The sequence below is a fragment of the Inquilinus sp. CAU 1745 genome, assembly GCF_039839375.1.
Taxonomy (GTDB): domain Bacteria; phylum Pseudomonadota; class Alphaproteobacteria; order DSM-16000; family Inquilinaceae; genus JBDOQU01.
In genome coordinates this window covers 57672-115342 of record NZ_JBDOQU010000009.1, presented here as the reverse complement: position 1 = coordinate 115342, position 57671 = coordinate 57672, and the positions used below count along the sequence as shown (strand labels likewise).

Below are 57671 nucleotides of genomic sequence, written 5' to 3'. Positions count from 1 at the left end.
CGCGCGGGCCGGAACGGACGGCCGGAAGCTGGCAGACCGAGGCTCCCCTTCGGATGCTGATGAACAATCTGGACCCCGACGTCGCGGAGAATCCGGACGAGTTGGTGGTTTATGGCGGGATCGGCAAGGCGGCGCGGAACTGGGAATGCTTCGATGCCATTGTCGGCACGCTGAAGACGCTGAAGGATGACGAGACGCTGCTGGTGCAGTCGGGCAAGCCGGTCGGCGTGTTCCGTACCCATGCGGATGCGCCGCGCGTGCTGATCGCCAATTCCAACCTGGTGCCGCACTGGGCGACCTGGGAGCATTTCCGGGAGCTGGACGCCAAGGGGCTGGCGATGTACGGCCAGATGACGGCCGGGTCCTGGATCTATATTGGCAGCCAGGGGATCGTCCAGGGCACCTACGAGACCTTCGTCGAGGTCGGGCGGCGGCATTATGACGGCGACCTGAAGGGCCGCTGGATCCTGACCGGCGGGCTGGGCGGCATGGGCGGCGCGCAGCCTTTGGCCGCCACCATGGCCGGCGCCTCCATGCTGGCGGTGGAATGCCAGGCGTCGCGCATCGACCGGCGGCTGGCGACGGGCTATCTGGACCACCGGGCCGATACGCTGGACGAGGCGCTGGCGATGATCGAGGAGGCAAAACGGTCGGGCCAGCCCATCTCCATCGGCCTTCTGGGCAACGCCGCCGAGATATTCCCCGAACTGGTCCGTCGCGGCGTCCGGCCCGACGCCGTCACCGACCAGACCAGCGCGCATGACCCGCTGAACGGCTATCTGCCCGCCAGCTGGAGCTGGGCCGAGGCGGAGGAGCGCCGGCGCAGCGATCCCGAGGGCGTCGTCCGCGCCGCCAAGGAATCGATGGCAGCGCAGGTCCGCGCCATGCTGGACTTCCACGCGGCCGGCGTGCCGACGCTGGATTACGGCAACAACATCCGGCAGATGGCGCAGGAGATGGGGGTGGAGGACGCCTTCGCCTTTCCGGGATTCGTGCCGGCCTATATCCGCCCCCTTTTCTGCCGGGGGATCGGCCCGTTCCGCTGGGCGGCGCTGTCGGGCGATCCGGAGGACATCTACCGCACCGACCAGCGGGTGAAGGAGCTGATCCCGGACGATCCTCATCTGCACAACTGGCTGGACATGGCGCGCGAGCGCATCCAGTTCCAGGGCCTGCCGGCGCGCATCTGCTGGGTCGGGCTGGGGCTGCGCGCGAAGCTGGGCCTGGCCTTCAACCAGATGGTGGCCGAGGGCACCCTGAAAGCGCCGGTGGTGATCGGCCGCGACCATCTGGATTCCGGATCGGTCGCCAGCCCGAACCGGGAGACCGAGGCGATGCAGGACGGCTCCGATGCGGTGTCCGACTGGCCGCTGCTGAACGCGTTGCTGAACACGGCATCCGGCGCGACCTGGGTGTCGCTGCATCATGGCGGCGGGGTCGGTATGGGATTCTCCCAGCATTCCGGGATGGTGATCGTCGCGGACGGGACCGAGGAGGCGGCGCGGCGGCTGGAACGTGTGCTGACCAACGATCCCGGCACCGGCGTCATGCGCCATGCCGACGCCGGCTATGATATCGCCATCGACTGCGCGCATGAGCAGGGGCTGAACCTGCCGATGATCCGGAGGGCGGCGGAATGACGGGCGATTCGATCCATATCGTTCCCGGCCGGATGACTCTGGCGCAGCTTCGCGCGGTGGCGCGAGGAACGGGGCCGGTGACGCTGGACCCTGCCTGCCGCGCGGGCGTGGAGGACGGGGCGCGCACCGTCTCCGCCATCCTGGATTCAGGCAACAGCGTCTACGGCATCAATACCGGCTTCGGCCGGCTGGCGCAGACGCGGATTGCGCGAGACCGGCTGGAGCAGCTTCAGAGAAACCTCGTCCTCAGCCATGCCGCCGGGACGGGGGAACTGATGGACGACGCCACGGTCCGGCTGATGATCGCGCTGAAGGTGAACAGCCTGGCGCGCGGCCGGTCGGGCGTCCGCACCGACGTGATCGACGCGCTGCTGAAGCTGCTGGAGCATGGAATCACGCCCTGCGTTCCGGCCAAGGGATCGGTTGGCGCTTCGGGCGACCTGGCCCCGCTTGCGCATATGAGCGCGGCGCTGATCGGCGTGGGCGACGTACGGGTCAAGGGCCGGCGCTGGGCCGCCGCAGACGGGCTGCGACAGGCGGGGCTGGAGCCGCTGATTCTGGCGCCCAAGGAAGGGCTGGCGCTGCTGAACGGCACGCAAGCGTCGACCGCGCTGGGCCTGATGGGGCTGTTCGCGGCGGAGGACGCCTTCGCCGCCGCTTTGGTCTCCGGGGCGCTGTCGGTGGACGCCGCCAAGGGCAGCCGGACGCCGTTCGACGCGCGGCTGCACGACCTGCGCGGACAGGCGGGGCAGATCGACGTGGCGGCTTCCTACCGGGCGCTGCTGGAGCACAGCACCATTGAGGAATCTCACATCGATTGCGACCGGGTGCAGGACCCCTACTGCCTGCGCTGCCAGCCACAGGTGATGGGGGCGTGTCTGGACCAGATGCGCCATTCCGCCCGCGTGCTGGAGATCGAGGCGAACGCCGTCAGCGACAATCCGATCGTCTTCCCGGACACGGGCGAGGTGCTGTCCGGCGGGAATTTCCATGCCGAGCCGGTGGCGATGGCGGCCGACGGGCTGGCGCTGTCGATCGCGGAGGTGGGCGCACTATCGGAACGTCGGGTGGCGCTCCTGACCGATGCCTCGCTGAGCGGCCTGCCGGCCTTCCTGGTGGATGATGCCGGCGTCAATTCCGGCTTCATGCTGGCCCATGTGACGGCGGCAGCCCTGGCCAGCGAGAACAAGTCCCTCGCCCATCCGGCCGGGGTCGACAGCCTGCCGACCAGCGCCAATCAGGAAGACCATGTCTCCATGGCGACCTTCGCCGCGCGCCGGCTGGGGCCGATGGCGCTGAACACCGCCACGATCGTCGGGATAGAGCTTCTGGCCGCCTGCCAGGGGATCGAATTCCACCGGCCGCTGACCTCCTCCCCCCGGCTGGAGGAGGCGTTCGGGATCGTCCGCGGCCGGGTGGCGCGCTATGGCGAGGACAGGTTCTTTTCCCCGGACATCGAAGCCGCCTCGGCCCTGGTGGCCGATGGGGCCTTCCGGCCGTTCGGCGATTCGCTGCTGCCTTCGGGAGCGGCGTCGTGAGCAATATCTTCACCTACCATGAGGGGTCGACGCCGCTCCTGATCTCCTTCCCCCATGACGGGACGGAACTGCCGGCGGAGATCGCGGAGCGGATGACGGACGAGGCGCGGACGCTGCCGGACACGGACTGGCACGTCGCGCGGCTCTATGATTTCGCCGAAGCGCTGGGCGCGCACCGGCTGATCGCCCGCCAGTCCCGCTATGTCGTCGATCTCAACCGTCCGCCGGACGATGCCAGCCTCTATCCCGGACAGGCCGGGACGGGGCTGGTCCCGACGACGCAGTTCGACGGGACGCCGCTCTACCTCGAAGGACAGGAACCGACGTCGGAGGAGATCGCCGACCGGCGCGACGCCTGGTGGCGGCCCTACCATGATTTCCTGGCCGAAAGGCTGGACCGTCTGCGGGCGGAACATGGCCATGTCCTGCTGCTGGACGCCCACACCATCCGGAGCGAGGTACCCCGCCTGTTCGAGGGCCGGCTGCCGGACTTCAACATCGGCACAGCCGGCGGATCGTCAGCCCAGCCGGCGCTGACCATCCGCCTCGCGCTCGTCTGCCAGGATTCCGGCGGGTTCGAGACGGCGGTCAACGGCCGCTTCAAAGGCGGCTACATCACGCGACATTACGGTGACCCGGCCAACGGCATCGATGCTGTGCAGATGGAACTGTCCCAGATCGCCTACATGAACGAAGATCCGCCCTATGCGTTCGACGAGGCAAAGGCCGCGAAGGTACGTCCGGTGCTGAAGCGGTTCGCGGAGAAGATGCTGGAATGGGGAAGCCGGTGACAGAAGCGGCGGAGATGCCGGCCCCTCACCCGAACATCCTTCAGATTGAGGATTGGAAAGCGTAGCCTCAGGCAATACATTCAATTTTACATAATTGGGGCGGCTTGGTTTCGGCGGGAAGAATTGTCGTCACACACTGCCATCGACGTCCGGCTTTCCGGCCTGATCGGTCGCTTTTACGAGGCGGCGACCGATGAAGCCCTGTGGGTGGGCATAGCCCCCGAAATTGCGGCTGCGCTCGATTCCAGCAGCGCCGTTCTGAAACTCCACGGCGCGGACGACGACATCCGGCTTCTGGACAATACCGATAACCTCCTGATCCCGGACGACAAACAATCCTGGGCGGCAGACTGGCACCAACGGGACTTATGGGTGCGCCGTTCTGCACGTTTCGGCGTTTCACAGGTTGTCACCGATCAGGATCTTGTGTCTCCCGCCGAGCAACGCAAAAGCGGCTTCTATCAGGAGTGGCTACACTCCCTTGACATCTACCACATGGCCGGAGCGGTCTTTCCCGCCGGAGATGGCGCGCTTGGCGTTCTGGGAATCCATCGGCCCAGAAATGCGGAGCCGTACGAAAACGGAGACCGACACAAGGTGTCGGTTCTGTTGCCCCACCTTCAACGCGCCCTCTGGATCGGCCAGCAACTCTCGAATTCGGCCGCGCGCCAGGCAGTGGCCGAAGCAGCACTGGCGCGGATCGACGCCGCCGTCTTTGCCGTGGATGCACGCTGTCGGATCGTCACGCTGAACCAACGCGCGGACGCCCTCCTGCGGGAAGATGGCGGCCTCGGCAGCAAGCAGGGTCGGCTGGGATTGCGGGACGATCTGCTGGATCAGCGCATGAAGCGGCAGATACTGTCCTGCATTGACTCCGCTGGAGGACGGCCCGCGGCGCCCGGGACGGCCATGATGATTCCCCGTGCGGGTCGCCTGCCCCTGACGATGATCATGGCGCCTTTGCCGATGTCGGGCGATGCCGCGCCGGTCCGGCCTTCGGCGCTTGTGATTGTGCGCGACCCGGAGGCCGCCACAGTCACCGTAACCGGCCTGCGTCGGCTGTTCGGTTTCACGCGCATGGAAGCGCTGGTGGCGGCCGATCTTGCCTGCGGCATGTCTCTTGACAATATCGCAAGCCGGCGCGGCATCGGCGCCGCCACCGTCCGATCCCATCTCAAGGGCATTCTTTCCAAAACCGGCACGCACCGGCAGGCGGAAGTCGTGGCGCTGATCGCCCGCAGCGTTGCGGCACTTGATACGTCGCCGGAATTTCTCCCCTGAACAGGGGACGAAATCGACATTCTTCATGCGTATCAACGAACGAGCGGAATAGTCCGATCGACTACCGCTCGTTGACGCCGGAATGGGGAAGGACCATGGGGCAAGGATGCTGCCATTTCCCGGCCGCACGGCGCGGCTTCAAACACGCCGGGGGCTCCCCATGACCGCGGCCGAAAGTCAGTCCCCCGGAACGCCGACGCCAAAAGGCGCGCGCCCCACATGGCAACGTGTCCTGATCTGGGTGGCAATTGCATTCGTGGCGCTGAATGTCTTGCCGGTCCTGCTGTTCTTCACTGGCGATTTTCTGATCGGCTGGCTCGCTCCGGTCATTCGAGTGGCCATTCCAGTGGCCATCTTCATTGCGATCGCCCGGCACTTCGGCGGTTCCAACCTGGCGCGCACCTGCTTCAACAAGACGACGGCCGATTTCAAACGTCGTGAAGACCCCGCGCGGGGCGGTTATGTCTATGACGTGCAACCGGCGCGCGCGTCATGGCTGGCCGTGCTCGTGCCGTTGCCGCTCGGCGTTTTTCTGGCGCTCTGGGGCGCTTATTCGGCGTGGCTTCTTTATGCGGCGATAGCGCTCTATCTGGTGGTCGCGGGAAGTTTTGTCGTGCCCGGGGCGCGGCACCGGAAGCCGGTCGCGATCTCCGTTTCCCCGCACGGGATTCATAGCGGCGATGTCGGAGTGCCGCTCGAACGGATCGCCGACCTGCATGTCGATTATCATGGCGTCAAAATCAGCGAAGACCCGCTTATGCCCGGACCGAACGGCGTTTCCACGTCCTCCATGGTCGGGCGCGGCCTGGGGCGGCGGCAGGCAGCCCGAAGTTTCACACTGATGTTGCGGGGCGAGGGGGAAAGCCACGCCTCCGTGATCGCCGGCGGGCTGACGAAAGACTGCGCCATAAATCTCGAACGCGATATCCGCAAGGCGATCGAAACGTTCCGCGCCGCCGGTTGAAGGATGAGCGGCATGTGGTCTGGCGAACAATGATCGGCGGCCAACTCGCCCCCTGAAAGAGGGCGAGTTGGCCGGACGGCCGACTCAGGCGTAGTTCTTGCCGAAGCGGTTGGCGAGGAGGTCGTCGAGGTTGGCCTCTTCCTGCCGGACGAAGCCGGTCTGGGGCAGCTTGCCTTCGCGCATCAGATCGACCATCGCGCAGATGCCAGAGGCCGTCGTGACCTGGATGGCGCTCCAGACCTTGCCGCCGATGGTCTTGTTGTAGACCTTCTTGGCGTAGGTCTCCTGCATCAGCCGGCCTTCTTTCCAGCCGCTGACGGTGACGAAGATCAGGACCACGTCCTGGAGCGTCATCGGGATCGCGGTTTCCAGCACGTCCTTCAGGATGTGCCGGCGGGTCGACAGGCGCAGGTCGTTGACCAGCAGCTTGACGATGTCGCGATGGCCGGGATAGCGGACGGTCTTGTAGTCCAGTTCCCGCGCCTTGCCGTCCAGTGTCTCGCAGAGGGTGCCGAGGCCGCCCGAGGTGTTGAACGCCTCGTAATCGATGCCGTCCAGCGAGATGTGCTCATGCCCTTCGAGCGGCAGAACCTCCCGCAGTTCGCCCTCGTGGATGGCCTCGCAAGGATTGCAGTATTCGTTGATGAGCCCGTCCGTCGACCAGGTGAGGTTGTATTTCAGCGCATTCGACGGGTAGAGCGGCAGCGCGCCGACGCGCATATGGACGGTGTCCAGCCGGTCGAACCGCTTGGCGAGATCGTAGGCGACGACGGAGATGAAGCCGGGCGCCAGGCCGCATTGGGGCACGAAGGCGGTCTTCGCGCCCTGCGCCAGTTCCTTCACCCGGCGGGTCGATTCCACGTCCTCCGTCAGGTCGAAATAGTGAGCCCCGGCATCCCGCGCGGCTTCGGCGATCACCGGCGTCAGCGTGTAGGGGGCGGCGGAAAGGACCATGTCGTGGCCCTGGATGGCGTCGCGCAGGCCCGCCACGTCCGACGCCTCGATCCGCCGGGTTTCCGCCTGATCGGGCGGGATGCGCTTCAGCGCCTCGGCATCCTGGTCGGCCAGCGTCACCTTGTAGTCGCCGGTCGCGGACAACAACTCGACGATCGCGGCGCCGATCTTGCCGCCGCCGACCACCATCACCTTGGTCATGAAATCACTCCGAGAATCTTGGGACGGGCCCGTCGACCGGCGATGCCGGCCCGGCCCAGGCTGGCCGGGTCATACACCATCGCGGGGCGGCAAATCCACACCCGCCGCCCGTCAATTCCCGAATATCCCCTCCAGAAGCTGCTGCGCCGGATCGGCCGGCTGTTGTTCCGGCGCGGGTTCGGCGGGGGCTGTTTCGGCGGGGGCCGCCTCACCGGCCGGCGCGGTATCCGTCGGGGCGGGCGCCGGGGCCGGTTCCGTTTCGCCGCCGGTCAGGCCCTGGAGAACGCCTCGAATGGTCGCCTCCGGATCGTCGCCCAGCCCCTCGCGAAGCTGCTCGGTCTGCTCCGACAGGGATTCGAGCTGCTGCTCCACCGCTTCAGGATCACTGATGATGCTTTCCACCGCACCGGCGAGATCGGGGCGATAGCTGATATCGCTGAACGGTCCGGAGACGATGATCGGCACCATCAGCCCGCCTTCCTCGAATTCGCCGCCCTGCCCCTCGATCGTCGCCACCAGCTTGGGCTCCAGTCGGAAATCGACCGTGCGGGTGACAAGGTTCGCCTGCCCCGTCCCTTCGATCCGGAAAAGCGGCGCCAGCATCCGCAAATCGTTCGTGGTCAGGAGGCCGTCGGCGATCTGGAAGGTGCCCCCCAGCTCCGCGAAATCGGTCTGCTGGGCCTGGCCGGCATTGGCCTGGTCGAACGCGCCGCCGAGATTGCGCAGCATGGCTGCGATGTTGACGCCCTTGAGCGCGCCGTCGCTGAACAGGATCGCGCCCGTGCCGTCGAGCGCGCCCACGATCTCCCGCTGCGATCGTCCGGAGGCCGTGACGTCGAGATTGCCGCTCATCCTGCCCGACAGCCGGTCGCTGTCGGCGAGGCGAACCAGAAGCGGTTCGGCCTGCACGTCCAGCATCTCCAACTCCGCCGAAAAGCTCGGCGTCTCGCCGGCGGAGGAGGCGCGGACGACGCCGCCGACCGTGCCTTCGAAGACCGCCGTTTCCGAAAGGCGCGTCTCCAGCTCGCCGTTGATAAGGTTGACGGAAATGGTGGTCGGCCCCGTCTCCACCTGCTGGATCGTCAACCCTTCCGCCCCGAGGGTGAGGGTGGCGTCGACCATCTGGAGGGCGGAAAGGTCGATGGCTTCGGTGCTCCATCCCTCCTCGGCCGCCTGATCGCCCGAGGACGCGCCGCCTCCGCCACCGCTTCCGGCGCCTTCCTCGGCGGGCGCGGCGGCGAACGTCTCCATCAGCCGGTCCACATCGATATGGCCGGTGTCGATCGCGCCGGAGACGGAGGGACGCGCGCCCGCCATCCCGAGCGTCAGCGTCCCAGAGACGGGAATGTCGGCGACGGTCATCGCCATGTCGCTGACCGCGACGCGGGACATGTCGGCATTCACCTGCGCGCGGAGGCCGGTGAGCGTCAGCGGCTCCGCCATCCCCTCCGGCTGGTATGTCGCGCCTGCGTCCGTGATCGTCAGCGCGGCCTCGCCGTCGGCATTCTCCCGCAACGCGGCGACCGTCCCGCCTTCGGAATGGCCCTGGACGATGCCGGTAACGCGGCCCGACACACCATCGACGCCTTCGACGGGCAGCGGCAGGGCGGCAAGATCGATCTGCGCCAGGTTGGCGGCCAGCGCCACCGACTGGCTGGTCGCGCTGGCGGAGAGGTTGATCGAGGCGGTGCCGCCGAACATGGCGGCGTCGGACGTGGTGAGGTCGAGATTGCCGGCCTGCAGCACCGCCTGGACCGTCGTCGCCCCGATGCTGGTGTCGCCGAACGAGACGCCGGCGAGATCCAGCGTCACGTCGCCATCGGCCATGAGCAGGGCCGAGAAATCGACCGGCGCGTCGCCGGAGGCTGCGGGCGGCGGGGCTTCCTCCGCCGGCTCCTCCCCGGCAGGCGCGTCCTCCGCGCCTTCCTCGCCCGCCGCATCGTCGCCCATGAAGTGATCGAGGTCGAGCTGGGTCACGGTCAGCGCGCCGGTGACGAGCGGCCGTTCGCCCGCCAGCCCGACGGCGAGATCGCCTTCGGCCGACATGTCCTCGACCTCGATCGTAAGGCCCTCGACCGCCACCCGGGCGGGCGTCGCCTCCACCTCGCCCGCGAGGTTGAGGGCGCCGGCGGGCGCGCCGGCCGGCAGGGGCTGCCGCAGCCAGGAGGCAAGGTCGGCGAGAGAGGGCACGTCGAGCGTCAGGTCGCCGGAGCCGCCGGGCGCCGCGCCGCCGCTCGCCGTGCCGTCGAAGGAAAGGGTGAGCGGTTCGGATTCGAGCGACAGGCTGACCGGCGTGAGGCTTCCGTCGATCAGCGCCGCCGCGTCGTCGGCGGAAAGATCGAGCGCGATCGCCACATCGCGGAAGACCGCGTCGCCAGTGACGGAGACGGGTCCGGAAAGGTCGCCGAGCGCAGCCGTCACACTCACATCCGACAGCACCGTCGTTTCGCCCGTGCGATGGTCGATATAGGTGACCGTGCCGTCGACGATCTGGATGTCGCCCAGCGTGAGCGCTTCCAGAGGGCTGCCGCCCTCCTGCCCGGCATCCTCCGCGGGGGCGGTTTCCTGCTCTTGCGCCGCACCTTCCTGCGCCGCGCCCTCCTCCGGACCGCCGAATTGCCAGTTTGGCGTGCCGTCCTCCGCGACCTCCAGGACGATAGAGGGTTGCCGGAGCACGAACCGGTCGATCTCCACCTCCCCGCCCAGCAGCGGCAGGAGGGCGACCCGCACGTCCAACTCTCCCAGCGAGACCATGTCGGGTTCGGACGAGCCTTCGACATTGGCGAGCGCGACATCGGACATGCGGACGGCGATCGCCGGGAAGACCGCGATCTCCACCGGCCCTTCGATCCGCAACTCCCGGCCGGTCGCGTCCCGGACCATGGCGGTCACGCGGCTGGTGACGGCTTCGGTCGGGACCAGGAAGGGAATAGCCGCCACCGCCACGACCAGCAGCAGCAGGACCACACCAACGCCGATCGCAATCTTCTTAATCATGATCCCCTGCCTTCCCGGAGCATTTTTCCCGACGCTCATTTCATGAACAACCAACGCGTGCCCGGCCACCTTGGTTTCGCCCCATTTCAAGAAGCTTCCCCATGGCTTTGCGGCAATAAGGTGGCATCGCGACGCTTGCCAAGGATGCGGTTCCTGCGCCACATTCCCCGGCAACGGTTGCGCCGGGACGGCGGGAGGCCGACTCGGCGGGCAACTGGAAATCGCACCTAAACGCCGGTCATCCGCCGGTGCGACGCATCGGCGGCGAAAGACCGAGCACTACGGGGAAGGCAAGTATCATGAACAACAAGTTGATCGCACTTGCGGTCGGCGTCTCCGCATTCGCGTTCGCCGGCGCCGCGGGCGCACAGACGCTGGTCTACTGTTCCGAAGGCAGCCCGGAAGGCTTCGCGCCCTCGCTCTACACGTCGGGCACGACGTTCGACGCCACGTCGGAGACGATCTACAACCGCCTCGTCCAGTTCGAGCGCGGGACGACGAACGTGGTTCCGGGTCTGGCGGAAAGCTGGGAAGTTTCCGACGACGGGCTGGAATACACCTTCCACCTGCGCCAGGGCGTCCAGTTCCACAGCAACGACACCTTCACGCCGACGCGTGAGTTCAATGCGGACGACGTCCTCTACACGTTCAACCGGCAGTGGAAGGAGGACAATCCCTTCCATGAGATCTCCGGCGGCACCTACGAGTACTTCAACTCCATGGGTATGCCTGACCTGCTGAAGGAGATCGTCAAGGTCGACGACTATACGGTGAAGTTCGTGTTGAACCGGCCGGAAGCGCCCTTCATCGCCAACATGGCGATGGATTTCGCCTCCATCATGTCGCTGGAGCAGGCCCAGGCGATGATGGAAGCCGGCACGCCGAACCTGATCGACACGACGCCGGTGGGCACCGGGCCGTTCCGTCTGGTGAACTACCAGAAGGACGCGATCATCCGGTATGAATCCTTCGACGATTACTGGGACGGCGACCAGCCGATCGAGAACCTGGTCTTCTCGATCACGCCCGACGCCTCGGTCCGCTACGCCAAGCTGCAGGCCGGCGAATGCCATGTCATGGCCTATCCGAACCCGGCCGATATCGAGGCCATGAAGGCCGACCCCAACCTGACCGTCCTGGAGCAGGAGGGGCTGAATGTCGGCTATCTGGCGTTCAACACCCAGAAGGAGCCGTTCGACAACGTCCTGGTCCGCCAGGCGCTGAACATGGCGGTCAACAAGGAAGCGATCATCGACGCGGTCTATCAGGGCGCCGGCGTGGTCGCGATCAACCCGATCCCGCCGACCATCTGGTCGTACAACGAAGAGGTCGAGGACTACCCCTACGATCCTGAGCAGGCGCGCGCGCTGCTGGCGGAAGCCGGTTATGCCGACGGCTTCACGACCGACCTCTGGGCGATGCCCGTGCAGCGTCCCTACAACCCGAACGCCGCCCGCATGGCCGAGATGATCCAGGCCGACTGGGCCGCTGTCGGGGTCGACGCGGAGATCGTCACCTACGAATGGGGCGAGTACCTCTCCCGCTCGCTGGCCGGCGAGCATGAGACGGTCCTCCTGGGCTGGACCGGCGATAATGGCGATCCGGACAACTTCCTCTACGTGCTGCTGGGCTGCGCCGCGGCCGAGGACGGGGCCAACCGCGCCCGCTGGTGCTATGAGCCGTTCAACGAGCTGCTGCTGCAGGCCAAGGTGACCAGCGACCGTGAGGAGCGCACCGCGCTCTACGAGGAAGCCCAGGTCATCTTCAAGGAGCAGGCGCCCTGGATCACGATCGCCCATTCGGTCGTCACCCAGCCGATGCTGAACACCGTCCAGAACTACAAGATCGACCCCTTCGGCGGTCATCAGTTCGTCGGCGTCAGCCTGGCCGAGTAAAGAACTCCGGGCTATGAAAGTGGCGGGCAGGGGTGTACATCCCCCTGCCCGCTTCTTTTTTAGGCAATCGTCCAAAACAGACGCAGATATCGTCTCTTCATGCTTCGTTTTCTCCTGACGCGCGTCAGCCTGATCGTCCCGACCTTTCTGGGCGTCACGTTGCTGACCTTCACGCTTATCCGGCTGGTGCCGGGCGACCCGATCCTTCTCCTGGCCGGAGAGCGGGCGATCGATCCGGAGCGCTACGCCCGGCTGCGCGCGGAGATGGGGTTGGACAAACCCATCCTCGAGCAGTACGCGATCTATATCTGGAATGTGCTGCAAGGCGATCTGGGCACATCCGTCGTCACGAAGCAGCCCGTCCTCAGCGAGTTCCTGACGCTGTTCCCAGCGACGCTGGAACTGGCGATCTGCGCGATCATCATCGCCGTCATCGTCGGCCTGCCCGTCGGCATGCTGGCCGGCACGAGGCGCGGCAAGGCCGCCGACCACACGGTCATGGGCCTGTCGCTGACCGGCTATTCGATGCCGATCTTCTGGTGGGGCATTCTCCTGATCCTCCTCTTCTCCGTCATCCTGGGATGGACGCCAGTCTCCGGCCGTATATCTGTGATGTACTGGGTGGAGCCGGTGACCGGCTTCATGCTGATAGACAGCCTCCTGTCCGGTCAGGACGGAGCCTTCCAGTCGGCCGTCAGCCACCTGATCCTGCCGGCCGTGGTGCTGGCCACCATTCCGCTGGCTGTTATCGCGCGGATGACACGATCCTCCATGCTGGAGGTGCTGAACGAGGACTATATCCGCACGGCCCGGGCCAAGGGGCTGACGCCGCGCCGGGTGGTCTGGGTCCATGCGCTGCGGAATGCGCTGATCCCGGTCGTCACGGTGATCGGCCTCCAGGTCAGCGTGCTTCTGACCGGCGCCATCCTGACGGAGACGATCTTCTCCTGGCCCGGGGTCGGGAAGTGGATCCTGGAGAGCGTCTACCGGCGCGACTATCCCATCCTCCAGGGCGGCGTCCTGCTGCTGGCCACGGTGGTGATCCTGGTCAATCTCTTCGTCGAGCTTCTCTACGGTATCATCAACCCGCGCATCAGCCGGGCGCGGTAGGAGCGTGGCGATGACGACGAACAACCATTCCATCAAGTCTGCCTGTCCATGAGCATAGAAGCACCCGTACAACCCGCGGCGTCGCCCGTGACCGCGACGGCCGACGCGCCGCCCCACCCGGTCGCGGAGTTCTGGAGCGATTTCAGCCGCAACAAGGGCGCCGTCGCCGGCCTCGCCGTCATCGTCTTCGTCGCTCTCCTGGCGATCTTCGCCGATTTCATCGCGCCCTATTCGCCGATCGAGCAGTTCCGCGACGCGCTGCTGGCGCCGCCGGTCTGGAACGACAACGGCACGTGGGGCCACATACTGGGCACGGACGCGGTCGGGCGGGACCTGTTGTCCCGGCTGATCCACGGCGCGCGCCTGTCGATGCTGACCGGCGTCATCGTCGTCACGCTGTCGCTGATCGTCGGCGTCACGCTGGGTCTTATCGCCGGCTTCTTCTCCGGCATGCCGTCGATCCTGATCATGCGGATGATGGACATCGTGCTGTCGCTGCCGTCGATCCTGCTGGCGATCGTCATCGTCACCATCCTGGGTCCCAGCCTTCTGAACGCGATGATCGCGGTGACGGTCGTGGTCACGCCGCACTATGTCCGGCTGACGCGCGCGGCGGTCATCAACGAGCTGTCGAAGGATTATGTCACGGCGTCGAAGATCAGCGGCGCCGGCCTTATGCGGCTGATGCTGGTGACGGTGCTGCCGAACTGCGTGCCGCCGCTGATCGTGCAGGCGACACTCGGCTTCTCCACGGCGATCCTGGACGCCGCGGCGCTCGGTTTCCTCGGCCTCGGCGCGCAGCCGCCGACGGCGGAATGGGGCACGATGCTGTCCAACAGCCGCGAATTCATCCGCAGCGCATGGTGGGTCGTCACCTTCCCCGGCCTCGCCATCCTGGTGACCGTCCTGGCTTTCAACCTGCTGGGCGACGGCCTGCGCGACGCGCTCGATCCGAAGTTGAAACGCTGATGCCCCTTCTTGAAATCCGCAATCTGACGGTCGAATTCCCGACCGCCCGAGGCCCCTTCCGCGCCGTCGAGGGCGTGGACCTGACCATCGACGAGCGCGAGCTTGTCGGCGTAGTCGGCGAATCCGGCTCCGGCAAGAGCATGTCGATGCTGGCGCTGATGGGCCTCGTGCCCTTCCCCGGCAAGGTCACGGCCGACATCATGACCTTCGACGGCAACGACATGCTGAGCATCTCGCCCCGCCGCCGCCGCGAAATGACCGGCAAGGACGTGGCGATGATCTTCCAGGAGCCGATGACCAGCCTGAACCCCTGCTTCACGGTCGGCTTCCAGATCATGGAGGCGCTGAAGGTGCATGAAGGCGGCAGCCGGTCCGAGCTGAAACGCAGGGCGATCGAGCTTCTGGACCGCGTCGGCATCCCGGCGCCCGACCAGCGCCTGTCGAATTTCCCGCACCAGATGTCCGGCGGCATGAACCAGCGCGTGATGATCGCCATGGCGATCGCCTGCAATCCGCGCCTGCTGCTGGCCGACGAGCCGACGACGGCGCTGGACGTCACCATCCAGGCCCAGATCCTGGACCTGCTGGTGGAACTGCAGCAGGAGCGCGGGATGGCCATGCTGCTGGTGACCCACAATATGGGCGTGGTGGCGGAGACGGCGCAGCGCGTCGTCGTCATGTATGCCGGCCAGGTCATGGAGCAGCGGGGGGTCGAGACGCTGTTCAACCATCCGCGCCATCCCTATACCGACGCCCTTCTGGGCGCGTTGCCGGAGCGCAGCCTGGGCAGTCGCCGCCTGCCGACCATCCCCGGCGTCGTGCCCGGCGTCTATGACCGGCCGGACGGATGCCTGTTCCAGCCGCGCTGCCGTTTCGCGACCGAACATTGCGTCGCCGTCCGACCGCCGCTGGCCGACGACCCGTCGGAGGGTCGTCCCGGCAACGTGCGCTGCCATTATCCGTTGAGTCGCGAAGGAGTGCCGGCATGAGCAAGCCGCTCCTTGTCGCCGACGGGCTGACGAAGCACTACACGGTCAACCGAGGTTTCCTGAAACCCAAGGCGACGCTGAAGGCGGTCGACGGGGTCAGCTTCGACCTGTCCGCCGGACAGACGGTCGCCGTGGTGGGCGAATCCGGGTCCGGCAAGTCGACGCTGGCGCGCCTCCTGACGATGATCGAGCAGCCCACGGGCGGAACGCTGGAGATCGTGGGCAAGGACGCCGCCCATCCCGGCCGCGCCGACGCAAAGGAACTGCGCCGGGCCGTGCAGATGATCTTCCAGGATCCGTACGGTTCGCTGAACCCGCGGAAGAAGATCGGCACGATCCTGGAGGAAAGCGTCGTCATCAACACCGACATGCCGGCCAAGGAGCGGAAGGAGCGTGGGCAGGCGCTGCTGAGCAAGGTCGGCCTGCGGTCGGAGCATTATCACCGTTACCCGCACATGTTCTCCGGCGGTCAGCGCCAGCGCATCGCGATCGCCCGCGCGCTGATGCTGAACCCGAGGATCCTGGTCGCCGACGAGCCGGTCTCCGCGCTAGACGTCTCCGTCCAGGCGCAGGTGCTGAACCTGATGATGGATCTGCAGGAGGAATTCAACCTCGCCTACCTGTTCATCAGCCACGACCTTTCGGTGGTGCGGCACATCGCGGACGAGGTGCTGGTGCTCTATCTGGGTAAGCCGGTGGAGCAGGGGTCGAAGGAGACGCTGTTCGAACGGCCGCGCCATCCCTATACCCGCGCCCTCCTGGGCTCCACCCCGTCGGTCGATCCGGCGCACCGGACCCAGCGCATATCGGTGAAGGGGGAGCTTCCGTCCCCGCTCAACCCGCCGTCGGGCTGCGCCTTCCGCTCCCGCTGCCCGTACGCGACCGACCTCTGCAAGGACGAACGCCCACCGCTCCGCTATGTCGACAGCAGGATGGTCGCCTGCCACTACGCCGAGACGATTTCCTGAGGACCTCGATATCGTCATGCTGGACTTGATCCAGCATCCATGCAGTGTCGAAGAAGCCGGGACCCCGCCAGGTCCTTCTCCGCCGGTGAAGCGGCAAGGGCCTATGGATTCCGGATCAAGTCCGGAATGACCAAGAGGAGGATGGCGAGCCTTCAGAGCTTACGGGCAACGGCCTCCAGCTGGTCGGCGCACTGGCCCCAGCCTTCGTGGAAGCCCATCTTCTCGTGCCGCTCACGGTCCTCGGCCGTCCAGTGGAGGGCGCGGGCGGTATAGCGGGTCTTGCCGCCTTCATCCTCGAATGTCAGGACACCGGTGAAGAACGGCTTCTCCGACGGTACCCAGGCCTCCGTGAAGGCGTCGGTGAAGACCAGCTTCTCGTTCTCCACGACTTCCAGATAGACGCCCGGGTTCGGATAGTCCGTGCCGTCGGGGCTGCGCATCACGATCAGCGACGACCCGCCGGGCCGCACGTCGACTTCCGCCTTCGAGACGGTCCAGGGTAGAGGCGCGAACCATTGCGGGATGATCTCGGGATCGGTCCAGGCGCGGAACACCTTCTCGCGCGGCGCGTCGATCAGCCGGGTAAGCACGAGTTCGTGGGCGGCGGTCGGGGCGGTCTTGACGTCGGCGGTCATCTGATGTCTCCCAAGGTTCGGATGGTTCGACCAGAGGACGGACGGTGGAAGCGCGATCCGACATCGGCGACCGGATTTTTTCGCCCGCGATGATAGAGGACCGGCCGGAGCATGAATGACGGTATTCGAGCTGCAATCGGCGACTACCTTCGACGCTGGAGCCTCACGGCCGACGGCAACCCCATCGCCACCCATAGCAGCCACCTGCTGCCCGTCCGCCGCGCCGGCGAACCCGCGATGCTGAAGCTGGCCATGGAGCCAGAAGAGAAGTTCGGCGGCCTTGTTGATGGCGTGGTGGGATGGCGACGGCGCGGCCCGCGTGCTGGCGCGGGAGGGCGACGCGCTGCTTCTGGAACGGGCCGAAGGGAAGCGGTCGCCCGCCGCCGTGGCGGAGCTTGCCGTGGCGGAAGCGGGACGATGAATTGCGACCGTCTGCCGATGCTGTCAATGCGCCGGCGCGATCCGTTTTCTCTATCAACCGGATTGGCTATTGAATTACTTTCGCGCCGGTAGAATCTTCAGAAAATCAACCTCAGGTCGAAGATGCTTGTCGATTGCCACAGGATCGACCATCTTTCTATAAATACCAGGATCGACCATGACGAATCCAGCTTTCGCCATATACGACGCTTTCAAGAGCGCCGGCGTTGCCGACGATAAAGCCCGTTCGGCCGCCGATAGCATTACCGAAGCGGCAAATCAGGCGCCGCTGAAGTTGCAACTGACGACAATTGAAGGCGATATCAAGCAGCTTCGTTGGATGGTCGGCTTCAATACGGCCATGGTCCTTCTGGTCCTCGGCCTGCTGCTTCGAGACACGCTCAGCGGCTGAGCGGTTCTGCCGTAATAGTTAGAGCCGCGCCAGCAGCGCCTCTGCGCTGGAGACTTCCAACTTGCCAGGCGCTTCGATCTGTAGGTCGGTGACGATCCCGTCATCGATCACCATGGCGAACCGCTTGATGCGGATGCCGAGCCCGTTTGCGCTGGCGTCCAGCGGCAGGTCGAGCGCGGCGGCCAGTTCGCCATTGCCGTCCGGCAGCATGAGGATCGTCCCTTCCGCGCCGGTATCCTTCGCCCAGGCGTCCATCACCCACGGATCGTTGACGGAAAGGCAGGCGATGACATCGACCCCCTTCGCCTTGAAATCGTCGGCATGGTCGATGAAGCCGGGCAGGTGGCGGACGGAGCAGGTGGGCGTAAAGGCGCCCGGAACGGCGAAGAGGACGATCGTCTGGCCGGTCGTCAGTTCTCCGGTATCCAGATCGACGAGCCCGTCCGGCCCCACCTGCTTCAACATCACCTCAGGGAACCTGTCTCCCACCTTGATCGGCATTGCCGCCTCTCCCCCTTTTTCTCTTCTTCGTCTTAGCGCCAGGTGAACCGAGGCGGCCGTTTCTCGGCGAACGCCCGCCATCCTTCGCGCAGATCCTCGCCGCCGAACGCGCCATCGTAGAGCGCCGCAAGATCCGGATCGTCGTCCCCTGCCCCGTCGAGCACCGCCTGGATCATACGCTTGGCCGCGCGCAGGGAATACTGGGATCGCCGGGCCAGCCCGGCCAGGTAGTCGTCCAATGCCGCTTCGATCAGGGCGGCCGGCTCCACCCTGTCGACCAAGCCGATAGTGTGGGCTTCGCCGGCATCGATCAGCCGGCCGGAGAACAGCATGTCCCGCGCCCGCGCCGGCCCCACCGTTTCGACCAGCCGCCGCGTATCGGCCAGGCTGTAGACAAGGCCGAGGCGGGAGGGCGTGATGCCGAACCGCGCATCATCCGAAGCGAAGCGCAAATCGCAGGCGAGCGCGAGGCCGCAGCCGCCACCGACACAGAGGCCGCGGATGAGGGCGATGGTCGGCTTGGTCGCTCGCTCCACTGCGGCGAAACCTTTCCGAACGGCGTCGTTGTAGGTCCGGGCGGAGTCGGGCGAGGCGTAGACGGTCTCGAACTCCGCGATATCGGCACCGGCGGAGAAAGCGCGGTCGCCCTCCCCCCGCACCAGAACCGCAAGGATGTCGGGGTCGCCCTCGATCTCCGCCATCAGGCCGGGCAGCACCCGCCACATGGCGAGCGTGATGGCGTTCAGCTTGTCCGGCCGGTCGAGCACCAGATGGGCTATGGGGCCGTGACGGTCCAGGCGGAGCGGCATTGCGGTCATGAGGATCGGTTCTAGCGGGGGACAGGCGGTTCCGCCACCGTCACGTGGCCTCGTCACGTGGCGTCGACAAAGGCCGCCAGTTCCCGGTTGAAGCGCGGCTGGTCCTCCACGAAGGGCATGTGCCCGATGCCGTCATAGAGCGACAGACGCGCCGCCGGCATGGCGCGGGCGATGCGGTCGGTCATGGCAGGCAGCACGATATCGTCCGCCGTCCCGTGGGTCAGCAGGACCGGCAGGCGGATGGATGAGAGGACATCGTCAAAATCCTCCGCCCGGCTGAAGAGCGCGCGGCGGACGAAGGGCGGGACCGTCATGTTGAAGGCGAGCATCGTCTCATGCCAGTCCGGCGGCAGGGGTCGCGCCGAGCAGGCGCGAACGAACCGGCGGGTCGCGGCGATGTTGGCGGCCAACTCGTCCCGGCACATGGTCGGACTATTGGCCAGCAGGCCCTGCCCCAGCAACGCCGGCACCTCATCCGTGCCGATCAGCGTGGTGGCGGCGACAAGGTTGATTCCGGCGATCCCCTCCTGCCCGAAGCGGCGGAGATAATCCCCGATCACGAAGCCGGCATAGGACCAGCCGACCAGCGCCGGCCGGTCGATCCCGGATCCGGCGATCACCGCGGCCACATCCTCCGCCCACAGCCGCCCGGCGGTGTAGGAGGCGGTCCGTTCCGGTCGGCCGGAGACGCCATGGCCGCGCAGGTCGAAGGCGACGAGACGGTACCGCTCCGCCAGCGCGCCCTCGAACTGCCGCATCCAGCAAAGGCAGCTTTGTGAGAAGCCGTGGATGAAAAGGATCGCCGGCCCGTCGCGCGGCCCCGCCGCCATGACCGAAAGCGGAACGCCGCCCCCGCCTTCGACCGTATAGGTCTCGATCATTTCCGCCGCCCCCCGCCCGCTGCTCTTCTTGGCCGGGCAAGAGACACGAGCGGGACCAGTGGGGCAAGCGTCAGATGTAATAGGCGGCGAGCGGTTCGAAGCCGTTGAAGGCGACGGAGGCGTAGGTTGTGGTGTAGGCGCCAGCGGCGAGCACGCGGATGCGGTCGCCGATCCTGAGGTCGACCGGCAGGTGGTAGTCCGCCTTCTCATAGAGCACGTCGGCGCTGTCGCAGGTCGGGCCGGCCAGGATGACCGCTTCCTCCGGGCCGGCGGCGTCGGTTTCGATCGGGTACTGGATCGCCTCGTCCATCGTCTCCGCCAGCCCGCCGAACTTGCCGATGTCCAGATAGACCCAGCGGCGGTTGTCGTTGGCCGATTTGCGGGAGATCAGCACGACCTCGCTCTCGATCACGCCGGCATTGCCGACCATGCCGCGCCCCGGCTCCACGATCGTCGCGGGCAAGCGATTGCCGAAATGGGCGCGCAGCGCGTCGCGGATGGCCTCGCCATAGGCTTCCGTGGGCGGAACGTCACGACGGTAGCGGGTCGGGAACCCGCCGCCCAGATTGACCATCCGGAGCGTGACCCCCTTCTCCTCCAACTCGCGGAAGAGGCCGGCGACGGTCGCCAGCGCGGCATCCCATTGCGTCAGGTCGCGCTGCTGGGAGCCGACATGGAAGGAGACGCCATAGGGTTCGACGCCGAGCGATGCGGCCTTCAACAGCAGGTCGCGGGCCATCTCCGGATCGCAGCCGAACTTGCGCGACAGCGGCCAGTCGGCCCCTTCCCCGCTGGTCAGGATGCGACAGAAGACCTTCGATCCCGGCGCGGCCGCGGCGATCTTCTCAAGCTCAGCGATGCTGTCGAACGCGAAGAGGCGCACGCCCAGCGCGTAGGCCGCTGCGATGTCCGACTGCTTCTTGATCGTATTGCCGAAGGAGATGCGATCGGCGGTCGCGCCGGCCGCCAGGACCTGCCGGATTTCCGGCAGGCTGGCCGTGTCGAAGGAAGAGCCGAGGCCGGCCAGCAGCGACAGCACCTCCGGCGCGGGGTTGGCCTTCACGGCGTAGTAGATCAGCGAATCGGGCAATGCGCCGGCGAGGGTTCGATAGTTCTCGGACACGACGTCCAGATCGACGACGAGGCAGGGCGTGGCCGGGCGGCGCTCCTGGAAGAAGCGCGCGATCTTGATGTTCATCGCCAGGGACTCCGGGACGAAAGGCGGTGTTCGGGAAGGTTCGGAAAGAACGGCCGACGGCCGGCCTATGGGAAGACCAGCATGGCCCGGAGAGGAGCGCCGCCGTTCGGGCGCAAGCTGGCAGGGACGGCCCCGCCGACAACAACATGAAACATCGTAGCCTCCGAAGGCCATCCCGGAAGGGACGGGTCAAAGGGGTTACGCGTTACGTCGTTGCATGACCATGGCGGCCAGGGGCACGTGCGCTGCGAATGGCCCTCTCATACGCCCAACGCCCGCCTCTCGAAAAGGAAAATTTCGATCTTCGAAAAAGAAAATCCAGAGCATTAGAGACAATTAATTATCCATTGAAAACAAGCGTCTACGGTAAGCTCGCTCCCATCCCGGCCACCTTTGGGGCGGATTTGGCCAGATTCGCCCAAATCGGCCCAAGTCCGACCACAATTAAAGTCTGAACTACGCTCAGCTTTCTTCGGGACGGCCAGTGATCGAACCCTTCGACCGGCCGTTCGTTTTCGACGGACTTGGGCGGAATCGTCGAGGACTTTCAGGCAACTTCAATAACCGCCCGTTGGATGCATGGCCTAAAGCCACAGCCAAATAAGGAGGCACCAGATGGCGACCAAGTTTCAGGATGATCTCGTCGCGATGATCCCCCACCTGCGGGCGTTCGCACGGTCGCTCACCGGTTCGGCCGATACCGCCGACGATCTTGTCCAGGACACCGTCGCGCGAGCCCTTCGCGCCCAGCACCAGTACAAGCCGGACACCAACCTGAAGGCGTGGCTGTTCACGATCCTGCGCAACCAGCATATCAGCACGATGCGCCGGGCGCGGATCAGTTCCACCTGCATCGACGATTGCCCCGAATCGCTGATGTCGGTCCCGGCCAGCCAGAGTTCCCACATGCAGCTTATGGACGTCCAGCGGGCGATGATGAAGCTGACGCTGGAGCATCGCGAGGCGCTGCTGCTGATCGGCGCGGCGGGCGTCAGCTATGAGGAAGCGGCCGCGATCTGCGGCTGCCCGGTGGGCACGGTGAAGAGCCGCCTGTCCCGCGCCCGGCGGGAGCTTCTGGAGCTTCTGTCCGATACCCCGCGCTATGCAACGCGGTCCCGCGAGGCGCTTCAGGCGATGGCCGCCTGATCTTCCCGAGCTTCTGAACGCGAACGGCCCCGGATTTTCCGGGGCCGTTTTCGTATTGAAGTGCGCTCAGCCGGCCTTGTGATGTTCGCGGATGAACGCCTTCACGCGCGGGCTGATCTGGTTCCGCCATTTGCGGCCGTTGAAGATGCCGTAATGGCCGACCGCCTTCTGTTCGTAATGGCGTTTCATGGCGTCGGGCAGGCCGGTCAGCAGATCATGTGCGGCGCGGGTCTGGCCAAGGCCGGAGATGTCGTCATTCTCCCCCTCCACGGTCATCACGGCGGTGTTCGCGATGCTGGAGGGATCGACTTTCCGGCCGCGCGACACCCATTCGCCCTTCGGCAGGGCGTGGTCCTGGAACACGACCTTTATCGTCTGGAGGTAGAATTCCGCCGTCAAATCCATGACCGAGCGGTATTCCTCATAGAAGGCGCGCTTCGAGGCGGCGCTTTCCTCGTCGCCCTGGACCAGATGATTGAACATCTGCCAATGGGCGTCGATATGGCGGCCCAGATTCATCTGCATGAAGCCGGCAAGCTGCATGAAGCCCGGATAGACCCGGCGGAACGCCCCCATATGGGGCGGCGGCACGCGGGAGACGACGTTGACTTCGAACCAGCCCAGCGAATTCTCCTCCGCCAGCCGGTTGACGGCGGTGGGGCTGCGCCGCGTGTCGATCGGGCCGCCCATCAGCACCATGGAAGCCGGGGTCGCCGGGTCCTTGTCCGCCGCCATCAGGGAGACGGCGCCCATGACGGGCACCGCCGGCTGGCACACCGCCATCACATGGGTGTCGGGGCCGAGGAAGCGCAGGAAGTCGATGACGTAGTCGACATAGTCGTCGAGGTCGAACGATCCGTGATGGAGCGGCACCTCGCGCGCGTCGCGCCAGTCGGTGATATAGACGTCGTGGTCGGGAAGCATCGCCTCCACAGTGCCGCGCAGCAGGGTGGCGTAATGGCCGGACATCGGCGCGACGATCAGCAGGCGCGGGTCGCGCGGCCGCCGCGTCGCGCGCCTGAAATGCTTCAACTGGCCGAAGGTCTTGCGGAGGACGATCTCCTCCTCCACCGCAACCTCCCTGCCCTCCATCACCGTGGCGTCGAGGCCGAAGCCGGGCTTGTCGTAGCGGCGCGTCGTCTGTTCGAAGAGGTCGAGCCCGGCGGCCAGCGCCCGACCGGGAAGCGTGTAGGAGAAGGGGTTGAAGGGGCTGCGCAACAGGTGCTGCCCATGGTCGGCGAAGATCCTGGCGGGCGCGACCGCCGCATGCTGAAGCTCATAGAAATGATATAGCATCCAAGGATCCTTGACGAAGCGGCCTGGACTTCCGTGAAGTCCCGGAAGCATTCACGAAAATGGTTAATAAGTCCGCTTCGTCTGACGGAAAAGGCAGGCGGTCGACTACCGCCTATGGGGTCTCCCCTCTCACTCTGCTCAAGATATTGCCGGACGATCAAGTGGTAATTCCATTTGGCCCCCCGGTGCGCCCGTCGTTCCGATTTCGTTTCATTTGTTTCACCGGTGCGGCCTTCGGTGAAATTCGCGGTTAACACGGCTGATGTCCTGATGTGCCCGCGTCGGTGGGACAAGAGTCGCCTTCTGAAATGCGATCGCCGCCGGACAGCAAGGGGAGGAGCCGTTGACCGCTGGGCCAGCGCCCGCGCTTGAGATGCGCGGCATATCGAAGGGGTTTCCGGGCGTCCAGGCGTTGAAGGATGTCAGCCTGACCGCGTGGCCGGGGGAAATCCACGCGCTGATGGGCGAGAACGGCGCCGGCAAATCCACGTTGATGAAGATCCTGGCCGGGGCCTACGCCGCCGACGAGGGACGGATCGCGATCGAGGGGAAGAGCGTCTCCATCACCGGCCCGCAGGCCGCGCGCGAGGCCGGCATCGCCTTGATCTATCAGGAGCTGAGCCTGGCGCCCAACCTGACGGTGGCGGAGAACATCTTCCTGGGCGACGAACGGCGGAACGGTTTCGGATTCGTCCGGCGGGCCGAGATGCGGGCCGAGGCGCAGGAGGTTCTGGACAGCCTGGGTGCCCCCTTCTCCGCCGGAACGATCGTCGGTTCCCTCTCCATCGCCGAACAGCAGCAGGTGGAGATCGCCCGCGCGCTGCACCGGCAGAGCCGCGTGCTGGTGATGGACGAGCCGACGACGGCCCTGTCGGCGCGGGAAACCGACCGGCTGTTCGACCTGATACGCCGGCTGCGGGAAACCGGCATCGCCATCATCTATATCAGCCACCGCATGGCGGAGGTCTACGAGCTGGCCGACCGGGTGAGCGTGCTGCGCGACGGCCAGTATATCGGCAGCCTGGACCGGGACGAGCTATCCGCGCCGAAGCTGGTGCAGATGATGGTCGGCCGGACGCTGAAGGATTTCTTCCGCAAGGAGGGCCATACCGAGATCGGCCACACCGTGCTGGAGGTCGAGGGGTTGACCGACGGCGACAAGGTGAAGCCGGCGACCTTCCATGTGAAGGCGGGCGAGGTGCTGGGATTGAGCGGCCTCGTCGGGGCCGGGCGGACGGAGCTGGCGCGCCTGATCTTCGGCGCGGACCGGCCGACCGCCGGCACGGTCCAGCTGGAGGGCGAGACGCTTTCGGTGCGGGAGCCGAGCGACGCGATCAAGGCCGGGATCGGCTACCTGCCGGAGAACCGCAAGGAGCAGGGCCTGTTCCTCGACATGGTGGTTCGCGAGAATATCGCGATCAGCGTGCTGGGCCGGGACGCCCATCCGGGCGGAATCTACAACCGCGGCAAGGCGGAAAGCCTGACGCAATCGGCGATCGGCGATCTGAGCATCCGCGTCAATCATGGCGACGTGCGGTCGGGCGGCCTGTCCGGCGGCAACCAGCAGAAGCTTCTGGTTGCCCGCTGGCTGGCGATCCACCCAAAGGTGCTGATCCTGGACGAGCCGACGCGCGGCGTCGATGTCGGCGCGAAGGCGGAGATCTACCGGATCGTCAACGAGCTGACGGCCAAGGGCGTGGCCGTCATTTTCATATCGAGCGAGTTGCCGGAGATCATCGGCATGAGCGACCGCGTCCTGGTGCTGCGCGAAGGCGCGATCGTCGGTGAGCTGGGCGGCGAGACGGGCGCGGAGATCACCCAGGAGGCGGTCATGGCGCACGCCACCGGCACTTCCGAACTGACGCAGGGCGAACTGACTCAGGGTCAAGGACAATGACGACAACCAGCGAAGCCTCCCACAAGAAGAGCTTCAGGGCCGCGCTGGCGCGGGACGCCGTGCAGTCGCTGGGCATCCTGCCGGTGATGATCGCGATCGCGATCGTGTTCTCGTTCCTGGCGCCCAACTTCATGACCGAAGGCAATTTGCTGAACATCGCACGGCAGGCCTCGATCAACATCGTGCTGGCCGCCGGCATGACCTTCGTCATCCTGACCGGCGGCATCGACCTTTCGGTCGGCGCGATCCTGGGATCGACGGCCGTCGTCGCCATCATCACCTCGCTGGCGCCGGAATGGTCGTGGGCGGCGATCCCGGTGGCGCTCCTGACCGGTCTCGCCATGGGGGCGGCCAACGGCGCGCTGGTCGCCTATGTCGGCCTGCCGCCCTTCATCGTGACGTTGGGATCGTTCACCGCGCTACGCGGCGTCGCCTATCTGCTGGCCGGCGGCACCACGGTCATCAACAGCGAGATCAGCTTCGAATGGATCGGCAACGCCTATCTGGGGCCGGCGCCGTGGCTGGTGGTGATCGCGCTGGGCGTCGTGGCGCTGAGCTGGTTCATCCTGCGCCGAACGGTGCTGGGCGTTCATGTCTACGCCGTCGGCGGCAACGCGCAGGCGGCGCGGCTGACCGGCATCAAGGTCGGGCTGGTGCTGATGTTCGTCTACGCCATCTCCGGCCTGTTCTCCGGGCTGGGCGGGGTGATGAGCGCCAGCCGGCTCTACAGCGCCAACGGCAATCTGGGCGTCGGCTACGAGTTGGACGCGATCGCCGCCGTCATCCTGGGCGGCACCAGCTTCGTCGGCGGCATCGGCACCGTGATCGGCACCCTGTTCGGGGCGCTGATCATCGCCATGCTGAATAACGGGCTGACGCTGATGAACGTCTCCTTCTTCTGGCAGCTGGTCGTGAAGGGGCTGGTCATCATCATCGCCGTCATCATCGACAAATACCGCGTCCGGGCGAGCGGCCGGGCGTAGCGGAACCGGGGCCGCCGCGCCCCGCAACAGGACTTCGCGGAACGGTCCGCGAAGGACCAACCCCAAAGGGAGGATCGAAGACGTGAGAAAGAGCATCGGTTTCAGCCTCGTCGCCCTGACCATGATGGGCACGGCCCCGGCAGCCTGGTCGCAGGAATTGAATTCCGTCGGCGTGACGGTCGGCGATCTGGGCAATCCGTTCTTCGTCCAGATCGGTCGCGGCGCGGAGCTGGCGGCCAAGGAGATCAATCCCGACGCTGAAGTGACGGTCGTCTCCAGCGGCTACGATCTGAACCGCCAGGTCGGCCAGATCGACGATTTCATCGCGGCGGGCGTCGATATGATCGTGCTGAACGCGGCCGACAGCCGGGGCATCTTTCCGGCCGTGCAGCGCGCCAAGGAAGCCGGGATCGTGGTGGTCGCGGTCGACGTGAACGCCGAGGGCGCGGACGCCACCGTGACCTCCAACAACGTCCAGGCGGGCGAGGTCGGCTGCGAATACCTGGCCGAGCGGCTGGGCGGCGCGGGCAATGTCGTCATCATCAACGGCCCGCCCGTCTCCGCCGTCGCGGACCGGGTCGAGGGCTGCCACAACGTGCTGGCCGAATATGAGGAGATCGAGATCCTGTCCGACAACCAGAACGCCGGCGGCAGCCGTGAAGGCGGTCTTGAGGCGATGACCTCGCTCCTGACCGCTTTCCCGGACATTGACGCCGTGTTCGCGATCAATGATCCAACGGCCATCGGTGCGGACCTGGCCGCCAAGCAGGCGCAGCGGGATGAGTTCTTCATTGTCGGCGTCGACGGCGCCCCGGACGCCGAGGCCCAGCTTGCGATGGAGGACACGCTGTTCGCCGCCACCGCCGCGCAGGACCCGCTGGTGATGGCGCAGCGGGCGGTCGAGGTCGGCTACGACATCATGCAGGGCAACCCGCCGACGGAAGATCCGATCCTGATCCCCGTGACCCTGGTCACGAAGGACAATCTGGACGAATACGCCGGCTGGACCAGCGAGGAATAGCGCGGCGCGAAAGGCCCCGGCCGACATGATCGGCCGGGGCTTCTTCATTCTTCAGTGGCGGCGAAAGCGGCGAATCCCTGGAGGAACCGGCGCAGTTGGTCGGTGACTGCGTCATCGGTGAGAACGCCGCCGGCATCGAAGACGCCGTTCGCGCGGGATACCAGCAGCCGCCCCCCGAACCATGGCCTGGTCCCGAGGTAGCGCAGGACGGGAAGCCATCCGTTCTGGCTCAGGACAGTTCCGAAACCGCCCGGCGACGCCCCGATCACGGCGACCGGCTTGCCGGCGAAGACCCGTCCTATGTCCTCCGTCGGGCGCGACAGCCAGTCGATCGCGTTCTTGAACACGCCGGGAATCGAATTGTTGTATTCCGGCGTGGCGAGCAGCAGCCCGTCAGCGGCGGCAATGGCGTCCTTCAGGTCCGCGACAATCCGCGGAATGCCTTCCGCCGCTTCCAGATCCGCGTCATAGAGCGGGATGCCCCGGATCGTCGCGACGGCAAGTTCGACCCCGTCGGGCACGAGACCCGCCGCCGCGCGAAGCAGAGCCGTGTTGTACGAACCGTCACGCAGGCTGCCCGAAAGTCCGATGAGCTTCGTCATCGCCGTCGCTCCTTTCGATCTACCGGGCCGCCTTGACGGTGTTGTAGCTGCCGATGAGGTTGCGGTAGTCGGGGATATGGTTGGAGAACAAGGTTCCCAGCCCTTCGATGTCGTTGCGCCAGTCGCGGTGCAGTTCGCAGGCGAGGCCGAACCATGTCATGAGTTGAGCGCCCGCCTCCGCCATCCGGCTCCAGGCCGAATGCCGCGTGATCTCGTTGAACGTGCCCGAGGCGTCGGTGACCACGAAGACGTCGAAACCCTCCTCGATCGCGGACAGCGCCGGGAAGGCGACGCAGACCTCCGTCACCACCCCCGCGATGATGAGTTGCCTCTTCCCCGTTGCCTTGACGGCGGCGACGAAATCTTCATTGTCCCAGGCATTGATCTGCCCCGGTCGCGGAATGAAGGGTGCGTCGGGGAATGTCTGCTTCAGTTCAGGCACCAGCGGTCCGTTCGGGCCGTCCTCGAAGCTGGTGGTCAGGATCGTCGGCAGTTTGAAGTATTTTGCGAGATCGGCGAGGGCCAGCACGTTGTTCTTGAACTTGTCGGGATCGATATCCCTGACGAGTGAAAGCAGGCCCGCTTGATGGTCCACCATCAAGACGGCGGCCTGATCCTTGTCGAGACGGACATAGGGTCTGGTCATGGTCGTGCTCCTTCCATTGGGCTGTCCGCGAATGTCAGCTTTCGCCGTTGGCGGGCGACCCCGTGCGGATACCGGGGCCACCTGGTTCCTTAAGCGTTTCAGGCCGGAATCTTGCCGAAGCGGCCGTCCTGAAAATCGCTTACCGCCTGCCTGATCTCGTCGGCCGTATTCATGACGAACGGGCCGTGCATGACGACCGGCTCGTCGATGGGTTCGCCGCCGAGGACAAGCAGCGACGCATCGCCGTTCGCCTCCAGCGAAATCTCGCCGCCTGTCCTGTCCAGCAGGACGAACTGGGCCTCGCGGGCGATGGCGTCGCCATTCACCTGCACCGTGCCCTTCAGCACGACGACGATCGCGGTGCGCCCTTCCGGCAGGGACAGGGAAGCAACACCGTCCCGCCGCAACCGTACGTCCCACAGATCGATGGGCGTGAAGGTGCGGGCCGGGCCGCGATGCCCCTCATAATCGCCGGCGATGACCCGCAACGTCCCGGCCTCGTCGGGCAGGTTGACGCTGGGGATGTCGCGGTCCAGCAGGCTCTGGTAGCCGGGTTCGGCGTTCTTGTCCTTCGCCGGGAGGTTGACCCAGAGCTGGACCATCTGGAGGGTTCCGCCCTTGCGGGTGAACGCCGGGGAGTGGAATTCCTCATGCAGGATACCCCCGGCCGCCGTCATCCATTGAACGTCACCAGGTCCGATGACGCCGCCCTTGCCCGTCGAATCCCTGTGCTCGACCTCGCCCTCATAGACGATGGTGACGGTCTCGAACCCGCGATGCGGATGGACGCCGACGCCGCGCGGCCTGTCCGCCGGCGCGAATTCGGCGGGGCCGGCATAGTCCAGCAGCAGGAAGGGGCTCACATGGTCGCCATGGCTGGCGTGGGAAAACAGCGAGCGCACGGGAAACCCGTCGCCGACCCAATGCGGCTGCGGGCCGCCATAGACTCCGAGGATCTTTCTCATATCGCTTCTCCTCTCGCGGCGTCGTGATGGACGCCTTGCTCGAGAGGAATCTGGAACCGAACCAGGTCTGGCGGTAGAGGCCGATTCTGCGCTTCAATGTCCTGAATATAGGACAATGACGCCATGCAGGATCTCAACGACCTTCGCTTCTTCGCCGCCGTGGTGGATGAGGGAGGCTTCGCCGCCGCCGCCCGCAAGCTCGGCGTACCGCGATCCCGGCTCAGCCGGCGCATCGGGCTTCTTGAAGAGCGGCTGGGCGTCCGTCTGATCCACCGTTCGACCCGCCGCTTCGTCGTCACCGAGATCGGCCAGGAATTCCATCAGCATTGCGTCGCGATGCTGGTCGAAGCCGAGGCGGCGCTGGAAGCGGTCGACAGAAGGCGGGCCGAACCGCGGGGGACGGTCAGGATCAGCTGTCCGCCCTCCGTGCTGTATTTCCAGGTCGGCGCCATGATCGCCCGCTTCATGGCAGCCTGCCCCAAAGTGGACGTGCATCTTGTCAGCACCAACCGGCGGGTCGACCTGATCCGCGAAGGGTTCGACATAGCCATCCGGGTGCGCTTCCCACCGCTGGAGGAAAGCGACCTTGTGATGAAGGTCCTGGCGCAGAGCCCGCAACGGCTGGTGGCCGATCCGGGGCTCATGCGGCGCCTGCCGACGCCGGCCGTCCCGGCTGATCTGGGCGCGCTGCCGAGCCTGGCCTGGGGGCCGCCTCATCAGGACTATGACTGGTGCCTGGAGGGGCCGGACGGCGCCACGGCGCAAATTCGCCACGCGCCCCGTTTCGTGACGGAGGACATGGTCGCCCTACGGCTCGCCGCATTGAGCGGCGTCGGGATCGTGCAACTGCCGACCATGGTGGTGGCCGAGGATTTGCGGGCGGGGACGCTGGTGGACTGCCTGCCGGAATGGGCTCCCAGAACCGGGATCATCCATGCGATGTTCCCTTCCCGCAGGGGCCTGCTGCCTTCGGTGCGCGCTCTCCTGGATTTCCTCGCGGCCGAATATGTTGCCCTGGGTCCGGAAGCTTGATCACCTCTCCGCCATGCGCCGGGATTCCCCGTCCGCGCCAGGAGCCGCTACAATAAGGCGACGATGAGCATCCTTGGGCTGAGATGGCGTCCACGCGCCCAGACGCGGCTTCTGCTGGCGTTCTCGACCATGGTCGCGCTGACCATCGCGGTCGGCGTGGTCGGCTGGGTGGGGTTCAGCAATACCGAGCAGTCGCTGAACGCGCTGAGGCGGGAGAGCCTGCCGGAGATATCGCAATCCATGGCGGTGGCGGAGCGAGCGGCGGGGCTGGCGGCGCTGGCGCCCTTCATCGCCAGCGTCGCGACGCCCTTCCAGCTTGACGACGAGCGGGAGCGGCTGCGGCGGGAGCTGGACGAGATCCTGACCCTGGTGCGAACCGAACTGCCGCGCGCCGAGGGCAGCCGGACCACCATCGAGGCCCTGGTGCTTCGGATGGAAGCGGCGCTGACAGACCTGATAGAGACGACCCGGCGCAATTTGCATCTGCGCGCCGACATTCAGCAGGCCCTGTTCGGTCTCGCCACCGCCCGGCGGGAGGCGACGGCAATCCTCGCCCGCGCCAACAGGCTGGATGGGGATTCCCGCACGCTGAGGGCGCTGACCGCCATCGAGGGCGAGGCGCGGCATCTATCCGACGTGATGACCGCCGCCACCACGGCCTCCAGCGTTTCCAGCCTTCAGATCCTCAAAAGCGAGTTCGACCAAGGCGTGGCGATGGCGGAAGACCATCTGGGCGCGGTCGGCGATCCTGCCCTGACGCGGGATCTCCGCCAGGCAATGGGCCGGATGACAGCCTATGGGCTGGGATCCTCAAGCGTATTCGCCATCCGGCATGAGCAGTTGGACGGAGAACTCGGGACCTCCTACCTGCTGGCGCTGACCCGCGCGCTGTCCGCGCAGTTGAGCGAGCGGGTGGCGGCGCTGGTCGATATGGTGGAGGCGGGCGCGGCGCGCCGGTCCCAGGATACGAATGCGGCGGTGACGGCGGGCAAGACCAGCATCCTGGCGCTGGGCGCGATCTGCGTCCTGGCCGCGTCGCTCGCCGCCTGGTACGTGGTGCGCGATCTGGGCGGCAACCTTGCCGCCGTCACGGATTCCATGATGCGGCTGGCCGGCGGCAACCGGGCGGTGGAGGTGCCGGCGACCGACCGGCCGGACGAGATCGGGGCGCTGGCGCGGGCGTTCAACATCTTCAAGGACAACGCCTTCGAGCGCGACCGGCTGGCGCGGGAACTGAGCGAGAAAACGAAGCTGCTGGAAGCCACCTTCGACAGCATGAATGACGGCCTTGCCGTGTTCGACGCCGACGGCAGGGCAGTGGCCTGGAATCCGCAATATCTCACCATCTACGGCCTGTCGGAGGCGGCGGCGGGCGAGATGGCCGGCGACAGGGTGCGCGATGGCGTACGGCGGGAGGAGACGCTGCCCGACGGGCGGACGGTGGAGCGGCGGTCCAACCCCATGCCGGCGGGAGGCTTCGTCACCATCCATACCGACCTGACGGAGCGCAAGGCGACCGAGGAGCAGTTGCGGCAGGCCCAGAAGATGGAGATCGTGGGCCAGCTCACCGGCGGCGTGGCGCATGATTTCAACAATCTGCTGGCCGCCATCGTGGGCAACCTGCACCTGCTGGAGGACGGGCTGGAGGACCGGCCGATCCTCCAGCGGCGAGCGCGCCGGGCGTTGGACGCCGCGGACCGGGGGGCGCTGCTGACGCAGAGGCTTCTGGCCTTCTCCCGCCGGCAGACATTGCAGCCCCAGCCGACCGACCTGAACGCGCTGGTCGAGGGGATGCTGGATCTTCTGGGTTACAGTTTGGGGGAGACCATTGCGATCGAAGCGGACCTCGCCCCCGGCCTGTGGACCACGGTGATCGATCCCGGACAGTTGGAGAACGCGCTCCTCAACCTCGCGATCAACGGCCGGGATGCGATGGCCGAGGGCGGGACATTGAGGATCGAGACCGGGAACCGCACGCTGGACCGCGAGTCCGCCACATCGTTCGGCATGACGGCGGGCGACGCCGTCCGGCTGCGCGTCGCCGACACCGGCCATGGCATGCCGCCCGACGTGCTGGCGCGCGTCTTCGAGCCCTTCTTCACCACCAAGGACGTCGGACGCGGCAGCGGGCTGGGGCTCAGCATGGTCCATGGCTTCGTCAACCAGTCGGGCGGCCATGTCGGCATCGAGAGCCGGCTGGGCTGCGGCACGGCCGTCATCATCCACCTGCCGCGCAGCGGGGCGCGGGAAGCGCGCTCCGAGCTGGCCGCACCTGAGCTGCTGGCCGATCTGCTCGGGCGCGACGAGACGGTGCTGGTGGTGGAGGACGATCGCGCCGTCCGGGACGTGGCGGTGGAGATGCTGGAGGGGCTGGGCTACCGGACCCGGCAGGCCGAAGACGGGCCGGCGGCGCTGGCGCTGCTGGGCGAGGAGGCACCCATCGACCTCATCTTCACCGACGTCGTGCTGCCCGGCGGCATGACCGGCCCCGACCTGGTGCGCGAGGCGACGGGGCTCCGGCCGGGGCTGCCGGCGCTCTATTGTTCGGGCTTCACCCGCGACGCCCTGGTCGACGAGGGGCGGCTGAACCGCCATCTGGACCTGATCGAGAAACCCTATGACCGGTGGACGCTGGCCCGCAACGTCCGGACGGTGCTGGACCGGCCGGGTCAGACCGTCTCGACATCGGCGGCGAAGACGTAGCCGAGGCCGCGTTCGGTCCGGATCAGGCTGGGAGTCTTGGGGTTCGGCTCGATCTTCCGGCGCAGACGCAGGATCAGCACGTCGATCGTGCGGTCGAATACGTCGCTGTCGGTCAGCCGGGTCATTGCCAGGAGCTGGTCGCGGCTGAGGATCCGGTTCGGCGCGCGCACCAGCGCCTCAAGCAGGTTGAACTCCCCTTGCGTCAGCGACACCGGCCTTCCGTCCGGCCCAGTCAGCACGCGCGTCGACAGATCCACCTCCCAGCCCCTGAACCGACGGCGGTCGGGCCGTTCGCCTTCCCCGCGCGGCGCGTCGGTTCCGCGCGACCGGCGCAGCACCGCCTTGATGCGGGCCAGCAGCTCGCGCGGATTGAAGGGCTTCACGACATAGTCGTCGGCCCCCAGCTCCAGCCCGACGATGCGGTCGATGTCGCCGCCCTGGCCGGTCAGCATGACGATCGGGATGTCGGCCGTGGCGCGCAGCCGGGCGGCGAGCGACAGCCCGTCCTCCCCCGGCAGCTTCACGTCCAGGATGACGAGGTCGAAGGACCGGGCGTCGAATGCCTGGCCCATGGTTCGCCCGTCCGTCGCCGTGGCGACGGTGAAGCCATGTTCCGACAGGAAATCGGTCAGCAGGTCGAGGATCGCCTGGTCGTCGTCGACGACCAGCAGATGACCGGCGCTCAACGGCTTTTCATTCCTTGTCGCCCTCCCCCGGCGCCTCCCCGGCCGGTAGGGTTAAGGAGGACGGCAAGTCCCGTCAAGCAAGGTGGGGGATCGGCGCGCGTCACGATATCGGGTATAGGGGAGCGCTCGCGAGGATGGAACGGGGCCGGGCAAGACCGGCCGGGAGCATTGATGTCAGGGGCGACGAAGGTCAGCATCGATATGGGCGTGACGGGCGCGGGCGCGCCGGCGACGCTGGATCTTGAGGAATTGCTGGCGACCCGGCTTCTGGTCCAGGGCAATTCCGGGTCCGGCAAGTCCCACCTTCTGCGCCGGCTGATCGAGCAGAGCGCCTCCTGGGTGCAGCAGGTCATCGTCGATCCGGAGGGCGATTTCGTCACGCTGGGCGACCGGTTCGACCATGTCGTCGTGGACGCCGCGGAACATACCGAGGCGGCGTTGCAGCAGATCGCCGCGCGGGTGCGGCAGCATCGCATCTCCGTCGTCCTGAACCTGGAGAATCTGGAGACCGAGCGCCAGATGCGCCATGCGGCCGCCTTCCTGGGCGGGTTGTTCGACGTCGACCGGGACTATTGGTACCCGATGCTGGTCGTGGTGGACGAGGCGCAGCTTTTCGCCCCCGCCGCCGCCGGCGACGTGGCGGACGAGGCGCGCAAGGCGTCGCTGGGCGCGATGACCAATCTGATGTGCCGGGGCCGGAAGCGCGGGCTGGCCGGCGTGATCGCGACCCAGCGGCTGGCGAAGCTGGCGAAGAACGTGGCGGCCGAGGCGTCGAACTTCCTGATGGGCCGGACCTTCCTGGACATCGACATGGCCCGGGCGTCGGATCTTCTGGGCATGGAGCGCCGGCAGGCGGAGATGTTCCGCGACCTGGAGCGCGGGCATTTCATCGCCCTGGGCCCGGCCATGGCGCGCCGGCCGCTGAAGATCACAATCGGCGAGGTGGAGACCGCCGCGCGCGCCGGCAGCCCGAAGCTGATGCCGCTGCCGACGACATCGACGGAGGATGCGCGCGACCTGATCCTGACGCCCGGCAAGTTCGAGGAGACGAAGCCGGTGATCCGGCCGCCCGCCATGAAGCCGTCCCAGATCGCCACGGCCGACCTGCTGGCGAAGCTGAGCCGTTCGCGGCCCGTCCTGACGCCCTCCCCGGCCGCCGGGGAGGAGGAGGCCGGGCCGGAGGCAGCCTCGACCTTCGTCGCCATCCTGCGCGACATACTGGTGGAACCGGACGCCGCCTTCCGGTCCGTCCCGGTTCTTTATCAGGATTTCCTGGTGCGCTGCCGCGTGCTGCGGGTGACGGGAAAGCTGCCCGACCTGCCCGCCTTCCGCCGCCGGCTGGACCAGGCGCGGGCTGGCGTCGATCCCGAAGCCGCCGACAGCCCGGAATGGGAGCGGGCGGTGGAAGCCGCCGCCGGCCTGCCGGAGGATCTTCAGGGCATCTTCCTGCTTCTGGCCCGCGCCGGAATGGATGGCGCTCCCTGCCCGTCCGACCATGCGCTGGCCTGGGCGCGGGGCAGCCGCTCCCCTCGCCGGGGGCGCAGCCTGCTCAACCATCTGGAGCAGTACGGGCTGGTCGTCTGCCGCGACGACGCCTACGGCAAGCGGATCGCCATCCTGCCGACGCTGGGCTGGGAGACGACGCCGGGCGACCCGAATGCCGAAGAGACGCCCGCCACCGCCGAGATGGCATCGTGACGGCACCCTCCTCCCTCGAGATCTTCATTGACGCCGACGCCTGCCCGGTGAAGGCGGAGATCTACAAGGTCGCCGCCCGCTACGGGATCAAGGTCTTCGTCGTCGCCAATTCCTTCATGATGATCCCGACGAACCCGCTGATCGAGCGGGTGATCGTGGGCGACGGATTCGACGCCGCCGACGATTGGATCGCGGAGCGGGCGGGGCCGTCCGGCATCGTGGTGACGGCGGACATCCCGCTGGCCGACCGGTGTCTGAAAGCCGGCGCTTCGGTGATCGGCCCCACCGGCCGCCCCTTCACCGCCGCCTCGATCGGCACGGCGCTGGCGGACCGGGCGATCATGGCCGACCTTCGAGCCGGCGGCGACATCGTCGGCGGGCCGAAGCCGATGGGTCAGCGCGACCGCTCGCGCTTCCTTTCCGCCCTGGACGAAACGATCGTCCGCCTGCGCCGCCGCCCGCCGAAGCCGCCGCCCCGCGCCTGACGCATCACATTTGCGGTAGTTTCCTTATGTAGATCGCGCTAATATCGGCAACGAAATTATCGATCCGGGGTGTTGAGCGATGCGTTCATGTCCCGTCAATGTCGTTGCGTCGATCTTCCTTGCCGCCATGGCGCTGGCTTCATGCCAGTCGTCCTCGGGCGACGATATCATGTCGATCTTCAGCCCCGAGCCGACGCAGAGCGCGGCCGTGAGTCAGCCATCGGCGAACGTCATGGACCAGGCGGCGCAGTGCGGGCGCAGCCTGGGCGTCGCGGTGCGCTGCAATCTGCTGGGCGGCGACAGCAGCTTCGCCGTTCTGCGCTTCATGGCGCTCGACGGGCTGAAGCCGGCGGGGGCCGCCGAGGCATCCCAGCCCGTGACCACGGCCTTCGACATGGCGACGCTGGAGATGATCCATTCGGTCGGAAGCTGCCAGGCCTCCGACGCCGAACTGGCCATCCTGGAGCGGGAGATCGAGCAGTCGCTCGAACAATGCGCCGGCCCCTGATCCGGCGATGGAGGCGGCAATGATGCGAACCTACGGCGCGGCCCTTGCCCTTATCTGTGCGACGGCGACGCCCGCGCTGAGCCAGTCGATCGATCAGCTTGTGGCGGTCAGCCCGAACAACGAGTCGGCGACCCAGCCAACGACCTGGTCGATCGCCGGCTATATCACCGACCGCAACCCGTCCCCCCTGATCCAGTCGATGGGCAGCCAGCCGCGACCTGATCTGTGGCAGGAGATGGATTTCGACGAGTTGATGGCCACCCTCGGCGGCGATCCGGCGGCCCGGTCCGTCGCCGCGCCGGTGGTTGCGCCCAGTGCCGCCCCAACCCCGCCTTCCAGGCCAACCGCTACCCGCGCCGCCGTGAACGATCGCGGCGGAAACGAAGGCGGCGGCGGAGGTTCTGGGGGTGGCGGAGGCGGCGGCTGGAACTGACCGCCGGTCATGGTGCTGATGGTCGAGAAAATTCCCCACGGCGTTGTTCGATATTTCACGGCCGCTCTGGCCCTTCTCCTGCTGGTGCTGCTCTGCCCCGGTTCGGCCGGCGCGGCGGCGGGCGAACGTCATGCGCTGATCATCGGAAACAGCGCCTATGAGACGCTGAGGCCGCTCCGCAACCCGTCCAGCGACGCACGGCTGACCGGCGACGCGCTACGGGATCTCGATTTCCACGTGGAGATCCTGATCGACGCGGACAAGGCGACGATGGAGCAGGCGCTGGCCGCCCACAGCGAACGGGCGCGGGACGCCGAGATATCGCTGGTCTACTTCGCCGGCCATGGCGTCCAGTTCGAGGGCGTGAACTACCTGCTGACCACGGATTCAGCACTGGCCGCGATGGGCGACCCGGAATCGACGGCGATCGATGTATCGCGCGTGGTCCAGGCCGTCCAGGCGTCCGATCCCACGGTCGGCGTGATCATCCTGGACGCCTGCCGCGACAATCCTCTGCCGCCGGAGATCGCGCCCGCCGGCTATGCCGGCGGCACGGCGCTGACCAGCGGCCTCGCCCGGCTGGATGGGGTGAGCGGGCTGCTGATCGCCTACGCCACCGCGCCCGGCCAGATCGCCTATGACGGGTCCGGCGCCAACAGCCCGTTCGCCGCCGCGCTGGTGCAGTCGCTGGAGCAGCCGGGGCTGGAGATCGGCCTGATGTTCCGCGACGTGCGCCGGCGGGTGATGGAGATGACGGCCGGCGCGCAGATCCCGTGGGTGGAGGAGGCGCTGGTGTCGCCGCTCTACCTCAACCCGATTGAGGAGCCGGTGGTGGCGGAGGCGGAGGATCCGGCCGCGCCGGCCGAGACGGTGGAGGAACGCCGCGACCGCATCCAGATCGCCACCACGCCGCCCGCGCCGGGGCAGGAGGAGTTGGACTGGTTGCTGCTGGCGGCGCTGGACGAGGAGCGCCGGCCGCTGGGAGCCGAAGCCTATCTCAAGATCCACCCTCAGGGCGCGCACCGGGCGGCCGTGGAGGAAATGGCGCGGACAACCCGCGGGCTCGTGATCGCTGAAGGCGAGGCGAGGCCGGAAGACGAATATAAGCTTTGGACGCTGGTTTCCCGCACCGGCGATCCAGCGCTTCTGGAGCGGTTCCTCGCGCTCTATCCGGAAGGGGATTTTGTGGAGGATGCGCGCCTTCGCATCGCCACCCTGACCGACACCGCCCAGGCGACGCAGGACGCCGCGATCGACGATCCCGCGCCGCCGCGCAACCCGGTGACGCAGGAAGCGGCGCTGGACGTGTTCCTGGGGACCGGGATGACCACCTTCTCCCTGCGGCAGCGGCCGACGACCGTGACCTTCACCTCCCTGCCGCAGAATGGCGTGCTGACGGTGACGAACATGGATGGCACCGAAACCGCGCTGACGCCCGACGCGCTGGGCGAACCCGTCACGATCACCGCGCTGGCCTACCGGCCCGCTCAGGGCGTGCTGGAGGCGCGCGACCGGTTCACGCTGGGAGCGGTGGAGACAGGGCGCGGCCTTCTCGTCCAGGCGGCCGAGCCGGAGACGATCAGCTACACGGTGGAGGCGAGGGTCCGTCCCCATGATTGCGACCTACTGGCCGGCGCGCGGTTCGATCCGCAGGGCGTGGTGATCGGCAACTATCCGAACGAGATCGTGCCGGCGCTGGCCGTCCCCGCCTGCGAGGCCGCGGTGGCGGAATTCCCCGAGGAGCCGCGCTTCAAGTTCCAGCTCGCCCGCGCCCTAACGGCCGCCGAACGGCATGGGGAAGCCCTGGACCTTTATATCCAGGCGGCGGAGGAAGGACACGTCACCGCGCTCTACGCGCTGGGCGCGGCCTATGAATTCGGCCTTGGTGTGGAGCGCGATATCGATGCGGCGGTCGGCTTCTATCGCGAGGGCGCGGAAAAGGGCGACCTCTACGCCGCCAACAGCATGGGACGTATCTTCCAGAACGGAGTGCTGGGGGAACCGGACATGGAGGCGGCTCTGAACTGGTTCCTCAAGGCCGCGCGGGGCGGGCACACCTTCTCCTACAACCATCTGGGGACGATGTATCTGGAGGGGAACGGCGTGCCGGTCGACCATGAGAAGGCCTACCGGCTGTTCGACGCCTCGGCCAATGCCGGCGATATCTACGGGTTCAACAATATGGGGCTGATGTACGACAACGGCTATTTCGTGCAGCAGGATCCTGAGGCGGCTCGGCACTGGTACGAGCGCGCGGCGCGGGGTGGCCAGCCGCAGGCGCCGATCAACCTCGCACTCATGTATCTGGGGGACCACGGGCTGGAGCCGGACGAGGCGGAGGCGGCCTTCTGGTTCGGCGAGGCCGCGCGGTTGGGCAACCCCTGGGGTTACGCCAATCTGGGCTGGGCCCATGAGAACGGGCGCGGCGTGGCGGCCGACCCCGTGAAGGCGGCGGAATTCTACGCCCGCGCCGCCGGTTTTCCCGGCACCGACGCCGCCGCCTATGCCGAACGGGGGTTCGAAGGACTGCCCCGTGCGGCGACGGTGCGGGCGCTGCAGGAACGGCTGGCCGCGCTGGACTATGAGGTCGGAGAACCCGACGGCGACTGGGGTCCGAACACCGAACAGGCCGCCCGCGCCTTCCTGGCGGACGCCGGCGGGCAGGCCGAAGGGACGCCAGTGGACATCCTCTCGACCCTGACGCTCGCCCTCACGCCGCCGGAACCCTGCATCGCCACCCGAGGCCTGACCATCGCCGGCCGGACGCCGGAAACCGATTGCGCGATCTGAGGGGTCGCGCGCAATCCAGGCATGACTCTGTTTTTATTGGTCATTCCGGACTTGATCCGGAATCCATGCGGTGTCGATGGTGGCCGGACGGCTACAATGCTTGCACCATCGGCGACGCGGCAAGGGCCTATGGATTCCCGATCAGGTCGGGAATGACCAACCAAGATAAACAACCTCATGGTGAGCCTGTCGAACCATGTTGGCCCTGCCCCTGGAAAAAACGCCCCTTCATTAAGCCTCGCTTCATCGAATCACGTCATAGTCGGGCCCCGGGACGACTCCGCGTCCGCGCGATGGGGGATTCATGGGGCTACGGGCGAAATTCAACCTGGTGATGATCGTCGCCTTCGGGATCGGCTACGCGCTGGCCGGAGGGCTGACCTGGCAGCTTGTGCGCGAGGACGCCCGCCGGGAGGTCGTGCGGCAGGCCGAGATCATGATGGCGAGCGCGCAGGCGGTGAGGAAATACACCACCGAGGAGATCAGGCCGCTGATCGCCGACCGGCTGGAGCATGAGTTCCTGCCGCATTCCGTGCCGTCCTACGCCGCCCAGACCAACCTCCGGGCGCTGCATGAGGATTTCCCGGCCTTCACCTACAAGGAAGCCGCCCTCAACCCGACCAATCCGATCGACCGGGCGTCGGACTGGGAGGCCGACCTGATCCACGAATTCAGGAACGACCCCGAGCGGACGGAGATCGTGTCCCAGCGGATGACGCCGACGGGCCTGGTGCTGAACATGGCCCAGCCGATTCGCGTCGGCGATCCCTCGTGCCTGACCTGTCACAGCGTTCCGGCGGCGGCGCCCCCCTCCATGATAGACATGTACGGCACGGCCAACGGCTTCGGCTGGAAGCTGGACGAGGTGGTGGGCGCGCAGGTGGTGACGGTGCCGATGTCGGCGCCGCTGGAGCATGCGCGGCGCGGCTTTTTCATCATCATGGGCGTCCTGGCGGTTGTCTTCATCGCGGTTGTCGTCATCCTGAACCTGCTGCTGCACTATGTGGTCATCCGTCCCGTGGTCAGAATGTCGGCCGTCGCCGAAGCGGTCAGCCTGGGGCGGCTGGACGTGGAGGAATATGAGCGCAAGGGATCGGACGAGATATCCTCCCTGTCCCAATCCTTCGCCCGGATGAGGCGCAGTCTGGAGAACGCCCTGCAGATGCTGGGACATTAAGCCGTTTTGGGAAAATCCGTTGAACGCCAGTAACTTCACCGATCCGACGACGCTCGGCCGCTATCAAATCCAGGACAGGCTGGGCGGCGGCGCGATGGGCGTCGTCTACAGGGCACACGACCCGGTCATCGACCGGCCGGTCGCGATCAAGGTGGTCCGCGCCGACCTTCTGGACCATCAGGACCGGGAGGAATTCCTGGGCCGGTTCCGCCGGGAGGCGCAGGCGGCCGGACGGTGCAGCCATCCCAACATCGTCGGCGTCTACGATTTCTTCGACGATTCCGAACGTCCCTTCATCGCGATGGAGTATGTCGAGGGGCGGGAGTTGGCGGACCTGATCGGCCAGCGGACGGTGTTCGATCCGCGCGAGGTGATGCTGATCGTCCTCCAGGTCCTGAGCGCGCTGGGCTATGCCCATCAGCGGCAGATCGTGCATCGCGACATCAAGCCGGCGAACGTGATCCTGCTGGAAGGCGGCCATGTGAAGGTCGCCGATTTCGGCGTCGCCCGGATCGGGACCGTCAACGCCACGCAGCTTGGCACCGTGCTGGGCACGCCCAGCTACATGTCGCCCGAACAATGCATGGGCCAGGAGGTCGACCACCGGTCGGACCTCTTCTCCTGCGGCGTGCTGCTCTACGAGATGCTGACCGGGGAGCGGCCTTTCCCAGGCAACTCCGCGACGGAAATCCTCTACCGGCTGCTGAACCACAAGCCGCGCGACATAAGGGAGCTTCGGTCGAACCTGCCGGCTTCGCTGGAGACCATCGTCGCGCGGGCGCTCGCCAAGCAGCCGGAGGACCGGTTCCAGAACGCGCAGATTTTCGCCGATGCGCTTGAGGGAGCCTTCGGCGACGCCCCCGTCGGCGGCCAGATCGTGCCGGACCAGACGGTGCTGATGCCGACCCAGATGCGGCCGCTGCGGCAGCGCGAGGATCTGCGGGAGGGCTGGGACCAGGACTTCCTGCGCCGCGTCGAGGATATGCTGTCGCCCACCATCGGGCCTATCGCCCGCGTGCTGGTGCGCCAGGCCGCGCATGACCATCATTCGGTGGAGGATCTGGCCCAGGCGCTGGCGCCGCGCCTGCCCAACGAGAATGACAGGATGAAGTTCCTGCGCGCCCTCCAGCTTGGCCGGGAGACGACCGCCGGAGCGCGGACGACAGGCCGGCCGACATCCTCGCTCCGCCCTTCCAGCCTCGGTCTCGGATCGGGCGGCGCGTCGCCGTCGCCTTCCGGCATGACGGCTGTAGGAACGACCTTCGCGCCCGACGAGGCGGCGCTGAACGCGGTGGAGACCGAGCTGGCCTTCCATCTGGGTCCGATCGCTCGCGTGATGGTCCGCCGCGCCGCGAGCCAGTCGCGCTCCCTGTCCGACATGCTGCGCGCCCTTGCCTCCCAGATTCCCAAGGAAGCGGACCGGGAAGCGTTCCTTCGCCGCTGCTCCCGCCTGTCCTGAGGGTGTTTCGGCAAGGCGGCAGGCGCTATGCTCCCTTTCGACATCAGAACGATCGGGATTTTTCATGGAACAGACCGTCCAGGACATTCTCCAGCAAGCGGTCGAACGCCATCGGGCTGGTCAGTTAGAAGAGGCGAGGCTCCTCTATCGCGAGGTGTTGGCCAGGCAGCCCGACCAGCCCGACGCGCTCCACTTCCTGGGGGTAATCGCCGTCCGCGACCAGGATCTGTGGGGAGCGATGGAGTTGATCGGCCGCGCCATCGCCGTCGACCCGAACGTGCCGAGCTACTATGTCAATTTCGGCAATATCCTGAAGCTGCTGAAGAAGCCGGACGAAGCCATCGCCTGCTATGAGCGCGCGCTGGCCCTTGAGCCCGACCAGCCGGAGGCGCTGATCAGTCTGGGCACGCTCTACCGTTCCCAGGGTAGCCTGGACCGGGCGGAGGAAACGTGCCGCCGGGCGCTGGCGCTGCAGCCGGACTCCGTGGAAGGCTGCTATATTCTGGGCGCGACCCTTCGACAGGCGGGGCGGCCTGAGGAGGCGGTGGCGGAGTTGGAGAAGGCGCTGTCCTTCGACCCGGCCTACGACCCCGCCCACGAATTGCTGGGCCGGCACTACCATACGATCGGGCGATGGGAGGAGGCCGTGAGGGTCTTCGACCGCTGGCTTGCGCATTCCCCCGGCCATCCGACGGCGCTTCACATGCGCGCCGCCTGCTCCGGCGATGAGACGCCGGAACGGGCATCGGATGGATTCGTGCGGATTCTGTTCGATCGTTTCGCCGTTAGTTTCGACGACCAGCTTCTGGGGCGGTTGAGCTATCGCGTGCCGGAGCTGATCGCCGACGCCGCCCTGCCCTGGCTGCGCTCACGGGGGGAAAAGCTGTCGATCATCGACGCGGGTTGCGGCACCGGGCTCTGCGGGCTGGCGCTGAAGCCGTTCGCCCGACGCATGATCGGCGTCGATCTTTCGCCGAACATGCTGAAGGAAGCGGCCAGGCGCGAGCTATACGACGAGTTGGCGGAGGCGGAGTTGGGCGCCTATTTCGATGCGCCCGGCGAAGAGGTCGAGCTGATCGTATGCGGCGACACGCTGGTTTATTTCGGCGTGCTGGAAAATATCCTCAGGGGAATGTCCGGCCGCCTCGCCCCCGACGGACGCATCATCTTTACCGTCGAGGCACTGGCGGAGGAGGCGGACGGTCCCGGCTTCCACCTCAACGCCCATGGCCGCTACAGCCATAAGCGGTCCTATATGGCGCGGACGGCCGAGGAGAGCGGGCTGACCGTGCTGTCGCTGGAGGAGGTGACGCTGCGGCTGGAGGGGAAGGAGCCGGTGGCGGGGTATCTGGTGGTGGCGGAGAAGGAATAACAAGGTCCCCTCACCCAACCCTCTCCCCGGAGGGGCGAGGGCTACCAACTTCACCCTCGCCCCACCGGGGAGAGGGATCGACGTATACGTCGATCCCGCGAAGCGGGAGGGTGAGGGGCTACCGTTCGGCGATCACCAGATATCCCGCCACATCCTTCCCCGCCTCACGCCGCAGGGTCAGCTCCTCGATCTTGATCGCGGTGAGGCCGGTGGCGGCGAGGGCTTCTTCTATGTGGCGGCGGCTGTGGAGATAGCGGCCGCTGGGGCCGAGGCGGAAGCCATCATCTTCATCCAGGCGCTCCACCGAGAAGAGCGCGTGGCCCGAGGGGCGGAGGCCGACGGCGATGGCGGCGAGGGCGGGGCGGAGATCGCCGAAATAGATCAGCGTGTCGGCGGAGACGACGATATCGAACGCCCCCGGCCGCGACAGCAGTGCGGCGGTCAGCTCCTCCTCCGTCAACTCGTCATAAAGCCCACGATCCCGCGCCCTGGCGAGCATCCCAGCCGACAGGTCGACGCCCTGGAGGGTGCGGGCGTAGGGCCTGAGGGTTTCGGCGCAGAGGCCGGTGCCGCAACCGGCGTCGAGGATGGCAAGCGATCCGGCGGGCTCGCCCCTCAAATGCGCGAGGCGGGAGATGAGCAGCCCCGGCACCGCGTAGTCCAGCCGGGCCATCTTCTCGTCATAGCTGGTCGAGAAGGAATCGAAGATGCCGGTCACATAATCGTCGGCCGCGCGATCCGGCGCGCCTTCCCCGGTGACGGCCGCCAGGGCGTGACGGGCGATCGCGCTTTCCGGTTCGACCGTCAGCCAGTGGCGCAGCACTTCGGCCGCCTCCTCCAGCCTGTCCTCGCCATAAAGGAGCTGACTCAGATTGCGCGCCGCGGCGGTCATGCCCGGCGCCAGGGCGAGCGCCTGCCGATAGGCGTCGATGGCCTCTTCCGTCCGGTCCAGCCCCTGAAGGATGTGGCCCCTGTTGTAGTGGAGGACCGGGATCTCAGGAGCGGTCGAGATGGCCCGGTCGAGCAGGCCGAGGGCGGAATCGAGCCAGCCGTCATTCTCCCAGATCGTGCCGAGATTGTTGAGCGCCCGGACATTCTCCGGATCCTGTTCAAGGATGTCCCGATAGAGCGCGGCCGCCTCCTCCGTCCGGCCCTCGGCCTCCAACGCCTTGGCCTCTTCTATTCGATCGGGGCGATCTTCCGGGATCACAGGCCGGCATCCACCAGCAGCCCGGCGACCGGGACGCCGCGCTCGACCCTCAGATGGACATGGGCGATTCGCCGGTCCGCGAAGCCCGCGCCGGCCAGCAGCCGGACCACATCGTCGATCGGATGGGCGTAGCGGCCGCTGGGGGTGAGGACGAAACCTTCGGCGTCTTCCTCGGCCCATTCCTCCAGGGTGAACACGAATCTTCCTCCCTTCTTCAGCGACCGCGCGGCCGCGCCCAGCACCGGCCCCAGCGCGCCGAAATAGACCAGCGTATCGGCGGCGATCAGCAGATCGAAACGCGCCGGCTCCTCCTCCAGGAAGGAGGTCAGCTCACGCGCCAGCAAATCGTCGTAAACTTCCCGCTCGCGCGCCTTGTCCAGCATCCGGGGCGACAAATCCACCCCTGCCAGGATTCGCGCATAGGGCCGCAGGAAGGGTCCGCACAAGCCCGTGCCGCAGCCGAGATCGGCGATCGCGAGCGTGCCCTCCGGCGCGCCAAGGCTGTCGGCCAAAAGCTTCGCGATCAGCGACGGCGCGCGATAGTCCAGCTCTGCCAACTTTTCGTCGAAGACGGCGGCGAAGCCGTCAAATACCTGCTGGACGTAATCGTCCGGCGCGCGGTCCTCCACCCCCTCCCCCGTTGTCGCGGCGACCATGTGGCGCGCGACGGGACTGTCGGGGTGGCTGGCCAGCAGGAGGCGGAACGTCTGGCGCGCCTCCTCCATCCGGCCCAGCCGGAACAGGATCTGGCCCAGATTGGTCAGCGCGGCCTTGTGCCCCGGCTCCAGCCCGACGCAAGCGCGATAGGAGGCCTCCGCCTCCTCGTAGCGATGCCGCTGCTCCAGGATATGACCCATATTGTTATGCACGTCGGGAAGGCCGGGATCGAGGGCAAGTGCCGTCCGGTAGCATTCCTCCGCCTCGTCAGGCCGCTTCATATCCAGGAGCGCGTCGCCCAGATAGCGGTGGGAGGACGCGTTGCCGGGGGCGAGGCCGATAGCCGTGCGGTGCCATCGTTCGGCCTCCCCCTGCCGGCCCGCCTTCTGAAGCGCCTTGCCCAGATTGTCCGCGAAGAGCGCGCTGTCCGGCTCCAGCTCCACGGCGCGGCGATAGGATTCGATCGCCTCCTCCCGCCGGCCCATCGTCTCCAGGACGGTGGCAAGGTTGTTGTGCGCATCGGCGAAGCAAGGCGCGGTCTCGATAGCCTGGCGATATTCCGCCGCTGCGCCTTCCGCATCGCCCAGATCGTCCAGCAGGCGCGCCAGGTTGAACCGGGCCAAGGCGTTCCAGGGCGCGAGGTCGACCGCGCGCCGGAAACACGCGGCCCCGCCTTCCAGATCGCCCGAGGCCTGCCGGACATTGCCGAGATTGACGTGATAGGAGGATTCCGCCGGCGCCAGGGCGATCGCTGCTTCGATCAGTTGGCCGCCGCCCTCAAGGTCGCCCAGCCGGGCGACGACGACGCCGAGGAGGTGGCGCGACTCGGGATCGTCGGGGTCAAGCCGGAGAGCCTCCCTCAGCCGGTCGGCGGCCTCCTCCAGCCGGCCGTCGCCATAGAACGCCCGCGCCTCCTCCTGAAGTGCCGATACCCTGCCCAATGCCGCCTGCCCCCGAGAATCACCGTTCGCGGCGGCAGTCTAGCAGAGCGGAAAGATGGAAATTCAAGAAAGGAAGGCACTCCCGTTCCTGCCCATTTGAAGTATTATGTCCCGCAGGGGCAGCGACCGATGGTCATCAGCGGATTGCGGGAGATGGGGGATATGAGAGTGATCGCCAGACGTGTCGCGACGGTCTGCGCCCTGGCGGCGCTCGCGGTGGGGTGCCAGACAGGAGGGCCGGGAACCGGCCTCGTCGGCAATGCGGGCGAAACCCAGCTTGGCGCGAACCTGATCGGCGAATCGTGCCGGCTGCGGCCCGACGACCGTGTGGCGGCGCTGGGCGCGCCCTTCAACGTGTTCTGCGGCGACTGGGAACGGCCCAGCGGACAGGTGCTGCGCATCGCCGATATCGGCGGCGGCACGGAACGGGCGCGTAGCTTTCTTTCCGCCGGCGACTGGCGCGACCGGCTGGAACGGACGGCGACCTGCGCGGAGGCCGGAACCTCGGCCATTGCCGGCGGCCATGAGGCGATCCTGCTGGACTGCCGGCTGAAGAATGGCGGCTGGCCTTATGTCGCCTTCGCCACCAGCATCGAGGACGACGTCTATCTGGCAGAGGGCATCCCGGCCGCCCAGCCGACGCTGGAGACGGCGGTCGCCGTCCTGTCCGGCACGGCCGCGCCCGAGGGGCTGGCGGCGGCCGAGCCTTCGGGAAGTTCCGCCGCAGTCCGACGGCTGGAAGCCCAGATGGGCGATCATCTGTTCGGCGCGGGCGACCTTGACGATTACCAGCGGCTGATGTCCGTCGGCCGCTATTACAACAGCGTCAAGAATTTCGCGGAATCGGAGCGGCGCTACCGCGAGGCGGTGGAGATCCACCAGCGCATATTGGGATCCGACAGTCCGGAGCTTGGCGATCCGCTGATGCATCTTGCGCTGCAGATCAGCAACCAGGAGCGCTTCACCGTCGCCGAGCCGCTGTTCGACCGGGCGGGCCAGTTGATCCAGGGCGCGTTCGACCCCGGCCTCAAGGCGCGCTACACCAGCTACCTGTCGCTGCACGCGGCCAACCAGCAGAAATATGACGAGGCGGTGAGGCTGGCCCGGCAGGCGACGGAGCGCCGGCGGGAACTGGCGATGGCCAGCGGCCAGATCGCCGGCTTTCAGCAGACGGCCGCGTTCGGCCAAGGCGGCATCGGCCAGTCGCTGGCCGACAGCGGCGTGCTGGCGACGCCGCTGGACACCGCGCCGGTCGAGATCGCGCAGAGCCAGTATATCGAGGCCGCGCTGCTGTACCGCCAGGGCGATCTGGACCAGGCGCTGGAGATCATCAACCAGGCGATCGGCACCATCGAGACGATGGGCGAGCGATCCGGCTGGTGGCTGCCCCAGCTTCTGGAGCTGCGCGGCCAGATCCAGACCGCGCGCGGCGCCTATGGCGCGGCGGAGAGCGACCTTCGACGGGCGCTCGACGCCCGGCAGAGGCTGTTCCCGGAGGAACGGCCGGTCGCGCTGACCTACCTCTACCTCGCGGAACTCTACCGCCAGAGCGGCCGGGCGGACGAGGCGGTGGCGTCCTACCGTTCCGCGGTCACGATCATGCGCGAAGGCGGCGAGAGCGCGCGGCTGGAGCAGATCGGCCCTTATCTGGACCTGCTGTGGGCAGCGGCGGAGGCCGACCCTTCCGCACAACCGGCGCTCTATGTCGAGATGTTCGACGCGGCCCAGCTCGTCCGCAGCCCGGTGACGGAGCAGAACATCGCCGACGCTGCGGTTCGTCTCTCGGCATCCGACGACGATGTCGGCGCACTGATCCGCGAACTGCAGGACGCCAAGCGGCAGCGCGACACGCTGCTGTTCAATTTCAGCCGCGCCTCCTCACAGGCCCTGCTGCCGGAGGATGAGGGATATCTGGACGATCTCCGCGCCCGGATCGAGGCGCAGGAGCAGCGCATCCTGGTGCTGGAGCCGCAGGTCCAGGCGGCAGCTCCCAACCTGAACATCCTGCGCGACACCAGCAGCCGGTTCGACCAGCTTCAGCCGCTGCTGCGGCCGGAGGAGGCGCTGGCCCAGTTCCTGGTCGGCGCGGATGGCAGCTACGTCTTCCTGGCGACGCCGGAAGGGGTGCTGGCGTCCCGCGTGCCGCTGACCGAGCCGCAATTGCAGGTGCTGGTCGACCGGCTGCGCCAGGCCTTCGTCGTCACCGGCGGCCCGTCCGGCCTTTCTGTCGGCGGGTTCGATGTGACGGCGTCCCACCTTCTCTATCAGCAGCTTCTGGGGCCGTTCGCCGACCGGCTGTCCTCCGTCGACCATCTGCTGGCCGTGACCTCCAAGGCGCTGTCGTCGCTGCCCCTGTCGGTGCTGGTGGCCTCGCCGCCGCCGCAGATCGTCAATGCCGACTATAGCGGCGTCGACTGGCTGATCGGGGAGATGGCGGTCAGCAACGTGCCGTCCGTCCGATCCTTCGTCGATCTGCGGGAGAAGGCCGGCCGGTCGCAGGCGCCCCAGCCCTTCATCGGCTTCGGCGCTTTCGATCCGGTGCCGTCGGCGGACATCATCCTGGAGAGCCTGAACCTGCCCGAAGCCTGCCGGGAAGGGGCGGAGGCGGTCGCCAATGCCCCACGGCTGGACGAAACGGCAGCCCAGCTTCGCGCCATGGCCGCCAGCTTCGGCGCCGACCCGTCGGACGTCATACTAGGGCAGCAGTTCACCGAGCCGACGATCCGAAGCCTGCCGCTGGACCAGTACCGGGTGCTGGCCTTCGCCACGCACGGTTTGCTGCCGGGAGAGCTGGACTGCCTGTCGGAACCCTCGCTGCTGACCTCCTACGGCGCGTCGGGGGAAACCTGGGACAATGGCCTGCTGACCTATACAGAGATCTTCAATCTCAACCTGGATGCCGAGGTGGTGGTCTTAAGCGCCTGCAACACCGGCGGCCCGCTGGGCGCGCAGAACCGCACGGACAGCCTGATCGCGGCGCAGGGGCCGAGGCTGGTTGCCGACCAGGGCGAGAGCGACAAGCAGCGTGGCGAGAGCCTTACCGGCCTCGCCCGCGCCTTCCTCTATGCCGGCGCGCGGTCGCTTCTGGTATCGAACTGGCAGGTCAGCACCGAAGCCACGGTGGCGCTGATCACCCAGACCTTCGAGACTGCGGCGGGAACGAACCGGACGCTGGCGGCGTCGCTGCGGGAGGCCCAGTTGGGCTTCGCCCGGACGCCCGCCGCCTCCCACCCCTATCTGTGGGCGAGCTTCACGCTGATCGGGGACGGGGCGCGCCAGATCTGACGCGCCCTTCCTCCTCCCAAACCTCGTCATGCTGGACCACGATCCAGCATCCATACGGCGTCGGTGACAGGCGGAATCCCTCCCGGTCCTTCACCGTCCGCGCGGCGTCGCCGGCCTATGGATTCCGGATCAAGTCCGGAATGACCAGCAAGGATGGGGCGCGTCCTTCCCCTCATGGTGAGCTTGTCGAACCATATGTGCCCACACCCTTCGACAGGCTCAGGGTGAAGTGAAGGGGAGGTCTTCCCCTCCCCGCAGGAGCCTCAGGTGCCGGTGTTCAGGACGACGACGCGGCGGTTGTCGCCGGCGGTGGGGGCGAGGCCGGGGAGAGGCTGCGTCTCTCCCTTTCCTTCCGGCTGCAGGCGACTGTCGTCTATCCCGGCCTGGGAGGTCAGATAGTCGACGACCGCGCGGGCCCGCTGTTCGGAGAGGGACTGATTGTAGGTCGCGCTGCCCGAGGCGTCGGTGTGCCCTTCGATGACGAAGCTGTTGCCGGCGAGTCCCGGATCGGCCAGCACATCGGCGATGGTGTCGAGCGTCTCCATCGCGCGGGGCGTGAGCTGCGCGGAATTCAGCTCGAACTGGATGCTGCCGAAGGAGGCCGCCCGGACGACAGGCGCCGACGGGGCCGTGGCCGGCGTCGCGGCCGGAACGACGGGCGCGGCCGGAGCGGCGGGTTCGGCCGGCGCCGTGGTCGCCGCCGCGGCGGGGGTCGCCGGGCTGGGGGCCGGGGCCGCGGCGTCGGCCGGCGCCTGGCGGATCGACAGGCCCTGGGTGGTGCCGCTGAGGCTCAAGCCGCCCTCTCCGCTCTGCGCGGCGGCGGAGCCGGCGTCGGGGCAGCGATCGTTGGGTTCGTTGCTGAGCGCGCTCCACACCTCGCAATAGCTCGGATCGTCGGACGCGCCGAACTGGGTCTGCGCGCTGGCCGACGAGACGATGGCGAGCGCCGCCGTCATCGCGAGAGCGACAGGGCCGGCATATTCAAACATCTTCATCCCACCCTCCTGGAAAGCACAATGCGCCGGCGACCTTCAAGGTCGTCGGACGCGAAACTGTCGGCAACTATACGTCTCAACTCCAACAGCGGCAAATCATTGATAACGATCGCCCATTATCATCGTCATACGGGAAAGATTCATTTTCCGCATGGGGGCGGGCGGTGTAGGGTTTGCCCGGGCAGGGTGAGTCAGCTTGGTATGGTGGGATGACCGGCGATCAGGACAGGAACGGCGGCAACGACGAGGCGACGCGGCTGGCGTCGGCGCCGGGATTCTCCAACCGTCCGCCCATTCCCAGCCCCAAGCAGGATGAAGGCGGCCGGCAGAGCACCATTCCGGCCGGACGCGTCCTCAACCACACCTACAGGGTGGAGGAACTTCTGGCCCGTGGCGGGATGGGAGAGGTCTATCGCGCCACCCACGCCGACATGGGAACCCAGCACGCGATCAAGGTCATCCTGCCGGAGCTGGCCAGCGACCCGAAGATCCTGGACATGTTCCGCCGTGAAGCGGGATCGCTGCGCAGCGTGCGGAACGACGCGGTCGTCGCCTATGACGGCGTGTTCCGGGACGAGGACGGCCGGCTCTATCTGGTGATGGAATATGTCGTCGGCCCGTCGCTGGCGGAGACGATCCGCGACGGCGCGCTGCCGCCCGGCGACATCATCCGGCTGCGCGACCGGCTGGCCGGGGGGCTGGGCGCGGCGCACGTCAAGGGCATCGTTCACCGCGATATCTCGCCGGACAACATCATCCTGCCGGAAGGCAAGCTGGAAAACGCCAAGATCATCGATTTCGGCATCGCCAAGCTGACGGACCCGACGGCCGCGACCATCATCGGCGACGATTTCGCGGGCAAGTATTCCTACGTGTCGCCCGAACAGCTGGGCATGTACGGCGGCAAGGTCGGCGCGGCGTCGGACATCTACAGCCTGGGGCTGGTCCTGGTCGCGGCGGCGATCGGGGAACCGCTGGACATGGGCCAGTCGCCGATCACGGTGGTCGAGGCGCGGCGGGCCGTGCCCGACCTCTCCCGCGTCCCGCCGACGCTGATCCCCGGCCTGACGGCGATGCTGCAGCCCGATCCGGCCGACCGCCCCTCCTCGATGTACGATCTGATCGATTGGCAGGAGGACCAGCGTCCGGCGGCCACGGGCGCGCCTTCCGCGGCGTCCCGACCGGCTGGCAGGGCGGAGAAGAAAGGGTCGAGCGCGGCGATGATCGGCGTCGCGGCGGTCGCCCTGCTGGCTGCCGCCGGCGGCGCGGGCTGGTACTTCCTGCGCCATGCCGGACCGGAAACGATCGCGACGGCGACGCCGGAGACGACGGAACCGGTCGCCGGACCGGTCGAGCCCGTCGTGGAGCCGCCGGAAGAGCCTGTTACGGACGCGCCGGTCGATACGCCACCAACCACGGCGACGCCCGCCGCGCCGGAACCGGAGTCGGAGCCGGCTTCGGCGGAGCCTTCCAGCGACATTGCGGCACTGCTGGAGGAAACCTCCACGCTGCTGCCGGATGACGAACCGGCCGCGCGCCCCGACGTCGCCCCAGAGCCAGAACCAGAGCCGGAGCCGACAGCGCCGGTCGCGGCGACACCCGAGCCGGAGACCGCCGCACCGCCGGAGCCCGAACCCGTTCCGGTCGTCGAGGCCCAGCCGGAGCCTGAGCCGGGACCCGCGCCGGAGCCGGAGCCCGTGATATCGGAGGCCGCGACGCCGGAGCCCCGAATTGCGGAGCCCCCGATTGCGGAGCCCCAACCTGAGGAGCCGCAGGTCGCCGCCCTGCCGACGCCGGTCGATCCGGGAGCGATCCAGCAGGCGGCGGAGCGGGTTTTCGCCGGCTTCGACTGCGCCGGCCTGGACGCCGTCGTTTCGGCCGCCGGACGGATCAGCGTGTCGGGCTATGTAGGGTCCGCCGACGCCAAGGCGCGGCTTTCCAGCGCCATCGCCGGCATTCCCGGCGCGACCGGGGCCAGCGTGACGCCCGCCGTCAGGCCCTGGCCCCATTGCGCGGTGCTGAACGTCCTGGACGCCCACACCCGCATCGACCGCGACGGGACCTTCGGCCTGTCCATCACGCCAAACAGCCAGTCGCTGACCTATCGCGACGGCGAGCGAATGTTCATCGACGTATCCAACGCCAGCCTGTTCGACGGCTACCTGTCGGTCAGCTTCATCGACAAGGAAGGCAACGTCGTCCATCTGTTCCCGATGCCGCTTCTGCCCGACAACGCCGTTTCATCCGGCGAGCGGGTGGCGCTGGGCGCGGAGCGGGAATATCTGATCGGTCCGCCCTTCGGCGATGACATGCTGATCGCGATCAGCTCGCCCACGCCGCTGTTCGTCACGCCGAGGGCGGAGGTGGAATCGGCCGCCGATTATCTGCCCGCCCTGGCCCAGGCGCTGGAATCGTCAGACGCTGCGAATCATGGGCAAGAACCGGTCAGCCAATATGTCTTCATCACTTCCGTGCCCGCCGATTAGGAAATACTTAAATAATACGAGTCTTAATTTAGAAACCATGAGTTAATAGAAATTAAACCTTCATCGGATACAGTGGATTGTTTTGTTTCATTTTGAAGTCGGTTCTGACCCGCCTGCGGGTTATATAAAAAGTCTAACAACATCGAAAATTCCAGTTGATCCAACTCATTAGTTTATTGACAAGGGTTCCCCGGATTGAGATAGGATATTTCCGGGGTTAAGGGGGCAGGTGTTTCGCCCAAGAAACATTTTCTATGTCGGGAGCAGGATCGCGGCCCATACGTCGCGCCTTCCCGCAGCCTCCTTGAATTGAATTCTGACGGGTGGCGCGACGAACCATGAGTTCAGTCGACATAGAAGCGTTGGTAGGGGATGTCAGCGACGACAATCCCTGCGGCGACGATCTTGAATATGACGGCGAATTCGGCGCTCTCGACCGGCTTGCGCAGGTCAAGCCCGAACAGCAGTTCGGCGACACCATCATTCCGGCGGAGGAGCCGGACTGGCGGGAGGTGCGGGACAGCGCGGTCAGCCTGTTCTCCCGCACCAAGGACCTCCGCGTCGCCGCCTATCTGGTCAAGGCGCTGATCCGCACCGACGGGTTCGAGGGCTTCGCCGACGGTCTGGATGTCACCCACCGGCTGATCCGGGACCGCTGGGAAGGCGTCCATCCCCTGCTCGACCCCGACGACGACAACGACCCGACCATGCGGGTCAACGTCCTTGTGTCGCTGTGCGACGCCGACGGCGTGCTGCGCCCGCTGCGCGCCGCGCCGCTGGTGAGTTCGCGGATGATGGGCCGGTTCGGCCTTCGTGATCTAGCGATCGCCTCAGGAGAAATCCCCGCTCCCGCCAACAGCGATACGCCCCCTCCCGATTCCGGCGCGATCAACGCCGCCTTCATGGACGTTCCGCTGGAGGAGCTGGAGGCGACGGGCGCGGCGATCGACCGGGCGATCGAGACGATCGGCGAGATCGAGACCACGGTCACCGCACAGGTCGGCGCGGCCAATGCGGCCAGCATGGGCGGAGTGGTCGAGGTGCTGCGCGAGGCGCGGTCGGAGTTGAACGAGAGGCTGGCCCAGCGCGGCGTCACCGTCGGCGGCGGGGATGAGGCCGCGGAGGATGCCGAGGGCGCGCCGGCGGCCGGCGGACAGGCGGCGGCCGGACCGCGCGCGGCGCCGGGGGAGATATCCTCCCGGGAGGATGTAATCAGGACGCTCGACCGGCTGTGCCAGTACTACGAACGCCACGAGCCTTCGAGCCCTATTCCCATGCTGCTGACGCGAGCCAAGCGGCTGGTGACCATGAGCTTCATGGAGATCCTGGACGACCTTGCCCCCGAAGGAGTCGGGCAGGCGAAAATCGTCGGGGGTATCAAGGAAGAACAAGAATATTAGCGAGGACAGCGCGTTGAACGGCCGGCCGAGGGCCGGCGCGACAGTCATTTTAAGGAGGTAGCGGGTCATGGCAAAAGCAAGTTCCCAGAAATTCATCGCGCGCAACCGGGCGCCACGGGTGCAGATCGAATACGATGTCGAGCTGTACGGCGCGTCGAAGAAGGTCCAGTTGCCCTTCGTCATGGGCGTCATGTCGGACCTGTCCGGCAATCCGGCGGAGCCGCTGCCGGGCGTGTCGGACCGCAAGTTCCTGGAGATCGACGTCGACAATTTCGACGACCGGCTGAAGGCGATGAAGCCGCGGGCGGCGTTCCGCGTGCCCAACACGCTGACCGGCGAAGGCGAGATGAGCGTCGACATCACCTTCGAGAGCATGGACGACTTCTCGCCCGCCGCCATCGCGCGGAAGGTCGATTCGCTGAACCAGCTTCTCCAGGCGCGCCAGCAGCTCTCCAACCTGATCACCTACATGGACGGCAAGGCCGGGGCGGAAGACCTGATCGGCAAGGTGCTGCAGGACCCCGCGCTCTTGCAGGCGCTGGCCTCGGCCCCGAAGCCGTCCGACGACGAAGCCGACAAGCCGGCGGAGGCATAAGACCATGACCGACCTTGAGACACAGGCCCCGGAAGGCCAGACGACGACCGTCGAAGCCGGCGATTTCTCCCAGCTTCTGACCAAGGAATTCCGGCCCAAATCGGACCGGGCGAAGGAAGATGTCGAACGCGCGGTCCACACGCTGGCCGAGCTGGCGCTGAAGGACACGGCCGTCATCTCCGGCGACGTGGTCCATTCGATCGAGGCGATCATCGCGGAGATCGACAAGAAGCTGTCGGACCAGATCAACAAGATCATGCACCATGAGGACTTCCAGAAGCTGGAAGGGGCATGGCGCGGGCTGCACCATCTCGTCAACAACACCGAGACGGACGAGCAGCTCAAGATCAAGGTCATGAACATCTCCAAGAAGGAGGCTCATAAGACCCTGAAGAAATTCAAGGGCACGGCCTGGGACCAGAGCCCGCTCTTCAAGAAGATGTACGAGGAAGAGTTCGGCCAGTTCGGCGGCGAGCCGTTCGGCTGCCTGGTCGGCGACTATCATTTCGATCACAGCCCGCCGGACGTGGAGTTCCTGACCGAGATCGGGGCCATCTCCGCCGCCATGCATTCGCCCTTCATCGGCGGCGTCTCGCCGTCGCTGATGCTGATGGATAGCTGGCAGGAGCTGAGCAACCCGCGCGACCTGACGAAGATCTTCTCCACGCCGGAGCATGCGGCGTGGCGGTCGCTTCGCCAGTCGGAGGATTCCCGCTATATCGGACTGGCGATGCCGCGCTTCCTGGCTCGCCTGCCCTATGGCGCCAAGACCGACCCGGTCGAGGAGTTCAATTTCGAGGAAGAGACCGAGGGCGCCGACAGCAGCAAATATTGCTGGGCCAACTCCGCCTACGCGATGGCCACCAACATCACGCAGTCCTTCAAGATGTATGGCTGGTGCTCGCGCATTCGCGGGATCGAATCCGGCGGTGCGGTGGAGGGTCTTCCGACCCACACCTTCCCGACAGACGATGGCGGCGTCGATATGAAGTGCCCGACGGAGATCGCGATCAGCGACCGGCGCGAAGCCGAGCTGTCGAAGGTCGGCATGCTGCCGCTGATCCACAAGAAGAACTCCGACTTCGCGGCATTCATCGGGGCGCAGTCGCTGCACCAGCCGGCGGAATACGACGATCCGGACGCCACCGCGAACGCCAATCTGGGCGCCCGTCTGCCCTACCTGTTCGCGACCTGCCGGTTCGCCCACTACCTGAAATGCATCGTCCGGGACAAGGTCGGCTCGTTCAAGGAACGGGACGACATGGAGCGCTGGCTGCAAAGCTGGATCAACAACTATGTCGACGGCGATCCGAAGAATTCCTCCGAGACGACCAAGGCCCAGCAGCCGCTCTCAGCGGCCCAGGTCGTCGTGGAGGAGGTCGAAGGGAATCCGGGGTATTACTCCTCGAAATTCTTCCTTCGTCCGCACTACCAGCTTGAGGGGCTGACAGTATCCCTCCGGCTGGTTTCCAAGCTGCCCTCGGCCAAGGCCGGCTAGGGGCTGGAACGGCCCGACGGGGGGCGAACAACGAAAGCCCCCTGCCGGGACAGTACCAGGACAGCACCGTTAGTTTGATTGGTCGCAACAAAAAAGGAGCCGTGCCATGGCCGTTGATATGTTCCTCAAGATCGCCGAAATTCCTGGCGAATCCGTCGATGCCGACGCCAACCACAAGGGGACGATGGACATCCTCGCCTGGAGCTGGGGCATGTCCCAGTCGGGCACCACTCATTCGGGACCGGGCGGCGGCGCCGGCAAGGTGAACGTGCAGGACATCAGCGTCACCAAGTATGTCGACATCGCCAGCCCGTTGCTGATGCTCTACTGCTCCGGGGGCAAGCACCTGAAGGAGGCGCTGCTGACCGTCCGCAAGGCCGGTGATAAGCCGCTGGAATATATGGTCATCAAGATGACCGACGCGATCGTCACGTCGGTCTCCACCGGCGGCTCCGGCGGCGAGGACCGATTGACGGAGAACGTTTCGCTGAACTTCGCCAAGGTCGAATACAAGTACACGTCCCAGAAGACTGACGGCTCCGC

General features: G+C 66.7%; 47 protein-coding genes (2 of these 47 cut by a window edge). 32 read left to right on the top strand and 15 right to left on the bottom strand.

Annotation, left to right across the window (positions count from 1 at the left end):
* From hutU to AAFN89_RS12515, 5 genes are all read left to right on the top strand, one after another.
* A protein-coding gene (gene hutU, locus AAFN89_RS12535; protein ID WP_347539398.1) for a urocanate hydratase crosses the window boundary here: on the top strand, nt 1-1640 show its 3' portion. Its footprint begins 37 nt before the window's first position; only the last 1640 of its 1677 coding nucleotides appear in the window; its start codon lies beyond the left edge, outside the window; it ends in the stop codon at nt 1638-1640.
* On the top strand, nt 1637-3178 hold the full coding sequence (hutH, locus tag AAFN89_RS12530) for a histidine ammonia-lyase (RefSeq protein WP_347539397.1): 1542 nt from the start codon (nt 1637-1639) through the stop codon (nt 3176-3178). The genes hutU and hutH overlap by 4 nt, the downstream gene beginning before the upstream one ends.
* Nucleotides 3175-3969, top strand: coding sequence for an N-formylglutamate deformylase (gene hutG, locus AAFN89_RS12525; RefSeq protein ID WP_347539396.1), 795 nt, complete (start codon nt 3175-3177; stop codon nt 3967-3969). Before hutH ends, hutG begins: the two co-directional genes overlap by 4 nt.
* Before the next feature lie 123 nt (nt 3970-4092).
* Nucleotides 4093-5250 (top strand): LuxR C-terminal-related transcriptional regulator, encoded by a 1158-nt coding sequence (locus AAFN89_RS12520; protein WP_347539395.1) that lies wholly within the window; start codon nt 4093-4095, stop codon nt 5248-5250.
* A 160-nt stretch (nt 5251-5410) separates the two neighbouring features.
* The gene (locus AAFN89_RS12515; RefSeq protein ID WP_347539394.1) at nt 5411-6214 is read left to right on the top strand and encodes a hypothetical protein; all 804 of its coding nucleotides are present in this window, start codon (nt 5411-5413) and stop codon (nt 6212-6214) included.
* A gap of 84 nt (nt 6215-6298) precedes the next feature.
* On the opposite strand, the gene AAFN89_RS12510 is transcribed toward AAFN89_RS12515, so the two are convergent.
* Nucleotides 6299-7369 (bottom strand): saccharopine dehydrogenase family protein, encoded by a 1071-nt coding sequence (locus tag AAFN89_RS12510; protein WP_347539393.1) that lies wholly within the window; start codon nt 7367-7369, stop codon nt 6299-6301.
* A 111-nt stretch (nt 7370-7480) separates the two neighbouring features.
* Nucleotides 7481-10366: an AsmA family protein gene (locus AAFN89_RS12505; protein WP_347539392.1), complete on the bottom strand. Its 2886-nt coding sequence runs from the start codon at nt 10364-10366 to the stop codon at nt 7481-7483.
* Between the two features lie 299 nt (nt 10367-10665).
* Between AAFN89_RS12505 and AAFN89_RS12500 the strand changes: the two genes are divergently transcribed.
* The 5 genes from AAFN89_RS12500 (at nt 10666) to AAFN89_RS12480 (ending at nt 16297) form a co-directional block, all read left to right on the top strand.
* Nucleotides 10666-12261, top strand: coding sequence for an ABC transporter substrate-binding protein (locus AAFN89_RS12500; protein ID WP_347539391.1), 1596 nt, complete (start codon nt 10666-10668; stop codon nt 12259-12261).
* A 99-nt stretch (nt 12262-12360) separates the two neighbouring features.
* On the top strand, nt 12361-13371 hold the full coding sequence (locus tag AAFN89_RS12495; RefSeq protein ID WP_347539390.1) for an ABC transporter permease subunit: 1011 nt from the start codon (nt 12361-12363) through the stop codon (nt 13369-13371).
* Nucleotides 13372-13458: 87 nt separating this feature from the next.
* Nucleotides 13459-14340, top strand: coding sequence for an ABC transporter permease subunit (locus AAFN89_RS12490; RefSeq protein WP_347539389.1), 882 nt, complete (start codon nt 13459-13461; stop codon nt 14338-14340).
* Nucleotides 14340-15329, top strand: coding sequence for an ABC transporter ATP-binding protein (locus AAFN89_RS12485; protein WP_347539388.1), 990 nt, complete (start codon nt 14340-14342; stop codon nt 15327-15329). Before AAFN89_RS12490 ends, AAFN89_RS12485 begins: the two co-directional genes overlap by 1 nt.
* Nucleotides 15326-16297 (top strand): peptide ABC transporter ATP-binding protein, encoded by a 972-nt coding sequence (locus AAFN89_RS12480; protein WP_347539387.1) that lies wholly within the window; start codon nt 15326-15328, stop codon nt 16295-16297. The genes AAFN89_RS12485 and AAFN89_RS12480 overlap by 4 nt, the downstream gene beginning before the upstream one ends.
* A gap of 152 nt (nt 16298-16449) precedes the next feature.
* On the opposite strand, the gene AAFN89_RS12475 is transcribed toward AAFN89_RS12480, so the two are convergent.
* Complete coding sequence (locus AAFN89_RS12475) at nt 16450-16932, bottom strand: SRPBCC family protein (RefSeq protein WP_347539386.1); 483 nt, start codon at nt 16930-16932, stop codon at nt 16450-16452.
* A gap of 280 nt (nt 16933-17212) precedes the next feature.
* Here AAFN89_RS12475 and AAFN89_RS12470 point away from each other — a divergent pair, with 280 nt between their 5' ends.
* Both AAFN89_RS12470 and AAFN89_RS12465 read left to right on the top strand, forming a co-directional pair.
* On the top strand, nt 17213-17353 hold the full coding sequence (locus AAFN89_RS12470) for an aminoglycoside phosphotransferase family protein (protein WP_347539385.1): 141 nt from the start codon (nt 17213-17215) through the stop codon (nt 17351-17353).
* Nucleotides 17354-17530: 177 nt separating this feature from the next.
* Nucleotides 17531-17764, top strand: a complete 234-nt coding sequence (locus tag AAFN89_RS12465; RefSeq protein WP_347539384.1) for a hypothetical protein — start codon at nt 17531-17533, stop codon at nt 17762-17764.
* A gap of 18 nt (nt 17765-17782) precedes the next feature.
* Here AAFN89_RS12465 and AAFN89_RS12460 read toward each other — a convergent pair whose 3' ends face one another.
* From AAFN89_RS12460 to AAFN89_RS12445, 4 genes are all read right to left on the bottom strand, one after another.
* A complete protein-coding gene (locus AAFN89_RS12460) occupies nt 17783-18265 on the bottom strand; it encodes a peroxiredoxin (protein WP_347539383.1) in 483 nt (160 codons plus the stop codon).
* 32 nt (nt 18266-18297) lie between these two features.
* Nucleotides 18298-19083 (bottom strand): enoyl-CoA hydratase-related protein, encoded by a 786-nt coding sequence (locus AAFN89_RS12455; RefSeq protein ID WP_347539382.1) that lies wholly within the window; start codon nt 19081-19083, stop codon nt 18298-18300.
* 53 nt (nt 19084-19136) lie between these two features.
* Nucleotides 19137-19964, bottom strand: coding sequence for an alpha/beta hydrolase (locus AAFN89_RS12450; protein WP_347539381.1), 828 nt, complete (start codon nt 19962-19964; stop codon nt 19137-19139).
* Nucleotides 19965-20034: 70 nt separating this feature from the next.
* The gene (locus AAFN89_RS12445; protein WP_347539380.1) at nt 20035-21162 is read right to left on the bottom strand and encodes a type III PLP-dependent enzyme; all 1128 of its coding nucleotides are present in this window, start codon (nt 21160-21162) and stop codon (nt 20035-20037) included.
* A 615-nt stretch (nt 21163-21777) separates the two neighbouring features.
* On the opposite strand from AAFN89_RS12445, the gene AAFN89_RS12440 reads away from it, so the two are divergent.
* Nucleotides 21778-22308 (top strand): sigma-70 family RNA polymerase sigma factor, encoded by a 531-nt coding sequence (locus tag AAFN89_RS12440; protein ID WP_347539379.1) that lies wholly within the window; start codon nt 21778-21780, stop codon nt 22306-22308.
* 66 nt (nt 22309-22374) lie between these two features.
* Here AAFN89_RS12440 and phaZ read toward each other — a convergent pair whose 3' ends face one another.
* Nucleotides 22375-23604, bottom strand: coding sequence for a polyhydroxyalkanoate depolymerase (phaZ, locus tag AAFN89_RS12435; protein WP_347539378.1), 1230 nt, complete (start codon nt 23602-23604; stop codon nt 22375-22377).
* Nucleotides 23605-23947: 343 nt separating this feature from the next.
* On the opposite strand from phaZ, the gene AAFN89_RS12430 reads away from it, so the two are divergent.
* The 3 genes from AAFN89_RS12430 to AAFN89_RS12420 all read left to right on the top strand — a co-directional run bounded on the left by AAFN89_RS12430 (nt 23948) and on the right by AAFN89_RS12420 (nt 27505).
* Nucleotides 23948-25501 (top strand): sugar ABC transporter ATP-binding protein, encoded by a 1554-nt coding sequence (locus AAFN89_RS12430; protein WP_347539377.1) that lies wholly within the window; start codon nt 23948-23950, stop codon nt 25499-25501.
* Nucleotides 25498-26484, top strand: coding sequence for a ribose ABC transporter permease (locus AAFN89_RS12425; RefSeq protein ID WP_347539376.1), 987 nt, complete (start codon nt 25498-25500; stop codon nt 26482-26484). Before AAFN89_RS12430 ends, AAFN89_RS12425 begins: the two co-directional genes overlap by 4 nt.
* A gap of 82 nt (nt 26485-26566) precedes the next feature.
* Nucleotides 26567-27505: an ABC transporter substrate-binding protein gene (locus tag AAFN89_RS12420; RefSeq protein ID WP_347539375.1), complete on the top strand. Its 939-nt coding sequence runs from the start codon at nt 26567-26569 to the stop codon at nt 27503-27505.
* Between the two features lie 44 nt (nt 27506-27549).
* Here the strand turns inward: AAFN89_RS12420 and AAFN89_RS12415 are convergent, their stop codons facing one another.
* From AAFN89_RS12415 to AAFN89_RS12405, 3 genes are all read right to left on the bottom strand, one after another.
* Nucleotides 27550-28107 (bottom strand): NADPH-dependent FMN reductase, encoded by a 558-nt coding sequence (locus AAFN89_RS12415; protein WP_347539374.1) that lies wholly within the window; start codon nt 28105-28107, stop codon nt 27550-27552.
* A 19-nt stretch (nt 28108-28126) separates the two neighbouring features.
* Entirely contained in the window at nt 28127-28753 is a 627-nt protein-coding gene (gene ycaC / locus AAFN89_RS12410) for an isochorismate family cysteine hydrolase YcaC (protein ID WP_347539373.1), read from the bottom strand.
* A 98-nt stretch (nt 28754-28851) separates the two neighbouring features.
* Nucleotides 28852-29718 (bottom strand): pirin family protein, encoded by an 867-nt coding sequence (locus AAFN89_RS12405; RefSeq protein ID WP_347539372.1) that lies wholly within the window; start codon nt 29716-29718, stop codon nt 28852-28854.
* Nucleotides 29719-29841: 123 nt separating this feature from the next.
* Between AAFN89_RS12405 and AAFN89_RS12400 the strand changes: the two genes are divergently transcribed.
* On the top strand, nt 29842-30750 hold the full coding sequence (locus tag AAFN89_RS12400; RefSeq protein WP_347539371.1) for a LysR family transcriptional regulator: 909 nt from the start codon (nt 29842-29844) through the stop codon (nt 30748-30750).
* A 63-nt stretch (nt 30751-30813) separates the two neighbouring features.
* Entirely contained in the window at nt 30814-33453 is a 2640-nt protein-coding gene (locus AAFN89_RS12395) for an ATP-binding protein (protein WP_347539370.1), read from the top strand.
* Here the strand turns inward: AAFN89_RS12395 and AAFN89_RS12390 are convergent.
* Nucleotides 33420-34139, bottom strand: coding sequence for a response regulator (locus tag AAFN89_RS12390; RefSeq protein ID WP_347539369.1), 720 nt, complete (start codon nt 34137-34139; stop codon nt 33420-33422). The two genes, AAFN89_RS12395 and AAFN89_RS12390, sit on opposite strands and share 34 nt — an antisense overlap.
* A gap of 171 nt (nt 34140-34310) precedes the next feature.
* On the opposite strand from AAFN89_RS12390, the gene AAFN89_RS12385 reads away from it, so the two are divergent.
* From AAFN89_RS12385 to AAFN89_RS12350, 8 genes are all read left to right on the top strand, one after another.
* Nucleotides 34311-35837: an ATP-binding protein gene (locus AAFN89_RS12385; protein ID WP_347539368.1), complete on the top strand. Its 1527-nt coding sequence runs from the start codon at nt 34311-34313 to the stop codon at nt 35835-35837.
* Nucleotides 35834-36322 carry a YaiI/YqxD family protein gene (locus AAFN89_RS12380; protein ID WP_347539367.1) on the top strand — a complete coding sequence of 163 codons (489 nt, stop codon included), beginning with the start codon at nt 35834-35836 and terminating at the stop codon, nt 36320-36322. Before AAFN89_RS12385 ends, AAFN89_RS12380 begins: the two co-directional genes overlap by 4 nt.
* Before the next feature lie 79 nt (nt 36323-36401).
* On the top strand, nt 36402-36830 hold the full coding sequence (locus AAFN89_RS12375) for a hypothetical protein (protein WP_347539366.1): 429 nt from the start codon (nt 36402-36404) through the stop codon (nt 36828-36830).
* A 19-nt stretch (nt 36831-36849) separates the two neighbouring features.
* The gene (locus tag AAFN89_RS12370) at nt 36850-37263 is read left to right on the top strand and encodes a hypothetical protein (protein ID WP_347539365.1); all 414 of its coding nucleotides are present in this window, start codon (nt 36850-36852) and stop codon (nt 37261-37263) included.
* An 18-nt stretch (nt 37264-37281) separates the two neighbouring features.
* On the top strand, nt 37282-40053 hold the full coding sequence (locus AAFN89_RS12365) for a caspase family protein (RefSeq protein ID WP_347539364.1): 2772 nt from the start codon (nt 37282-37284) through the stop codon (nt 40051-40053).
* A 304-nt stretch (nt 40054-40357) separates the two neighbouring features.
* The gene (locus tag AAFN89_RS12360; protein ID WP_347539363.1) at nt 40358-41230 is read left to right on the top strand and encodes a DUF3365 domain-containing protein; all 873 of its coding nucleotides are present in this window, start codon (nt 40358-40360) and stop codon (nt 41228-41230) included.
* Between the two features lie 19 nt (nt 41231-41249).
* Nucleotides 41250-42689, top strand: coding sequence for a serine/threonine-protein kinase (locus AAFN89_RS12355; protein ID WP_347539362.1), 1440 nt, complete (start codon nt 41250-41252; stop codon nt 42687-42689).
* Between the two features lie 64 nt (nt 42690-42753).
* Nucleotides 42754-44061 carry a tetratricopeptide repeat protein gene (locus tag AAFN89_RS12350; protein WP_347539361.1) on the top strand — a complete coding sequence of 436 codons (1308 nt, stop codon included), beginning with the start codon at nt 42754-42756 and terminating at the stop codon, nt 44059-44061.
* 118 nt (nt 44062-44179) lie between these two features.
* Here the strand turns inward: AAFN89_RS12350 and AAFN89_RS12345 are convergent, their stop codons facing one another.
* Together AAFN89_RS12345 and AAFN89_RS12340 are read right to left on the bottom strand one after the other, a co-directional pair.
* Complete coding sequence (locus AAFN89_RS12345; protein ID WP_347539360.1) at nt 44180-45271, bottom strand: tetratricopeptide repeat protein; 1092 nt, start codon at nt 45269-45271, stop codon at nt 44180-44182.
* Nucleotides 45268-46869, bottom strand: a complete 1602-nt coding sequence (locus tag AAFN89_RS12340) for a tetratricopeptide repeat protein (protein ID WP_347539359.1) — start codon at nt 46867-46869, stop codon at nt 45268-45270. Before AAFN89_RS12340 ends, AAFN89_RS12345 begins: the two co-directional genes overlap by 4 nt.
* 168 nt (nt 46870-47037) lie before the next feature.
* Between AAFN89_RS12340 and AAFN89_RS12335 the strand changes: the two genes are divergently transcribed.
* Nucleotides 47038-50154, top strand: a complete 3117-nt coding sequence (locus AAFN89_RS12335) for a CHAT domain-containing protein (protein ID WP_347539358.1) — start codon at nt 47038-47040, stop codon at nt 50152-50154.
* Nucleotides 50155-50417: 263 nt separating this feature from the next.
* On the opposite strand, the gene AAFN89_RS12330 is transcribed toward AAFN89_RS12335, so the two are convergent.
* Complete coding sequence (locus AAFN89_RS12330; RefSeq protein WP_347539357.1) at nt 50418-51149, bottom strand: OmpA family protein; 732 nt, start codon at nt 51147-51149, stop codon at nt 50418-50420.
* 209 nt (nt 51150-51358) lie between these two features.
* Between AAFN89_RS12330 and AAFN89_RS12325 the strand changes: the two genes are divergently transcribed.
* The 5 genes from AAFN89_RS12325 to AAFN89_RS12305 all read left to right on the top strand — a co-directional run.
* Nucleotides 51359-53635 carry a protein kinase gene (locus tag AAFN89_RS12325; RefSeq protein ID WP_347539356.1) on the top strand — a complete coding sequence of 759 codons (2277 nt, stop codon included), beginning with the start codon at nt 51359-51361 and terminating at the stop codon, nt 53633-53635.
* Nucleotides 53636-53973: 338 nt separating this feature from the next.
* Nucleotides 53974-55035 carry a type VI secretion system protein TssA gene (gene tssA / locus AAFN89_RS12320; RefSeq protein WP_347539355.1) on the top strand — a complete coding sequence of 354 codons (1062 nt, stop codon included), beginning with the start codon at nt 53974-53976 and terminating at the stop codon, nt 55033-55035.
* A gap of 67 nt (nt 55036-55102) precedes the next feature.
* Nucleotides 55103-55630: a type VI secretion system contractile sheath small subunit gene (tssB, locus tag AAFN89_RS12315; protein ID WP_347539354.1), complete on the top strand. Its 528-nt coding sequence runs from the start codon at nt 55103-55105 to the stop codon at nt 55628-55630.
* 4 nt (nt 55631-55634) lie between these two features.
* Nucleotides 55635-57128 carry a type VI secretion system contractile sheath large subunit gene (gene tssC / locus AAFN89_RS12310; RefSeq protein ID WP_347539353.1) on the top strand — a complete coding sequence of 498 codons (1494 nt, stop codon included), beginning with the start codon at nt 55635-55637 and terminating at the stop codon, nt 57126-57128.
* A 106-nt stretch (nt 57129-57234) separates the two neighbouring features.
* Nucleotides 57235-57671: the 5' portion of a type VI secretion system tube protein Hcp gene (locus AAFN89_RS12305; RefSeq protein ID WP_347539352.1), read on the top strand. Its footprint extends 52 nt past the window's final position; the window shows 437 of its 489 coding nt (coding positions 1-437); it begins with the start codon at nt 57235-57237; its stop codon lies off the right edge, out of view.

What these genes read in the sequence shown, in the direction of transcription:
- hutH (WP_347539397.1), top strand. Translation starts at nt 1,637, where the DNA reads ATGACGGGCGATTCGATCCATATCGTTCCCGGCCGGATGACTCTGGCG.
- AAFN89_RS12515 (WP_347539394.1), top strand. Translation starts at nt 5,411, where the DNA reads ATGACCGCGGCCGAAAGTCAGTCCCCCGGAACGCCGACGCCAAAAGGC.
- AAFN89_RS12510 (WP_347539393.1), bottom strand. Translation starts at nt 7,369, where the DNA reads ATGACCAAGGTGATGGTGGTCGGCGGCGGCAAGATCGGCGCCGCGATC.
- AAFN89_RS12505 (WP_347539392.1), bottom strand. Translation starts at nt 10,366, where the DNA reads ATGATTAAGAAGATTGCGATCGGCGTTGGTGTGGTCCTGCTGCTGCTG.
- AAFN89_RS12500 (WP_347539391.1), top strand. Translation starts at nt 10,666, where the DNA reads ATGAACAACAAGTTGATCGCACTTGCGGTCGGCGTCTCCGCATTCGCG.
- AAFN89_RS12495 (WP_347539390.1), top strand. Translation starts at nt 12,361, where the DNA reads ATGCTTCGTTTTCTCCTGACGCGCGTCAGCCTGATCGTCCCGACCTTT.
- AAFN89_RS12485 (WP_347539388.1), top strand. Translation starts at nt 14,340, where the DNA reads ATGCCCCTTCTTGAAATCCGCAATCTGACGGTCGAATTCCCGACCGCC.
- AAFN89_RS12480 (WP_347539387.1), top strand. Translation starts at nt 15,326, where the DNA reads ATGAGCAAGCCGCTCCTTGTCGCCGACGGGCTGACGAAGCACTACACG.
- AAFN89_RS12475 (WP_347539386.1), bottom strand. Translation starts at nt 16,932, where the DNA reads ATGACCGCCGACGTCAAGACCGCCCCGACCGCCGCCCACGAACTCGTG.
- AAFN89_RS12465 (WP_347539384.1), top strand. Translation starts at nt 17,531, where the DNA reads ATGACGAATCCAGCTTTCGCCATATACGACGCTTTCAAGAGCGCCGGC.
- AAFN89_RS12460 (WP_347539383.1), bottom strand. Translation starts at nt 18,265, where the DNA reads ATGCCGATCAAGGTGGGAGACAGGTTCCCTGAGGTGATGTTGAAGCAG.
- AAFN89_RS12455 (WP_347539382.1), bottom strand. Translation starts at nt 19,083, where the DNA reads ATGACCGCAATGCCGCTCCGCCTGGACCGTCACGGCCCCATAGCCCAT.
- AAFN89_RS12450 (WP_347539381.1), bottom strand. Translation starts at nt 19,964, where the DNA reads ATGATCGAGACCTATACGGTCGAAGGCGGGGGCGGCGTTCCGCTTTCG.
- AAFN89_RS12445 (WP_347539380.1), bottom strand. Translation starts at nt 21,162, where the DNA reads ATGAACATCAAGATCGCGCGCTTCTTCCAGGAGCGCCGCCCGGCCACG.
- AAFN89_RS12440 (WP_347539379.1), top strand. Translation starts at nt 21,778, where the DNA reads ATGGCGACCAAGTTTCAGGATGATCTCGTCGCGATGATCCCCCACCTG.
- phaZ (WP_347539378.1), bottom strand. Translation starts at nt 23,604, where the DNA reads ATGCTATATCATTTCTATGAGCTTCAGCATGCGGCGGTCGCGCCCGCC.
- AAFN89_RS12425 (WP_347539376.1), top strand. Translation starts at nt 25,498, where the DNA reads ATGACGACAACCAGCGAAGCCTCCCACAAGAAGAGCTTCAGGGCCGCG.
- AAFN89_RS12415 (WP_347539374.1), bottom strand. Translation starts at nt 28,107, where the DNA reads ATGACGAAGCTCATCGGACTTTCGGGCAGCCTGCGTGACGGTTCGTAC.
- ycaC (WP_347539373.1), bottom strand. Translation starts at nt 28,753, where the DNA reads ATGACCAGACCCTATGTCCGTCTCGACAAGGATCAGGCCGCCGTCTTG.
- AAFN89_RS12405 (WP_347539372.1), bottom strand. Translation starts at nt 29,718, where the DNA reads ATGAGAAAGATCCTCGGAGTCTATGGCGGCCCGCAGCCGCATTGGGTC.
- AAFN89_RS12400 (WP_347539371.1), top strand. Translation starts at nt 29,842, where the DNA reads ATGCAGGATCTCAACGACCTTCGCTTCTTCGCCGCCGTGGTGGATGAG.
- AAFN89_RS12395 (WP_347539370.1), top strand. Translation starts at nt 30,814, where the DNA reads ATGAGCATCCTTGGGCTGAGATGGCGTCCACGCGCCCAGACGCGGCTT.
- AAFN89_RS12385 (WP_347539368.1), top strand. Translation starts at nt 34,311, where the DNA reads ATGTCAGGGGCGACGAAGGTCAGCATCGATATGGGCGTGACGGGCGCG.
- AAFN89_RS12375 (WP_347539366.1), top strand. Translation starts at nt 36,402, where the DNA reads ATGCGTTCATGTCCCGTCAATGTCGTTGCGTCGATCTTCCTTGCCGCC.
- AAFN89_RS12370 (WP_347539365.1), top strand. Translation starts at nt 36,850, where the DNA reads ATGATGCGAACCTACGGCGCGGCCCTTGCCCTTATCTGTGCGACGGCG.
- AAFN89_RS12365 (WP_347539364.1), top strand. Translation starts at nt 37,282, where the DNA reads ATGGTCGAGAAAATTCCCCACGGCGTTGTTCGATATTTCACGGCCGCT.
- AAFN89_RS12360 (WP_347539363.1), top strand. Translation starts at nt 40,358, where the DNA reads ATGGGGCTACGGGCGAAATTCAACCTGGTGATGATCGTCGCCTTCGGG.
- AAFN89_RS12350 (WP_347539361.1), top strand. Translation starts at nt 42,754, where the DNA reads ATGGAACAGACCGTCCAGGACATTCTCCAGCAAGCGGTCGAACGCCAT.
- AAFN89_RS12330 (WP_347539357.1), bottom strand. Translation starts at nt 51,149, where the DNA reads ATGAAGATGTTTGAATATGCCGGCCCTGTCGCTCTCGCGATGACGGCG.
- AAFN89_RS12325 (WP_347539356.1), top strand. Translation starts at nt 51,359, where the DNA reads ATGACCGGCGATCAGGACAGGAACGGCGGCAACGACGAGGCGACGCGG.
- tssA (WP_347539355.1), top strand. Translation starts at nt 53,974, where the DNA reads ATGAGTTCAGTCGACATAGAAGCGTTGGTAGGGGATGTCAGCGACGAC.
- tssB (WP_347539354.1), top strand. Translation starts at nt 55,103, where the DNA reads ATGGCAAAAGCAAGTTCCCAGAAATTCATCGCGCGCAACCGGGCGCCA.
- tssC (WP_347539353.1), top strand. Translation starts at nt 55,635, where the DNA reads ATGACCGACCTTGAGACACAGGCCCCGGAAGGCCAGACGACGACCGTC.